Below are 57,671 nucleotides of genomic sequence, written 5' to 3'. Positions count from 1 at the left end.
ATCTTAATTTGTCTAACCGCATCATCCAACAGGATTTTTTAAAGTACGACCTCAATTTGGTTTTTAATGGAGAGCCGTTCGCTATTATTGGAAACTTTCCGTATAATATTTCCTCACAGATTTTGTTCAAGACCTTGGAGATGAGAGCTCAAATCCCGGAGTTTTCGGGCATGTTCCAAAAAGAAGTAGCCTTGCGCATTTGTTCTTCGGAAGGCAGTAAGGTCTATGGCATCCTATCGGTATTGACCCAAGCGTTTTATGATGCCGAGTACCTGTTTACTGTGCCACCTCATGTTTTCAATCCGCCACCAAAAGTAGATTCTGGTGTATTGCTATTAAAACGGAAGGCGAATTTTGAGTTGCCTTGTGATGAGGCACTTTTTTTCAGGGTGGTAAAAACCGCATTTCAACAGCGCCGAAAAACCTTACGAAACAGTTTAAAAACCTTCAATCTTTCAGATAATTTGAAAGCAAACACTATCTTTGACAAGCGCCCAGAGCAACTTAGTGTCCCATTGTTTCTGGAACTCACATCGCTTATCCAAGAAGACAGCAACCTTTAATAAAACGCCTCACTTTGATCGAAGAGAAAGAAAACATACAGTTTGAATTGACCGATGAGCTTGTCGCACAGGTGGAGCATTTGGTTGAAACAAGAAATGACGAGGAGCTAAAAAGCTTGCTGGAAGATTTCCACCATGCCGATATCGCAGAGATCTTGGATGAGCTCGATTTGGATGATTCGGTCTATGTCATCAAACTGTTGGATTCTGAGACCACTGCCGATATTCTCATTGAGATGGATGAGGACAACCGGGAAAAAGTACTTCGGAATCTTTCTGCCAAGGAAATCGCAGAGGAAATTGAAGAGCTCGATACCGATGATGCGGCCGATATCATTGCAGAACTCCCTGAAGAACGCCAGGCAGAAGTCATCTCAAACATCGAAGATAAAGAGCACCGGAAGGAAATCACAGAACTCTTGGCCTACGATGAGGATACCGCAGGTGGTCTCATGGCAAAAGAGCTGGTAAAGGTTTACGAAACCTGGACCGTTGCGGGCTGTTTAAGACGTATTCGTGTTCAGGCCAAAGACGTTACCAGAGTGCATTCCATTTATGTGGTCGATAAAAAGAATAAACTCATAGGTCGCCTGTCCCTAAAGGATTTGATCGTGGCCAAGGCAGAGCATAAGATTGCCGATATCTACATCAAAACCGTAGATTATGTGCATGTGGATGATGATGCAGAAGACGTAGCGCGTATCATGCAAAAGTATGATCTTGAGGCCATCCCTGTGGTGGATAGTAATCAAAAACTACTGGGCCGCATCACCATTGATGATATTGTGGATGTGATAAGGGAAGAAGCAGATAGGGATTACCAAATGGCTGCCGGTATTTCACAAGGTGTTGAGGCCGATGATAGTATTTTGAAATTGACCCGAGCGCGCCTGCCATGGTTATTGATTGGTATGTTTGGTGGTTTAGGAGCTGCCAGCATTATTGAGTATTTCAATGGTGAAATGGGTGATTTTATAGTGCTGCTCAGTTTCGTGCCGCTCATCCAAGCAACTGCTGGTAACGTTGGCGTACAGTCGTCTGCAATTATTGTGCAAGGGTTGGCAAATGATAGCTTGGATGGTAAAATCTTTAAGCGTCTTTTAAAGGAAGCATTGTTGGGCTTGGTCAACGGCTTGGCAATTGCCTGTATTGCCTTGGTTATTACCCATTTTCTCTTTGGCACACCTTACATCGTTTCAATTACCGTTGGCATTGCTTTAATATCTGTAATCGTAATGGCAGCAATGATTGGCACATTTATTCCAATATTCTTGGATAAAAGGGGCATAGATCCTGCAGTGGCCACGGGGCCATTTATCACCACAAGTAATGATGTTTTTGGCATTTTAATCTACTTTGTGATTGCCAAATTGATCCTTCAGTTTTAGAATCCTTCAGAAGTGAAAACAAAGCAATTGGCAGATGGTTGGGTAGATCTAGCGAACTGCTTTTATAACTCCACAAGTTTTTATACCACTCAAATTAGGAAGTAACTTTATAAAGGTTCTAAGTCTTAAGACTTAACCTTCTGCTCTATTTTTTTGGAAACGCTAAGGATTTGAAGCAGTAAAATTGCACAAAGTGAGGCTGTGATGCAAATCAATGCCGTTAGACTATCTCCTGCAAATAAATTGTTGAAATCTAATTTGGTTACGTTGAAAACCACAATTGCAATCGCAAGAACGCTAAGAATGATGCTAAGAATTTTCATTTTCATTTATTTTATACCAGTTCAAAGAGCGCCTTGATATTGTAGGCAAATAGTTTTACCGCAATAGCCAATAAGATCACACCAAATACTTTTCTTATGATATTGATCCCATTTTGACCGATCATACGCTCAATTCTGGATGAGGTTTTTAATACCACAAAGATAATGATAACATTCAGTACCACCGCAACAATAATATTTTCTATACGGTATTCTGCCCTAAGTGACAGTAGCGTGGTTAAACTTCCAGGGCCAGCAATTAACGGGAAGGCCAATGGAAACACCGATGCAGTCATCGCCGCATTTTCATCTTCCTTGTATAAGGTTATGCCTAAAATCATTTCAAGTGCAATAAAAAACAGAATGAAAGATCCAGCAACCGCGAAGGAGTTGACGCCTAAGCCAATCAATGATAAAATGGTCTGTCCCAGAAACAGAAAAATCACCATGATCACACCAGCGATTATGGATGCTTTTCCGCTCTCGATATGACCCGCTTTTTTACGAAGATCGATTACAATGGGAATATTACCAACGATATCAATAACCGCGAATAAAATCATGAACGCGGTAAATATTTCCTTTATGTTGAGCTGAAGGTCCATATTAAAAAAATTTTTGGCAAAAGTACTGCTTAGCTTATGATTTATAACGTTAAATAATCGTAAAGTTTGCCTACTTTTGCAACCTAATATTTTACTAAAATTCAGCGATGTTTCAACTCGGTAAGGCCATAGTTTCAGAAGATATTATAGAGAAGGATTTTGTGTGCAATCTTAGCGCATGCAAAGGAGCTTGCTGCATTAATGGCGATGCTGGAGCGCCGCTGGAACTTGAAGAAACGCAGATCCTTAAAGATATCTATCCTAAAGTAAAACCTTTTCTTAGGAAGCAAGGCATTGAAGCCATAGAGAAACAGGGCACACACATTACCACAGAATTTGGCGAGCATGAAACACCATTGATAGACGGTGCCGATTGCGCATACGTGATTTTTGGCAAAAACAAAACTGCGCTCTGCGGTATTGAAGAAGCCTATAACCAAGGCGAAATCTCATGGAAAAAACCAGTGTCGTGCCATCTATATCCAGTAAGGATTAAGGACTATTCTGAATTTTCAGCAGTAAATTATGACCGTTGGGAAATTTGCGATGATGCTTGCACACTTGGTAAAGAATTGCAGGTGCCCATTTATAAATTTGTAAAAGAGGGGCTGATTAGAAAATTTGGAGAAGATTGGTATGCCGAGTTGGAAAAGGTGGCGAATAAGCTTTAAGACTGGCAAAACTTGGGTTTGATAGTGACCCTATTCAATTGAATCACCCCCTTAGACCTTAAGCGGTTCTCATAGCCGTTGTACGCGTTGGTATTCTCACCAAAATGCGCGTGCCAATGGCTTTGTTTCCAGAGTTGTCATACAAATCCTCAATATTAATTTGATAGTCTTCGGTATAACTTTTAGAGAAATTGGCTAATCGGGCTTTAGTAATGGCGATGCCCATGGATTTGCGTTTTAGGTACTTGCCGCTCTTGATTTTAGCAGCTTCTTTTCTGCCGATGCCATTATCGGTTATAGCGATATCCACCATATCTTCTGATGTGCGATACACATGCAGTTTTATTTTTTTATCATCGGCTTTGGAAGATAAGCCGTGCCAAAGGGCATTTTCCAAAAATGGTTGCAAAATTAGCGATGGTATTTTAATGCTCGCTGTATTAATGGTGTCCTCAACTTTGATATTAAATAGTATTTGGTCATCAAATCGTATGTTCTCAATAGTCATATAGAGTTGCATGGTATCCAACTCGTCTGCCAAAGTGGTTTCCTTTTCTGTGGAGGCCACCAATATTTTACGTATTAATTTTGAAAATTTATTGAGATAATACACCGCATTTTCTTTCTCATTATTAATGATGTAGAGTTTAATGGAATTGAGCGAGTTGAAGATAAAATGTGGATTCATTTGATTTCTCAACATGTCTTGTTCTAGCGTTAGAATTTGTTTTTCTTGTTGCAATTGGCGGTTGCGGTAAACGGCAATCAAGGAAGCTGCGATGATGGCAAGACCTAAGATCGAGTACCAAAAAATGGTTTTGTTGCGCTCAAGTTTGAATTTTACAAGTTCGTTCTCATTGGCAAGTGCTTTGATTTCCCTGTTCTTGACTTCATTTTCGTATTGGATAATCACATCGTTTACGTAGCGTAAATTGCGATCGTTATTGATGTTTTTTTCAATGGTTATGGCCTCCGTGAAATGTTGCAGTGCGAGCTCGTAGTTCCCTTTTTTTGCATAAAGATCTGATAAATGTTTGCCAGCCTCAACAATATAGAAGTTTAGATTATGCGCTTTGGCAATATTCAAACCCTTATTTAGGTTGCGCTCTGAAGCTTCTAATTGGCCCATTTCCTCTTGCACCCAACCTAAATTAATGTAAGATTCGGCGACGTAAAACTGGTCGCCAATTATAAGCACTTTTTCTAACGCTTTTTCAATGATCATTTTGGCATCAATGTACTTTTTTTGCTTGATGTAAACTGCGCCTATGCTGTTATAGCAAATTACGCGACCCAAATTGGAATTGATCTGGTTGTTGAAATCGAGAGACAACTTGTAATTTCTAAGTGCATTTTCAAGATCTCCTTTTTGCTCGTAGGCATAGCCAATATTTTGGTAATTGATTGCCAAGCCCAATTGATTACCTTCTTTTTTCTCAATGATCAAGGATTTTTGAAATTGTTTCATTGCCAAATCATACTGCTCAAGCACAAGATAAATATTGCCAATACTGTTGTGGGAAACGGCAATATTGTGTTGGATCTCCTGCGATGGGTTTTTTAGAGCGCTAGATATATCAAGTGCCTTAGTGTGAAAGTCCAACGCCGGTTTTACAAGGTTCATGCGCCTGTAGGCAACACCAACATTGTTGAGGCTTATAACCCTTAATTCTACATTATCTGCAACTTGTGCCAATTCCCTTGCTTTTTTATGCAGTTTTATGGAACGCTCATATTGTGAAATATTTCGATACAAAACACCTAAAACATTGAGTGCATAAGATTCGCCTTCTAAGTAGTTCTCGTTTTTTGCTTTTGATATGAACTGTTTGAGTTTGATGCTGTCACCCCTATAGGGATACAAAACATCATTTATGGAGGTATAGTCTCTTGGAGTATTGGCTAACAATTGATCAACAGCAGTTTTAAACACTGTGTTCTGATCCTTATCATCCTGTGCACCGCTTCCTAAAGGGCACATTAAGCCACACAAAAGCATCAAAACATACAAGTGTGGTATCTGGATGCGCTTATGGGTTTTGCAAAGTTTCAAGTCAAAGTTTTTCTAAAAATTCAGATTTCCTTTGGCGGGCCACAGGAATCTTATGATTGGAGGTCATGACCACATAACCGTGATTTTTCACGAATTCTTTAATTTTAGTCAAGTTCACGATAAAGGAGTTATGGATTCTAAAGAAAAAATGATCTGGCAATAAGGCGTCCACTTCTTTGAGTTTTTTTGTAATCACTATTTTTTTGTTATCCATTGTATAGATTATGGAATAGTTGCCGTCAGATTCCACGAAAATAATATCCTCAATGTCTAAAAATAACAATCTGCCATCGGTATTGATGGTAATTTTTTTGTTATCAAAACGTTCGGTAAGACTTTCCAATACCTCCTCAATTTTGGAGGTGTTCGAACTGGATCGCAATTTGAATTTGGTTATTTTCTCAATGGTTTGCTCAAGATCGTCAGAGTCAATAGGTTTTAATAGGTAATCTATAGCCTCGTGCTTTAAGGCTTTTATGGCAAACTCATCATAAGCCGTGGTAATTACTACAGCCATTTCCTTATTAGATAGGCGCTCTAAAAATTGAAAGCCATCCATAGTGGGCATTTGAATGTCCAGAAACAGACAGTCTAAGGTGTTTTTGTTGATATAAACTATGGCTTCTTCTGGGCTGGTAAACGTATTGATGATTTGCACATTTTTGCTAAAATGGGATAGCTCCCAAGATAAACTTTGGATGGCTTTAGGTTCATCATCTACTATAACTGCCTTGATCATAATATCAAATATAGAATTATTTGCTGTAATTAAGAGCTTAAATGTATGGTTAGTCCAATTTTGCGTATAATGAGAATTTTTGTAACACCCCTTGTAATTCTGGACTACGAATTTTTACCAGTTATACAGCTTTTTTAACCAAAGATACATTTGGTGCTTGGCATTTCCCTTATATTTTTAATATTTGAACTGAAAGTAATTTGACAAGCTATTATTAGTTCTATTTACTTTATGAATGTGGGGATTTATTGAGTTTTTAGTTACTATTAATATTTAAAAGTCAGGTCTCGGCCTGACTTTTTTGTCAATTTCTCATTGAACAGAAGAGAAGTTATTTTCATCACTTATTTGAGTTAGTTTAGTTAATATTTAAGGGGGGAAGAGCGTTTTTAACGCTCTTTTTTTTATGTGTCTTTTAGTCTTCCTAAGCTAGGTAACATCACTGTCGAAGGGTGTTTTAACAGTAATTTGCTTACTTTATGAAAGTCTTACTTTCTCGAATAACTATCTGGTCTTTAATGTTTTATTCTAAAATATAAACAGCTGCTGGATTTTTGGATAAAAATCGTATTGTTAAAAACTTGTTGAAAAGCTTTGTTCGAAATGCCGAAAATATTCACTGCGTTTTCCAATCTTTGTTAGTCCCAAGTCGAAACAATGTTTCAATCCAAATAATCCAAAAAAAACTAAGGCATGTCTCAAATCACAGAACCAATTTTACAGGAAAATAAAGATAGATTCGTCATCTTTCCAATCAAACATCATGATATTTGGGAATGGTATAAAAAATCTGAAGCTAGTTTTTGGACTGCAGAAGAAATTGATCTGCATCAGGATTTGAGCGATTGGAAAAACAAGCTTAACGACGATGAGCGTTATTTCATCAAACATATTTTGGCCTTTTTCGCTGCCAGTGACGGTATTGTCAATGAAAACCTAGCGGAAAACTTCGTTAATGAGGTGCAGTATAGTGAGGCGAAATTCTTCTATGGTTTCCAAATCATGATGGAAAACATTCATAGTGAAACCTATTCGCTCTTGATTGATACTTACGTCAAGGATGAAGAAGAAAAAGATTTGCTTTTCAACGCTATTGAAAATTTTCCTGCGATCAAGAAAAAAGCAGACTGGGCCTTGAAATGGATCGATTCGCCAAGCTTTGCAGAGCGTTTGATCGCTTTTGCTGCTGTGGAGGGGATTTTCTTCTCTGGAGCGTTTTGTTCTATTTTCTGGTTGAAGAAAAGAGGCTTAATGCCTGGATTGACCTTTTCAAACGAACTGATTTCAAGGGATGAAGGCGTACACGCCGATTTTGCAGTGCATTTGCATAACAAGCATCTCATTAATAAAGTCCCTAAGGCGCGTATTAGAGAGATTCTAGTGGATGCCTTAACTATTGAGCGTGAATTTATTACAGAGTCACTACCAGCGAGTTTAATTGGGATGAACGCCAAGCTAATGTCCCAATACCTCGAGTTTGTAACCGACCGTCTTTTGGTGGAGCTGGAATGTGAGAAAGAATACAACACGGCCAATCCTTTCGATTTTATGGATATGATCTCACTGCAAGGAAAAACCAATTTCTTTGAAAAACGTGTTGCAGAGTATCAAAAGGCAGGTGTAATGAGCAAAGAGGATGAGAAGGATAAGTTCAGTTTTGACGCTGACTTTTAAAGATATTGGTAAGGCCTTCCGTTGAAATTTTATATCAACTTAAAAGGCGACACCTCAAAATACTATAGATTTAAAGTCGAGTTTGTTGGAATTCCTGAGTAGGGAAGCGGATCTCTTATCTCAAAATCAAAGCATAAATTTAGGATTTTAGTTCAAAATTCATTCATCAATTAACAAATTCTGAAATCCTGTATTTCAGAAGAAAAAACGGGAAAGTATGGTTGTAATAAAAAGAGACGGAAGAAAAGAACCAATGATGTTCGACAAAATTACCGCCAGAGTGCGCAAACTCTGCTATGGCCTTAATGAAATTGTAGATCCTGTTAAAGTGGCGATGCGAGTAATTGAAGGTTTGTATGATGGCGTGACCACTAGTGCCTTGGATAATTTGGCTGCAGAAGTTGCTGCCACCCTAACCACTTCACATCCCGATTATGCGAAATTGGCAGCGCGAATTTCTGTGTCTAACTTACACAAAAACACCAAAAAAACCTTTAGCGAGGTCATGCACGATCTGTACGTTTATGTGAACCCGAGAACGGGCAAGAAAGCGCCGCTTCTCTCTGATGAGGTGTATAAAGTCATTATGGATAATAAGGATCAATTGGATTCGACCATTATCTACAACCGCGATTTCAACTACGATTATTTCGGCTTTAAAACCTTGGAGCGTTCTTACCTTCTAAAATTGAATGGTGAGATTGCCGAACGTCCACAGCACATGCTTATGAGGGTTTCCATCGGGATTCATTTGAATGACTTGGAATCGGCACTTGAGACCTATGAACTCATGTCTAAAAAATACTTTACACACGCTACACCAACACTTTTTAACTCGGGCACACCTAAACCGCAAATGTCTTCCTGTTTTCTCTTGACGATGAAGGATGACAGCATCGACGGCATTTATGACACGTTAAAACAGACCGCTAAGATTTCTCAATCTGCCGGCGGAATTGGTCTGGCCATACACAATGTTCGCGCTACCGGAAGTTACATCTCTGGTACCAACGGAACTTCTAATGGCATTGTGCCCATGCTGAAGGTGTTCAACGATACCGCTCGCTACGTAGATCAAGGTGGTGGCAAGCGCAAAGGAAGCTTTGCCATTTACATCGAAACTTGGCATGCCGATATCTTCGATTTTCTGGACCTTAAAAAGAACCACGGAAAAGAGGAAATGCGCGCCAGGGATTTGTTCTATGCCATGTGGATTTCAGATTTGTTCATGAAACGCGTTGAGGAAAATGGAAAATGGACCTTAATGTGCCCGAATGAATGTCCGGGATTACCAGAAACCCATAGCGAAGAGTTTGAAGCACTGTATCTCAAATATGAAGCTGAAGGCAAAGGACGCAAAACCATCAGGGCTCGGGAGCTTTGGGAGAAAATCTTGGAATCACAGATTGAAACGGGCACACCGTACATGTTGTACAAAGATGCAGCCAACCGCAAATCCAATCAGAAAAATTTAGGGACTATTCGTTCCTCGAATTTATGTACAGAGATCATGGAGTACACTGCTCCAGACGAGGTTGCGGTGTGTAATTTGGCATCGATTGCCTTGCCAATGTTCATCAAGAACGGCGAGTTTGATCACAAGGAATTGTTTAAGATTACCAAACGCGTGACCAAAAACCTAAACCGTGTGATTGATCGCAATTACTATCCGGTAAAAGAGGCAGAGAATTCCAATTTCCGTCACAGACCTGTTGGACTTGGCGTGCAAGGCTTGGCAGATGCGTTTATCACATTGAGATTGCCTTTTACCAGTGACGAGGCCAAACAGTTGAACAAGGATATTTTTGAAACCTTATATTTTGCGGCATTAACCGCAAGTATGGAAGAAGCAAAAGCCGATGGGCCTTATCAGTCTTATGAAGGGTCTCCTATAAGCCAAGGCGAATTTCAGCACAACCTTTGGGGTGTTAAAGACGAAGATCTTAGCGGCAGATGGGATTGGGCAAAACTTCGAAAAAGCATCATGAAGCACGGGGTGCGTAACTCCTTATTGGTGGCGCCTATGCCAACCGCATCTACTTCACAGATTTTAGGTAACAATGAGTGTTTTGAACCTTATACTTCAAACATCTATACACGTCGTGTGCTGTCTGGCGAATTTATCGTAGTGAACAAGCATTTGCTGGAGGATCTAGTGGAATTGGGTCTTTGGAACGAAACCCTGAAACAGGATATCATGCGTGCCAACGGCTCTGTTCAAGATATTGAAGGCATTCCGCAGGACCTCAAAGAACTATACAAAACGGTATGGGAGCTCAGTATGAAAGACATTATCGATATGTCACGCCAAAGAGGTTATTTCATTGACCAATCCCAATCGCTCAATTTGTTCATGGAAGGCGCAAACATGGCCAAGTTAACCTCCATGCATTTTTATGCTTGGAAGAGCGGACTCAAAACAGGCATGTATTACCTGAGAACAAAGAGCGCTGTTGATGCCATCAAATTTACTTTGAACAAGAAAAAGTTGGAGCAGCCAATCCAGGAAGAAGTGGAGGGTGACAATGTTGAGCAAACCAAAGTCTTGGCAAAACAAAAAGAGACTGCCGCAAAAACGGCCGAGAAATTTGCAAATAAATCAACTCCGGAACCTGAGGAAGTAGCGCCAATGAGTGCTGAGGAAATGAAAGCCTTGATTGTGCAAGCCAAAGAAGCAGAAGGCGATGATTGTTTGATGTGCGGCAGTTAAAGTACGTAAGTAAATTGAGCCGATAAAATTAGGTATTGGCAACAAAAACAGCATTTGGATGTTTCCATGATGCTGTTTTTTTTTGCCGATGGTCGAAAGGATAGTGGAGTTTTGATTTTTACTTTTATATTTGAGAGCTAAACCCCCAAATTAAACGCTTATGAATTCCCGGTCCATTACCATCACAACAGATCTTTTGGCCAGTAAGGGCAAACGTTTCGGAAACTTTATTGTTGATTATATCATACAAATGATCATTGGTGCAGGCATTGGTGTTGTGATCGCTTTGATGGCCGAACTAACGGGTGATTACGCCCTCTATGATATTGTGGTGGAGTCGGAAAGTCGATTAATGGACTATGTCTTCGGTTTTGGAATTCTGTTTGTGTACTACGTCATCATTGAAAGCTTGACTTCAAAATCCATTGGTAAATACATAACCCAAACCAAAGTGGTGCTCGAAGATGGCTCTAAACCTGGTTTTTCCGATATTTTACTGCGCACGCTTTGTCGTTTGATCCCGTTTGAGCAGTTTTCCTTTTTAGGGACCGATGGCAAAGGCTGGCATGATTCCCTATCCAAAACCTACGTGGTGGATGAAAAGAAATATGAAGCTAAAAAAGATACCGTTATTGGTTTAGAGGAAATTGGCAGAGCAGTTGAAGTCTAAAAACACCACGGAAGGCATCTCGTGCTTACCCTGTTTTGATTATGCCTTATGGCTAAAGCTTTTGGCAATAGACCTACTTCAAGGGATCCTATTTTCAGTAACACCAATACCAAGCAACTCCCTTTGCGTATCTCAGTGAAACTCCACACATCTCTGTGAAACAGCTATTACGCAGAGATTCGCAGAGCAAAGTGAGATCTGGCGTTTAAACCAGCAAATGAATTTTTTTATGGCTAAAGCTTTTGGAGTGAAACTTCTTTTTGGAGTCATATTTCATCAAAGAGCAAAGCCATGCATTTCTTTGTGTATCTCAGTGAAACTCCGCGCATCTCTGTGAAATAACCATCAAGCAGAGATTCACAAAGCAAAGTGAGATCTGGCGTTTAAACCAGCAAATGAAATTTTTTATGGCTAAAGCTTTTGGAGTCAAATTCCTTTTTGGAGTCATATTTCATCAAAGAGCAAAGCCATGCATTTCTTTGTGTACCTCCGTGAAACTCGGCGCATCTCTGTGAAATAACCATCACGCAGAGATTCGCAAAGCAAAGTGAGATCTGGCGTTAAAAACCAGCAAATGAATTTTTTTAAGGCTGAAACTTTTGGAGTCAAATTCCTTTTTGGAGACATATTTCATCAAAGAGCAAACCCAAGCACTTCTTTGTGTATCTCAGTGAAACTCCGCGCATCTCTGTGAAATAAGCATCAATCAGAGATTCGCAAAGCAAAGTGAGATCTGGCGTTTAAACCAGCAAATGAATTTTTTTATGGCTGAAGCTTTTGGAGTGAAACTCCTTTCTGGAGACATATCTCATATAGGGCAAAGCCATGCACTTCTTTGTGTGTCTCAGTGAAACTCCGCGCATCTCTGTGAAATAACCATCAATCAGAGATTCACAAAGCAAAGTGAGATCTGGCGTTTAAACCAGCAAATGAATTTTTTTATGGCTGAAGCTATTGGAGTGAAACTCCTTTCTGGAGACATATCTCATATAGGGGCAAAGCCATGCACTTCTTTGTGTGTCTCAGTGAAACTCCGCGCATCTCTGTGAAATAACCACCACGAAGAGATTCGCAAAGCAACATGTAACAAAATTGAATGTATGCCCGTGGTATTCGGCAAAGCACCTTCCCTTTTTTTAAAACGAATTTAGAGTAATGCTATTGATTTCAAATGCACAAAGCCAATTTGCTTAAGATCCAGATGGTGTGCTGTCTTCATTGGTGTCTGGCAATCTTGCCGGTTCTACCTTGCTGTCGTGTGCCGTGTAATACTCTTCCAAAAGGTTCATGGTAGCATTTAGTAGGTCTTTGGTTTCTAACAGCAAACTAAAGTAAAGCGTCGTGTTTTTAGGACTCGATTCTTCGGTTCTGGTGCGTTCTACCTGTTTGGTGATCTTTTGGTTGACCATGTTCAATACCTTCTGTTTTTCAGTAAGTACTATGCCAATTTCCTCGAAAGATTCTGCATCAAACGCATTTTTTGTATTGGCGAACAAGGTTTCCATAACCTCATCAATTTCCTTGAGCTCCTTGATTTGACTGAATTTGAGTTTCTTATGGTTATTGTTCACATGTTTATAGCTCATCTTGGAAATGAACTCCAAAGACTGTGATATATCCTGCAAATACCCTAGTATATTGATGTAGAAATTACTGGCCGACATGCTTGGCTCTTCCAGGTTTTTGATAAAATAAAAGATGTTGTCCCTTAGATCGTCAATCTCATTGGAGAGTTTGGCAACTTGTTTTTTGTTCTTTTTGAGCGTCTTATGGTTTTGTGTGGCCAAACCATTGATCGCGCCGGTATATATCTTGTTGCCACGTTTTACGACGTTTGCGATGTTTTTAGCGCTTTCTATGATTACGCCTTGGGTAGAGCTGCTTTCGGCACGCTCAAGGCTGTCTACTTCTTTTTGCTCTTTGGTTTCCTTGCGGTGGCCAATGTAATTTTTAACTAATAGTAAGATGGCCAAAACTAAAAGTCCTGTGAGCGCGTACGCCCTTCCGTAGTAGAGAATAACCGCCATAATCGCAGCGGCAAGAAAGGCGCTAAAGGCCGTGAAAAACCATCCGCCAATAACATTGAGCACACCAGCGACGCGATATACAGCGCTTTCGCTCCCCCATGCTCTATCGGCCAAAGAGGTTCCCATGGCAACCATGAAAGTCACATAAGTGGTTGATAAAGGCAACTTCATGGAAGTTGCTACAGAAATCAATACGCTGGCCACCATGAGGTTGACCGCAGCACGCACCAAATCAAAGGCGGGCTGGTCTTCGGTTTTGGATGCTATGACCTGTGTTGGTTTCTCAAATTGTTTATCTATGTAAGTCTTTCCAGTTTTTGAGAACAACTTATTGAAGCCTTCAGAAGCAGCAATACTTCCTCTTACAATGGTTCGGGACAAGAAGTTTGGCTCAAAACGCTCCTTCACATTGTCCTGTCTGGATAGATCAACCGATGTTTTCACAACGGCCCTAGCCTTTGTGGAGAACCACAAGGTCAACACCATGATAAGACCCGCGATGAGCAATAAAATGGGTTTTGTGCCCACGGGTTGATTCAAGGCATCCATAGCATATTCTGATGGTAAACTACCACTCACAGACCATGCTTCATAAGAATTGAAGGCTGCAATGGGCACCCCAATGAAATTAACCAAATCATTACCTGCAAAAGCTACCGCTAATGCGAACGTGCCGATAATGATAATAACGACGTAAATACTCTTTTTGGTAAAACTTATAAAAAGATAAGATAGGATGGTAAGCACTAAAAAGCTTAGGCCAATCAATTGCAATGGGTGGTCTCCAATAAAATCTTGAACCGTATCGTTCATAAACGATGCGTTCTTGATGCCTTTGATTAAAATGAAGTATAAAATTGATGTCGTTGCCAATCCGCTAAAAATAGCACCATAATAATCTGGTTTACTTTCAAATTTGAAACTCAATAATAATCTAGAAAGAAACTGAATGATTGCACCTATGGTAAAAGCAATGACCACAGATAATAGGATGCCCACAATGATTTCTATAGCCTTTTCATTGTTGATGTAATTGCCAAGATCCAAAAAGGTCTCAGAATCACTTGCCGAAATTTTCAAAAGTGCCACACAAACAGAAGCGCCCAGAAGCTCAAATACAATGGAAACGGTTGTGGAGGTTGGCATGCCCAAGGTGTTGAAAAAATCCAGAAGCAAGATATCGGTAATCATGACCGCGGTAAAAATGATCATGATCTCATCAAACATAAACTCGCCAGGATTGAAAATGCCTTTTCTAGCAACTTCCATCATCCCACTCGAAGACATGGCGCCTAGCGCAACGCCCAAACTGGCTACAATGATAATGGTTCTAAACGATACGGCCTTAGAGCCTATGGCAGAATTCAAGAAATTTACCGCATCGTTGCTAACTCCAACTACAAGATCTGCAACGGCCAAAAAGGCCAGAGCGATGAGCATGTAGATATAAACGTTTTCCATAAAATCGTTCTAAATTAAATGTGTGCAAATTTCACATATTATATTGTACCTTATGTTACCTAAACGTTATGTTCTATTTAAAATGAGAGCAACAATTTTGTGGCAAAATAATCTTTAGCTGAGAGTTTAGCTAAAAAGAGATTATAATAATTATTCAGGTTTTAATTATACAACTGATAAACAAGTGTTTCTGTATTCAATGTTAATTTAATGTTACGTAAACGTTAGCTAAATGTTTTGTTTTCCTGAAATTTATCGTATCTTTATTATCAAATCATTAAATAATTCTAAACTAAAGACGATGAAAAAGATACTAGCCCTTATATTGACCTTAAGCATGAGCTTTGCATTTGCCCAAAAAGATGGCAAAAAAGTGGAAATCACTAAAAATGGCGACCTTACCTCTGCAACTTATTTTTATGCAGATGGCTCAGTAGAACAACAAGGGACTTTCAATAAAGAAGGTCAACTGCACGGCGTATGGATCAGTTATGACAGAGTAGGCAACAAAACTGCAATTGCTAATTATGCCAATAACAAGAAAGTTGGTAAATGGTTGTTTTGGACTAACAACAAATTGCGGGAGGTTGAATATGTGGACTCTCGAATTGCGAGTGTTAACGAGTGGGAGAATAAGACTGAAATGGCATTTAGCAATTAGTAAATAATTTTGAGAATAAAAATAAAAAAAGGCTGTCTAAATAAATAGACAGCCTTTTGAAATAAATATTATTTACTGAAATTAGTTATTAATCCAAGCAAAATCAGCTTCAACAGAAGTTGAAGTGGCAAACGTTCCTTCTTCTGCAGCGTTAACACCGTCAATTGGTAAATTCGAAGATGGAGCTCCATCTCTGAAATCAAATTGAGTGTCAAAACCAGTTAAAGTTAAACCGTTGATTATCGCACCAGAATTGTTTTTAATTTGGATGCCTGTTCCACCCGTTGTAGAAACTGCTGTAAAATTAACTAGTGTTGGTTCAGCGTTAACACCATCAGCTTCAATAGCTGTTGAGAATCCTGAAATAGTTAATTTCACGAATGTATTGGTCAAAGTGCCATTCCAGCCTTCTGTCCAGTCTACGGAGTCATCTTCTAAGTTCTCGGCATAAAAATTAGTCATACTTACGGTTCCTCCAAAAAATTCAACACCATCATCAGCACCACCAATTACAGCCACATTTTGAATACTTGTTTCAGAACCTACAGCATACAAGGTCAAGCCGTTGAACTGAGAATCAGCATTGATCTGAGCTCCAGTATTTCTTAAGATCAAATAATTGATAGCTCCAGAATCGTCGGCGTCGTTGGTTCCACCATAAATCAAACCACCAACTTCTGCTATGGCATTTACACCTTCGGTTGTACTTGCGTTACCACACAGTAATAGTCCACCCCATGCATTACCATCACCTGACCGCATTTCAACTGGGTTAGCAGCGGTACCTTGAATATCTAATTTGCCTCCTTTGAGTACAGCGATATAATTTGCTGTACCAGATTGAGATACAATTTGTGTCCCCGCAGGAATCGTAAGTGTAGCGCCACTATTAACTAATACGGGACCAGCTACAGTGTATTCTACTGAAGCATCTAAAGTTACACTTGCAGTTATATTACTTGGCAGTTGGTTACCTGAAGATGCACTTGCGTTAGTAACCCAAGCGAACAAACTTGCATTTGTTGAAGAAGAAGCAAATACAGCGTCATCAGCAGTATCAGCATCCGCATCATCCACTTGTAAGTTAGATGCAGGAGCGTCATCTCTAAAATCAAATGAGGTATCAAAACCCGTAATTGTCAAACCATTTATCGTTGCGCCTGAATTGTTTTTAATTTGAACAGCAACACCACCTGTTGCAGAAATGGCTGTAAAGTTAATTAATGTTGGGTTATTGTTAACCCCATCTGCTTCAATAGCAGTAGAAAAGCTAGCGGTTGAGTTGAAAACGTAGGTGTTGGTTAGCGTACCACTCCAGCCTTCTGTCCAATCTACAGCGTCGTCCTCTAAGTTTTCTGCGTAAAAGTTGTTCACGTTCACAGTGCCTCCAAAAAACTCAACACCATCGTCCGTCCCATTAATAACGGCTACGTTATCGATTGTTGTTCCAGATCCAACAGCATATAGAGTCAAACCGTTAAACTGTGAGTTCGCATTGATCTGAGCGCCAGAATCTCTGATGATCAAGTAATCAATGTTACCTGATGAATCGCCAGCGTTGTTACCGCCGTAGATTAATCCTGCCACCTCTGCAGATGCGTTAGCACCTTCGGTAGTTGTAGAATTGCCACATAGTAAAAGGCCTCCCCAAGAGCCTGATGCTCCGTTAGACTTCATAACTACTGGGCTAGTAGCCGTACCTTGAACGTCAATTTCCCCACCCTGTAAAACTGCCAAATAATTTTCTACACCAACTTCAGAAACGATAACTGTGCCAGCTGGTATGGTCAATTTTACTTCGCTTGCCACAGAAACTGGACCACTAATGGTATATTGCTTCGTTGGGTCTAGAATTCTATCAGCTGTAATAACCCCGGTAAGAGTCGTTTCAGGACCTGTTGGGGTAATTGGTTCATTATCATCATCATTACTACATGAAGTGATTAAAAGAGCGGCCATAATGGAAAGACCTAGTAATTTGCTTAACGATTTCATAATTTTCATAATTTCTAATTTTTAATTATTAAAGTTTATCTTCTGCTTAAAGTTAAATAGTTGTAATCTGATTCTTGTTTTTAAAATTTATAGCTAATGCTTACAGCAGCGTTAACTCCTGTACTGTAAGATAGTACGGTTTCTTCTGACCTTATGCCATCTACGGCGGATTCAATTAATTGCACCCGCTTGATGGTGGGGTTTAAAAGGTTTTTTGCGGTAGCACCAATCGTCCAGCGCTCATCAATGTCTTTACTGAAAATAAAATCTAAGACCACAACACCTTGTTCGGTAATTTCGCCATTGTAAAATACTTCGGGTTGGTTCTGGTTTCTAGGCGCTCCCAAAGAGAAAATCCTATCAGAGGCATAGTTTCCCGCTAACGTAAATTCATAAGGATATTTGCTACCAGTATTAAGGGTCAATGCCAAGTTGGTAATCCAATCTGAGGCACCTTCTAATCCAATTTCATCTTTACCGCCATATTTAAAGGTTCTCAATAGGTTGCCATCTCCATCTCTTATTTCTTTGAGATCTTGCTTGTGGTCTATATAAGAAATGTTGCCAGATAATTTTAGATTTGGCAGGGAATCTTGTTTTTTAACCACATAAATTCGGCCTTCGAGTTCAACTCCAATAACTGTAGCTTTATTTCCAGAATTAAAATATGAAAAAATGTTTTCTCCGCCGCGTTGTAACGTTCTGTTTATTGGGTCTTTTATTTGCTTATAAAAAGCGGTAAGTGAGAGCAACTCTTCATTGGTTGGGAATAACTCAAATTTCAAATCGACATTAAGATCACGCGAAGCTTCAACATCAGGATTTCCTTGTGTTACTTGATTTTCTGGGGAGACATACTGAAACGGTGCAATCTCCTTAAACTCTGGCAAAGTTTGGCTTAAACTACCTGCTAGACGCACAGCAAACTTATCAGTAAAGTTGTATTTTAAATTAACAGCAGGATAAAACCTTTCATAGCTTTGATTTGATGTGCCTATTCTTGATATGCCAGTTGCAGGATCTACATAATTACCAACATCAAATCCCACATCAATTGCATCACTTTGATAACGAAGGCCAACTTCAGCTGTGAATTTATTGAACACCCCTATAAAATCGGCGTATCCAGCATATGAAACGAGTTCGCCTTCATAAGTATCTGGCTGGAGCGTATTAAGTTGTAGAATACCATTGTCAAAATTACTTTGTGTAAAGATTTCTGAAATGGCATCAATAGAAGATGGATTGGCCGCATCTGTAAACGCTTCTTCGGCACCGATAAACTGAGACTGAAAATCTCTTTTCTTATTTCTGTAATTTCCACCAAATGATACTTTATAAATAGCATCGTCGTTTTCATTTTTTTTAAGGATGATCTCATCTTGAAGCCTTGCATTATACTCTTTGTCAGTAATGTCCTGTGCAGATTTGCGCTGTTGAAATCCCCCTGTGAAGCCGAGCTGAATTCTGTCGTCCTCATTAAGAATATTTACCTCATTTCTAATACGGTTAGGCTCGTTGGCGATAACATAGTTGTATCCAGCAGCCCACTCTAACTTATTATCGTCTGAAAAATTATGCTCGCCAATTAGTTGAGTAATTGAAATGATTGTGTTTTTAAGGTTTTGATCTCTAACAAACTGAAAACCTTCTTGAGGGCCATCAAGTTCTTCAAAAATAACCGCACCACCTGATCTCCCCGCCTCGTAGGTCTCTTCAAAAACTTTATTAATTATAAATGAATTCAGGCTTACCTTATTATTGTCATTAAATTTAAATTGCCCATGAAACATCCCGGTAGTGTTTACCTCACGTCTCCATCTAATATTGTCACCATCAGGTACAGAGTCCCTTAAATTTCCTTGATCATACTCTCTGAAAATACCTTCGCGATATTCATTTTCTATAGATTGACCCGCGCTGATAAACAAGCGCAATTTTCTTGCCTCTCCAATTATCCCGCCAGCGTTAAAACCATATGAATAGTTAACAGGAGCCGAAATTTGTTGAGGAGTCCAACTTTGCCCAGTGATAGCATTGGAAAGCTCGTCAAATTCATAAGCTCGAGAATACAGGCCAAAATTGACATCACTGTTATTGGCGGTTACCTTGAAATTGTCGAACACATTTGCTATGTTACTATTAACCCCTCCGTTAGCGCTCAAACCAAAGGTGCGCCTTTTGGTTACTTCCTTGGAGACTATATCTATATTTCCAGAAGCTTGGTCTGAAGAATTCTTTGGTGAAAAAGTTTTGCTGACGGCCACATTTTGAATGAATCGCGCAGGAAAAAGACCTAAATCAATATTTTTCTTATCAATATTGTCAGAGGGCACTGGCAGCCCGTTTAATGTTGTGGTCAAATAGCGATCACCAAGTCCCCTTACATAAACTTGACCTGTGCCCTCTGATTTTGATACTCCAGAAATCTTGGCTGTAGCTCCTGAGGCATCAGAGACTCCTAATTGTGTCAATTGCTCTGCCCCTATACTTTCCTTTATTTCGACGGCTTTCTTTTGATCTAATAGCAACGCAACCTCACTATCCTTTCTAGCCGTAGTTGTAATTACAATTTCATCTAAAGCCCCAGGATTAGCTCCCATAGGCACATTTATAGTGGTTACTTTACCGGCGACAACTTCAACTACTAGTTCTTGGGTTTCATAGCCCACAAAACTAAAAACTAAAGTATACGGCCCAGGATCTAGATTTTCTAGACTGTAAATCCCATCAAAATCAGAAGTAGTTCCTGTTGTAGTCCCTTTAATCAGCACATTTGCAAAAGCCAAAGGCTCGTTATTATATTCCTTATCTGTAAGCATTCCTACAATAGAGCCCGTGTTTTGGGCCATAATAAAGGAGGTAGTAAAAAGCGTAAAAAGTATTATCAATTTTTTCATTAAATGCTAGTAATATTATTTTCCGCAAAGGAACTCATAGTTTGTGTATTTGAGGTTAAATTGAGATTAAACCTACTTAATCAAAAAGTTACGTAAAGGTTAAGCCAGTATGAATAAATATTTGAAAAGGGAAACAATTTGATAACATTGAAAATAACTACCTTGCCGGCAAACTATATGGTACTATGAACTGGGAACAATTACTCTCCTTAAAGCGTTTTGGAGATAAAAATAAGCGCTTGCGTAAGGAACAGGATGAAACACGATTGGGTTTTGAAGTGGATTATGACCGGATTATTTTTTCTTCGGAATTTAGGGGACTTCAAGATAAAACCCAGGTGGTGCCCTTATCAAAAACCGATTTCGTTCACACCCGGTTGACCCACAGTTTGGAAGTGAGCGTTGTGGGCCGCTCATTAGGACGCAAAGTTGGGCAGCGTCTTTTGGAGAAACACCCGCACTTACGGGATGCTCATGGCTATCAAATAAATGATTTTGGAGCCATTGTTGCCGCTGCCGCCTTAGCGCATGATATTGGGAATCCACCCTTTGGGCATTCTGGAGAAAAAGCCATTGGGCAGTTTTTTAAATCTGGCGATGGGCGCTATTTTGAAGACCAGCTTAGTGAAAAAGAATATCAAGACCTTTGTGATTTTGAAGGCAACGCCAACGGATTCAAGATGTTGTGTGAATCTAGGGCAGGGCGTCCCGGCGGATTGCGTCTTAGCTACGCGGTACTTGGTGCGTTTACAAAATATCCTAAGGAATCCCTTCCGAAGAAACCCACTAATCACGTTGCCGATAAGAAGTACGGGTTTTTCCAAAGTGAAAAAGCGGAGTTTCAGGATTTGGCGGAAGAGTTGGGACTTCTTAAAAGAGGGCATCAAGACGATATTAGTTATGCACGCCATCCCTTGGCGTATTTGGTGGAGGCTGCAGATGATATTTGTTACACCATCATTGATTTTGAAGATGGCATTAACCTCGGTTTGATCCAGGAGGAATTCGCTTTGGAATACTTGCTCAATCTGGTGCGCCACACCATACAAACCAGTACTTACAACCAACTTCAAAGTACTCAGGATAGGCTTACCTATTTAAGGGCTTTGGCCATCAATACGCTCATCAACGAGGCGGTAGAACTTTTCATGGAACATGAGGAGGCCATCTTAAACGGTGAGTTTCCTAAAAGTTTGATGGATTGTAGCCAATACGAGGCGCAAATCAAAGACATCATCAAGGTGAGTATTGAGAATATTTACCAATCCCGCGAAGTGGTGAACAAAGAACTGGTGGGCTATAAAATCATCAACGAGTTATTGAAAGTCTTTACAGAGGCTGTGATCAACGATCACAAAAATCAAAGTTCGCATTTTGACCGTTTGGTTTTAAAGGTTTTGGAGAAACAAATCAATTTGAATCAAGAAACCACCTATGAGCTGTTGTTGGCGGTGTGCTTCTGCATTTCAAAAATGTCGGATAGTAATGCTATCTTGACCTTTAAGAAGCTCAATGCTGCGGAAATTTAAGTGGTGCTCAATCATGCTTTTAGTTGAGAAGGACTCTTTTTTAAAGCTGTTTGCGGTAGTTTTCTTTTATGAGCGCGTTTGCATTGGGGCTAGGATTTAGACCCGTTATCCTTTCATGACCATAGAAAAATCACAATGCTAAACCGAATAGTACATGAACAGCTTAATTTAAAACATGCGTTTCATCGAATAAATTTGTGTTTTATCGTGAATTGGTTATATTTATAGTCCCAAATCTTTAAAACCTACTACGATGAAAGATTCTATTTTTCGCGGCATTATTTTCTTAGGTGTCATTTCTGCCTTATTGGTAGTCATTAACGATATTCGTAAAGACCCAATGGTTTCCAGTCAAAATCAAAAAGCAAATTATGGGAAGGCGTCACAACCAGAATTGGTAATCACTGAGTCTGATTTTGATTGAGATTAAGTAGCAGTGCATGCAATGTATTTGCGATGGACTCCACATCCAATCCCACAGCTTGGTGTAGTTCTTCAACGCTGCCATGTTCAATAAACACGTCGGGAATGCCTAAACATGTGATCGGTAAATGATACTCATTTTTCGAGGCAAATTCTAAAATTGCGCTCCCAAATCCGCCAGCAATCACGCCATCTTCAACGCTAATGATCGCTTCATAGGATTTGAAGATCTCATGCAATAAAGTTTCATCCAAGGGCTTAACAAAACGCATGTCATAATGGGAAACCGCGGCATCGCTGCATTTCAAGACCGCTTTTGAGCTTGGAAAGGCCATGGTGCCAATAGACAGCAGCGCGATTTTTTTATCAGATGCTTCGTGAAGTGGTCGTGCCTTTCCTATTTCAATCTTAGAAAAAGGAACTTGCCAGTCCATCAATTGTCCACGACCCCTGGGATAACGAATCGCAATGGGAGATTCTAGGCCCAACTGAGCTGTAAACATGATGTTTCGCAATTCGATTTCGTCGCTAGGTGCAAAAATAATAAGATTGGGAATGCATCTCAAATAGGCCATATCGAATATACCATGATGTGTTGCGCCGTCTTCCCCCACAAAACCTGCGCGATCCAAACAGAAAATCACTGCTAGGTTTTGCAAAGCCACATCGTGGATCACTTGATCATAAGCCCGCTGCAAAAAGGTGGAATAGATATTGCAAAAAGGCATGAGACCTTGGGTTGCCATTCCTGCAGCAAAAGTCACTGCATGTTGCTCGGCAATGCCTACGTCAAAGGCGCGATTGGGCATTTCCTGCATCATGTATTTTAGAGAGCTTCCGGTAGGCATGGCAGGCGTGATGCCCACGATTTTTTCATTCAATCTTGCCAATTCAACGAGGGTATGTCCAAAAACATCCTGAAATTTAGAAGGCTGTTTTAGGCCGCTCTTTGGAAGTAAATCTCCAGTGAGTGCATCAAATTTACCTGGTGCATGGTATTTTACCTGGTCTTCTTCCGCTTGTTTCAAGCCTTTGCCTTTTGTGGTAATGACATGAAGAAATTTAGGTCCTTTTACAGTTTTAAGATGTTTTAAAGCTGAAATCAATTCAGTTAAATCGTGCCCATCAATAGGCCCAGAGTAATTGAAGTTCAAGGCCTCAAAAATATTGTCTTGTTTGGCCTTGCCTTTTTTAACATTGGTAAGGTACTGTTTGAGCGCACCAACACTGGGGTCAATACCAATGGCATTGTCGTTGAGGATTACCAAAAGATTGGCATCGGTAGCACCAGCATGGTTGAGGCCTTCAAAAGCCATCCCACTTGCTATGGAAGCATCACCAATAACGGCGATGTGGCACAAATCCTTCCCTTGTAATTGGGAGGCCATCGCCATCCCCAATGCGGCAGAGATGGATGTAGAGGAGTGCCCCACGCCAAAAGCATCATAGGCACTTTCGGTAATTTTAGGAAAACCGCTGATCCCGCCTTTTTGTCGGTTGGTTTCAAATACCGTTTTTCGGCCCGTTAGAATTTTGTGAACATAAGCTTGGTGCCCAACATCCCAGATGAGTAAGTCTTCAGGCGTATTAAAAACATAATGTAAGGCAATGGTTAATTCTACCACGCCTAGACTAGCGCCCAAATGGCCTTCTTTGGTAGAGACAATATCGATGATGAATTGTCGCAATTCTGCAGCAAGTTCAGGCAGCTGTTCAAAAGGAAGCGTCCTTAAATCTTCAGGAGCGTCAATATACTTTAAATAGGGTTTTTCCACATCCCAAAAATACGAGAATTAATTAGACCTCAATCCTATTTTGACAGGTGAAAATTGAAATGGCTAGGCTGTCTTTAGAAAAAAATAGGTATAAGATCCATGAAAATTTCGAGATCCATGGCTATTATCAACTAAATGTTATATTTGTTAAAAAATTAGAAATCTATGAAGAATGTTTACTTTAAAATTTTAACGACTTTAACCCTGCTTTTAAGTGTTGCTTTCGGTTTCTCCCAATCCCAGCTCTCCAAATCAAGTTATGAGGCGTTAGTTTCAGACCATTTAAAGAGTGTTGCCAAAGACTATGGCTTTACGGCGAATGATGTCAAAGACCTTTACATCAACAGCGAAGTGTTTTCAAAAGACTCACAAACAACAAGTCTTTATATCAATCAGCAATTTCAAGGCATTAAAATCCATAACGCGGTTTCAACCGTGGTTATTTAAAACGACGAGGTATTTTATCTTGCCAATAATTTTTTAGGTCAAATCGATGCTAAAATCAATACCACGACTCCTAATATCGATGCAAAGCAAGCCATTTTAAAGGCCTTGAATCATTTTGATATTTCAGGTTCAACAAATTTAAGGATGCTTTCTTCTGAAGGTAATTCCTACGTGTTTTCGAACGGTAACGTTTCGAAAATCGATATTCCTGTAACACTTAATCTTACACCATTGGAGGACGGAAACATTCGTTTGACTTGGGATTTGAGCATTCAAAAACTGGACAATTTACATTGGTGGAGTGTTAGGGTAGACGCGGTGTCAGGGGAAATTATTAATGTTGCAGATTGGATCCGTACTTGTGATTTTGGCGAATTGGATATGAAGGCTGCCAACAACCACAATAACAAGACTCAGGAAGGCTTTTCTATGTTCAAGCCAAGTGCCACATTTATGGATGGTTCGCAGTACAGCGTATTTGCATTGCCAATACAAAGCCCAAATCACGGTGATAGATCTTTATTGGTAGAACCTGCCAATGCAACCGCTTCGCCCTTTGGATGGCATGATACCAATGCCCTTCCTGGTGCAGAGCATACCATAACTAGAGGGAACAATGTTTTTGCCAGTGAAAATAGAGACATTACCACGGCAACAGGTCATTCTCCAGATGGCGGTGCAAATCTCAACTTCAATTTTGAACTCGACCTCGATGAAGCACCTGCTGTTTATGAAGACGCTTCTTTGACCAATTTATTTTACATGAACAATGCCATGCATGATATCTGGTATCAATATGGTTTTGATGAAGCCAGTGGTAATTTTCAACAAAATAATTATGGTAAAGGGGGCTCTGGCAATGATCCCGTGTTCGCATCTGGACAAGATGGGCAGGGTCTCAACAACGCCTCATTTGGCACACCGCCAGATGGCAATGTTCCAGGCATGACGATGTACTTGTGGGGTGAATCACGATTTAAAGAATTGGTTACTGTTAATAATGGGCCGTTGGCTGGGCAATACATTTCATTAAATCCTTCAACAGCAATAGGCAACAATATAACTGGTGCTTTCCTGCTTCCGGTCACTGGCGATCTCATTGTTGTTGACGATGGCACTGCAGCACCTACTGAGGGCTGTAATGCGTTGGTTAATGCTGCCTCGGTTGCAGGCAAGATTGCACTCATAAAAAGAGGCTCTTGTAGCTTTGTGGCAAAAATTCAGCAGGCTCAAAATGCGGGCGCTATTGGTGTTATTGTGATGAATCATAATAATCCAGACAACGATCCCAATTATGCACCTTACGTAACTATGGGAGGTGCTTCTACTCCTGCATTTACGATTCCTTCTGTTTTTGTGAATTATCAAGATGGTCTTGCAATGGCAACTGCTTTGAACAATGGTCAAACAGTGAATGTAACGCTTAAGGATTACAATGTATACCAACTTGACGGGAGTCTTGATAATAGCATCGTGGCCCATGAATATGGCCATGGCATCTCCAATAGACTTGCTGGTGGTCGCTTTAGTGCCAATTGTTTAACAAACCCTGAACAAATGGGTGAAGGCTGGTCTGATTGGTTTGCCTTGATGATTACCATGAACGCTGGAGACACTCCAGAAAATCCTAGAGGGATTGCGACGTATTCCTCAGGACAGACTAATGACGGCGTTGGTATTAGAGAGGCTCATTATTCCACAGATTTCAACATCAACAATTTTACCTATGCTGCCACAAACGATGATACCGTACTTGGCACAAATTCTCAAGGCCAAACCGTTTCATGGAACGAAATACCACACAACATTGGGGCTGTTTGGGCAACTATGTTATGGGATTTAAACTGGGCCTATATTGAGAAGTATGGTTTTGATGCAGACCTTTATAATGGCACTAGTGGCAACAATAAAGTGATGCAGCTCGTTATTGAGGTCTTAAATTTCAAACCTGTAACCCTGGATTTGTAGATGGGAGAGATGCACTTTTAATGGCAGATCAAATGTTAACTGGAGGAGAAGACCAATGTATGATTTGGGAAGTGTTTGCCAACAGAGGCCTTGGTTTTAATGCCTCACAGGGACTTGATGGCAATATGGAGGATCAAGTGGAAGACTTTAGTTTGCCACCAAGTGGTGATACCTCATTGGCAAATTGTACGAGCTTGAGTGTGCAAGCATCCAAGATGGATACCTACAAGATTTACCCTAATCCTGCAACCAACGAAATCAATATTCGTGTGACACAAAATTACGGCAGAGCACAGGTGTCTTTAGTGGATATCAATGGGCGCTCTGTTTACAAACAACAGATGGATTTAAACGGAACTGTAACCGTTAATTTCGGACAACTTCAAGCAGGAATCTACATCTTGAACGTAAATAACAACACCATCAACATCAATGAAAAAATCATCATTAAATAAATAGGGTATCACAACTCGTATTTAAAAGGACAACTTTCGGGTTGTCCTTTTTTTTGTTTATTGCTCTAGTTTAATCTAGCGTTGCTATTATTAATAAAATTGAAATTATAGATCTTATAAGTTGGCTCAAACCCATAAAACCTGATTATTCACTTTAGGGTCAGGTAAAACTAATTGGATTTTCGGCATTTTGTTCTTGCCCCTTCCGATAGATATCGGGACTAAAGGGAGCCATAACACCGAAAATCGGATATTTCAACCATAATAGCCATTTTAAACTACAGCCTTGTTTATCAAAATCAGGACTATTGATTTATTCCTAGGCCTGACGATACACCGGTTGAGACTTAAATGAATGGCTTAATTATAGTATCAACGACTTCAAGGGTTTGAAGCTGATGGGGAAGGCTTGCTATACTTTTGCGTTTTCGGAATGCTTCTGGTGCGGAATGAATTTTTGTAGAAGGATCTTAACGGTTTCCTTTCGATACTATATAAAATTAAGGGAAGGCTTATGAGATGATCATGGAATAGCGTGCTGTGATGTTGGAAGGTTTCAATTTTTAGCGTCAAATTTCACGCCGATGTTGAGAAGCAGCATATAGTATTGTATTTTTACAACTATGGAAAACCCTTTTGACGATACCTATTTTATGAAAAAAGCGCTGCAGGAAGCAGAATTGGCTTATGAGAAAGGCGAGATCCCCGTGGGCGCTGTGATTGTGATCCAAGACCGAATCATTGCAAGAGGTCACAACCTTACCGAATTGTTAAATGACGTTACTGCGCACGCCGAAATGCAGGCCATTACCGCTGCTTCCAATTTTTTAGGCGGAAAGTTTCTCCATAATTGCACCCTGTATGTTACCTTAGAGCCTTGCCAGATGTGCGCAGGCGCTTTATATTGGAGTCAAATACCAAAAATTATCTACGCTGCAAGAGATGAGCAACGTGGCTGTATCGTGATGGACACAACATTGCATCCCAAAACCACAATGACCGGCGGCTTGCTTGCCGAAGAAGCTTCCGCTTTATTGAAGCGTTTCTTTATTGAGAAGCGCAATTTGAATTGAATATATGATGAATCAGTATTGTCCGGTTAAACACCACATGATGTCCGCCGCGGCGAACAATATGCCGTTAGGCATTTAATATGGGTAACTAAATAGAACCCCTGCAAAGGCTAGTCCCGTAGGGACTGAATATAGAATGGGGTTTCCCAGAATCATGTATTACTTTTATCGGATAACAATAATTATGAATACTAAATGTGCTCTTTGCATTCTAATAATGAGTTTTTTTTAGGATGTAAAGACTCCAAACCTCAAGAAATCATGACCAAAACATATCCTTATGATATTACTTTTAAAGTACAGATGACCGATAAAAAAGGTTCAGAAATTATAGATAATGGGATCATTCCTTGGATTTCCATAGACGACCCAAAACTGGAAATAGTCAATTTGCATGACAGGGATGAGATTGTCATTAGTGAAAATAAAGTAGTCTTTGTGATTGAATACCCGTTAACTAAGCCTGCTGAAATTAATATCGATGCTAAAACAAATCTTGGCTTTACGCGGGCAGAATTAGTGAGTGCCGTTAGTGCAGCTTACCATAGAATTTATAAAGAGGAACTGGAAACATCAATTATAAAAACGATTCCTGTTGAAGAACGAGAAGGAACGGTAAACAGAAATGAAACAAACGGCAGCTACGGTATTTGGGGACATGATATCGGTGATCTGGTATTGGTTGCTGTTGAGGCTAGAAAAACGGAATCAGGAGAGCTCAAATTGGAACTAATCGTGGCATCATAATCCATAAAAAAACGCCCAACCATTGGTTGAGCGCTGAAACTGCAATAAAGTATGTCTTCTTATAGTACTTGTACGTTTCCTGCTACAAGTCCTTTTCTGCCGTCTTCTTCTGTGTACTCTACTTGATCACCTTCACGCAACTCTACGCCATTGAGGTTGGATACGTGTACGAAAATGTCTTTTCCGGTTTCTTCGTTGGTAATGAATCCAAATCCTTTAGAATCATTAAAAAATTTAACTGTTCCAGTCATGATAAAAGATATATTAATTAAGACACAAAGCTATAATTTTATATTTTTTTGAAAGTTAAATAATTGTAATGTTTTTGATATTCTAAAATTAGAGGTTATGGATGTCTCTGTTTTAAAGGGTTCTAAGTCGAAAAAGTCAACACTGTCTTTTAATAAAGCAAGGAAAATAGTTAAAAACTCACTATGCACGGATTGAGACTTACCATCTGAAGCAACATTTTTAGTTGGAACATGGCAGCTGTAACCTATGGCTTTTATAGGTATTCAAAAAAAACCGATTTTGAAAGTGCTTCTGTTTAATATTTACTTTCCTTTTGACTGTCCCGCATCTTGTCCAAGTTTTCTTTATTCAGCATATAATCCTTAAGACTTCTATCCTTCCAACGGTAATAGGCAAACAAGGGAAATGTGATTATAAAAAGTCCGACAGTTCCAAAACCGACGAGTTTTTCAGCAAAAGAAACCTCTAAGGCCAAGCCACAAATAATACTGGTGGCTGAAGCGATAAAACAAAAGAGAATGAGATATTTCATAATATTGGGGTTTAATGGGTTAAGGCAATTAGTTTTCTGCGGTAGGCGGTCAATAATTTGGATTTGGAAATAAAGCCAATATAAACACCGTCCCTAACAACCGGCAGGTTCCAAGCATTGCTATCTTGAAACTTCTTCATGATGACCGTCATCTTGTCCTTTTCTATATCGATAATGTCTGGTGGGTTGTGCATCACATCACTTGCTTTGACTTCGTCATAAAGCGTTTGGTCAAACATGATGGATCGTATATCATCCAAAAGGATAATGCCTTCCAACCTTTTGGTCTTTTCTGAAATCACCGGAAATATATTCCTGTTGGACTTGGTAACAGCTTCGCGCACAATTTCGCCCAAGTTCATTTTCGAACTTATCGCCTGGAAATTGGTCTCAATAACCGAATCAATATCCATAAAGGTCAAGACTGCATGGTCCTTATTGTGCGTGATGAGGTCGCCTTTTCTGCCCAATTCCATGGTATAAACGGAATGTGGCACAAAATATTTGGTCACGCTAAACGCGATTGCTGCGGTTATCATCAAGGGAATAAATAAATCGTAACCCCCCGTAAGTTCTGCAATGAGAAAAATGGCAGTGAGTGGTGCTTGTAGCACACCAGCCAACAAGCCTGCCATGCCAACCAAGGTAAAGTTGCTTTCTGAAACAGGTGTGCTTACCCATCCGCTATGGTTGATGATTTTTGCAATGCAATTGCCCATGATACTGCCCATAAACAGTGTTGGCGCAAATATGCCACCAACGCCACCTGCGCCAAAGGTAAGTGCACTTGCGATGATCTTAAAGAATACTAAACCTACCAGCAAGGCGATAACCACCCAAAAACTAGACAGGTCCAAATTCAAAAAATTATTTTGCAAGGCTTTTTCTGGGTTTCCAGCAACCAAATTGTTGATCACTTCAAAACCCTCACCATATAAAGGCGGAATCAAATACACCAGGATACCAATGCAGATGCCACCAAAGGCCACCCGTTTAAAGGGCGAACCAATTTTATCAAAGAAGCGCTGTATTCGATCATAGACTTCAGTAAAATAAATGGAGACTGCAGCAGCCACAAGCCCCAATAGGGCGTAGAAAGGGGCGTCTGAAGCATTGAACTCATCCACCAATTTGAACGGCAAAAGCACGTCGTCGCCAAAAAAGAAGAACGAGGTCAAAATCGCCGAAAGCGACGCCAATAACAAGGGAAGCATCGACGCAATGGTCAAATCGAGACTAAACACTTCAATGGCAAAAATAATGGCGGCAATTGGAGCCTTAAAAATAGACGACATAGCCCCCGCAGCAGCACAGCTCACCAACAGGTTTCGCGTGCTTTGGTTCATATGGAACAAGCGCGAGATATTGGACCCCAAGGCTGCACCTGTAGCCACCGTTGGGCCTTCAAGACCTACTGAACCACCAAAACCAACCGTAATGGGTGCGGTTAAAATGGAGCCGAACATTTGATAGCGCTTCATGAGCCCTTTGCGTTTGGCAATCGCAAAAAGGGTAGAAGGGATGCCATGACTAACCTTTTGCCTAATCACGTATTTCATGATCAAGTAAACCAAAGTGAAGCCTATGATGGGAAAAACGAAGTAAAAGGCAGTATGGTAATATTGCACAAGCTTATTTTCCAACAGGTGTTGGATAAAGTGAGTTGCATTTTTTAAAACCACAGCGCCTACTCCAGATGTAAAACCAACCACAATACTCAACAAATACACAAATTGCTTCTGGGAGATGTGTTTGGCCCTCCAAATTAAAAAGCGCTTGAATAGTGGGTTTTTAGGCATTTAATTAAATACTAATTAAATATTAAAATGAATTCTTATGCTTTTAGGTCGAGTTTTAAACTCAATTCCTTCAACTGCGCTTCATCAATTTTTGCAGGCGCATCAATCATCACATCGCGACCATTATTGTTTTTTGGAAAGGCGATAAAATCACGAATCGTTTCTTGTCCGCCAAGAATGGCCACCAATCGGTCTAAGCCAAAGGCAAGTCCGCCATGTGGAGGTGCACCATATTGAAAGGCATCCATCAAGAAGCCGAATTGTGCTTTGGCTTCAGCTTCTGTAAAGCCCAAATACTCAAACATCAGGGCTTGGGTTTCCTTATCGTGAATACGAATGGAGCCACCACCAATCTCGTTGCCGTTGAGCACCAAATCGTAGGCATTCGCTTTGACCTCTCCAGGATTGGTTTTCAACAAGTCCAACTGTCCTGGTTTTGGTGAGGTAAACGGGTGGTGCATCGCGTGGTAACGCTTTGTGTCTTCATCCCATTCCAATAAAGGGAAATCCATGACCCACAGTGGCGCGAATTCTTTGGGGTTTCTCAGTCCCAAACGTTCTGCCAATTCCATGCGCAGTGCGCTCAATTGGGCGCGCACTTTATGTTTGTCTCCTGAAAGTACACAAATCAAGTCGCCAGGTTGAGCTCCGGTTGCTTCGGCCCATTTGGCCAAATCCTCTTGGTCGTAAAATTTATCTACGGAAGATTTATAGCTTCCATCGTCATTATATCTGCAATAGACCATACCCAAAGCGCCAACTTGCGGACGCCTGACCCATTCAATCAATTTATCGATTTCCTTTCTGGTGTAAGTGTTTCCGCCCGGCACTGCGATGCCTACTACCAATTCTGCAGCATTGAACACATTGAAGTCTTTATGTTGGGCAACAGCATTGAGCTCCCCGAATTTCATTCCGAAGCGAATATCTGGCTTATCATTTCCGTAGAGACGCATCGCATCATCGTAAAGCAGTCGTGGAAATTTCTCGACTTCAACACCATTGATTTCCTTTAATAAAAAACGGGTCAAGCCTTCAAAGGCATTCAAGATGTCTTCTTGGTCAATAAAAGCCATTTCGCAATCAATCTGCGTGAATTCTGGCTGTCTATCGGCCCGAAGATCTTCATCACGAAAGCATTTCACAATCTGAAAATACTTATCCATACCGCCCACCATAAGCAACTGCTTAAAGGTTTGTGGCGATTGTGGAAGTGCATAAAACTGACCTTCATTCATTCTGGAAGGCACTACGAAATCCCGGGCGCCTTCTGGCGTGGATTTTATTAAATACGGGGTTTCCACTTCAATAAAGCCTTCGGTTGAAAGATAGTTTCTCACAGCCTGTGTGACTTTATGTCTAAAGATCAAATTGTTCTTTACCGGATTGCGACGAATGTCCAAATAACGGTATTTCATGCGCAATTCCTCGCCACCGTCGGTGTTGTCCTCAATGGTAAAAGGCGGCAATTTCGATTCGTTGAGAATGGTCAGTTCAGACACCAAGATTTCAATGTCACCAGTGGCCATGTTGGGGTTTTTGGAGGCACGTTCTATGACTTTGCCTTTCACTTGGATCACAAACTCACGTCCCAATTCTTCGGCACGTGCCATCATTTCTTTTGGGGTACGATCCTCGTCAAAAACGAGCTGCGTGATCCCGTAGCGATCGCGAAGATCGACCCAAACGATGAATCCTTTGTTTCTGGATTTTTGCACCCAACCTGCAAGCGTAACTTCTGTATCTATATGTGATGCTGATAATTCACCACAATTATGACTTCTATACATTGTGTAGTTTTAAATTTTTCTTCGGAATGATTTCGATGTTAAAGGATGCAAATTTAAGTAAGTTTAAGTCGTCTTGATAATTAAAAGCCAATTTTGATTGGAATAGCCGAATGTATCCCTTAAAATTCTGAAAAAAAGCACATTAAAGCTGAAAAAATAGAACTTGCGAAGCTGTTGTTAGCTATTGAAGGTTTCAACTTGAGCGCTGAAGATCATTAACTTCTAAGTATTTAGGAAGCTGATTGTAATTGTTGAATAGAGCGATGCCAAGAGCGGCCTGCTTTAATGCTAGAGTAGGGAAGAAGTTGAAGGTGGAATACGGCCAGTTTGCTGAATCGTAAATGCTGATTTATTATTTGTACATATTCACGAAGAAATTTTTCAAGAATTAACCGACCTGCAAGGTTTCAAAAACCTTGTAGGTCTTTCCTTGATCCCGTTATTGTTTGGTTTTTTTATCAAATATCCCATTCGCTGGTGTTCGAAGTGTAAAAGCATATCCAAATTAGATTCACTAGGATTGATCAAAACGGATCTTATCAAACAAAAGCTGTTGGTGGAAATTACCAACATCGGCATTTCAACTTAAGTAAGTTTCACTAGTCAGAATAATTAACAGGCAACTTTGATTGGAATAGCCGAATGTGTCCCTTAAAATTCTGAAAAAAGCACATTAAAGCTGAAAAAATAGAACTTGCGAAGCTGTTGTTAGCTATTGAAAATTTTATTTGGACTACTGAATATCATTTAACTATAAGTATTTAGGAAGCTGATTGAAATTGTTGAATAGAGCGATGCCAAGAGCGGCCTTCTTTAATGCTAGAGTAGGTAGGAAGTTGAAGCTGAAATACGGCTAGTTTTCTGAATCGTAAATACTGATTAATTATTTGTACATATTCACGAAGAAATTTTTCAAGAATTAACCGACCTGCAAGGTTTCAAAAACCTTGTAGGTCTTTTCTTGATCCCGTTATTGTTTGGTTTTTTTATCAAATATCCCATTCGCTTGTGTTCGAAGAGGAAAAGCATATCCAAATTAGATTCACTAGGATTGATCAAAACGGATCTTATCAAACAAAAGCTGTTGGTGGAAATTACCAACATCGGCATTTCAACTTAAGTAAGTTTCACTAGTCAGAATAATTAACAGGCAACTTTGATTGGAATAGCCGAATGTGTCCCTTAAAATTCTGAAAAAAGCACATTAAAGCTGAAAAAATAGAACTTGCGAAGCTGTTGTTAGCTATTGAAAATTTTATTTGGACTACTGAATATCATTTAACTATAAGTATTTAGGAAGCTGATTGAAATTGTTGAGTAGAGCGATGCCAAGAGCGACCTTCTTTAATGCTAGAGTAGGGAGGAAGTTGAAGGTGGAATACGGCCAGTTTGCTGAATCGTAAATACTGATTAATTATTTGTACATATTCACGAAGAAATTTTTCAAGAATTAACCGACCTGCAAGGTTTCAAAAACCTTGTAGGTCTTTCCTTGATCCCGTTATTGTTTGGTTTTTGTATCAAATATCCCCTTCGCTTGTGTTCGAAGTGTAAAAGCATATCCAAATTAGGTTCACTAGGATTGATCAAAACGGATCTTATCAAACAAAAGCTGTTGGTGGAAATTACCAACATCGGCAGTTCAACTTAAGTAAGTTTCACTAGTCAGAATAATCAACAGGCAATTTTGATTATATTAGAGGATTGAATAACCTAAAACTTGCACGAATGGACATAAAAGCTGAAAAAATAGAACTCATGAAGTTGTTGTTAGATGTTGAAAATGAAGGTTCATTGGCAGAGCTTAGGGCTGTTCTAATTGCAGATAACGAAGCTCATAAGCTTTCAAGCGCACAGGAGACAGAATTAGACTACCGATTGAAACGTTATGAAAGCGGCGAAACAAAATTTTATAGTTGGGAGGAAGTTGAGGAAAAATTGAAAGCGGTTTTGTAAATGTATGAGCTATACATTTCTGATGAAACAGTCTTGGATATTGCAGAAGCTATATTTTTCTTTAACAATATTCAAGAAGGAGTAGGATATAGATTTAAGGAAGACCTTAAAAAAGAAATTGCGTTCCTTAGAAAGCATCCTGAAATAATTCAAAAACGACATCATGACCTAAGGATTTCCTTCTTAAAAAAATTTCCATTTGGCATACATTTTTTATTGGATGAAAATGCAGTTCGAGTGATTGCAATTTTTCATACAAGTCGAGACCCGAAACGCTGGAAAATAGAATAAAAAAAAATCTGAAGCCCTAAGACTTCAGATTTTTTTCTCAAACCAATATACTAGAAAAGTTATTTGTCTAACGCTACTTGTCTTGCCCCAATCTCATCAATCTCGCTCTCTTCAGAATGTCTCAATGGGGTTGAGGTGAATTTCAAACGTCCCCACATTTTAAGTTTCACACTTAAAAAGAACAAAATAGGTACAACGATCAAGGTAAGGAAGGTGGCCACCAAGAGTCCGTAGATGACCGTCCAGGCCAATGGTCCCCAAAACACAACATTGTCGCCACCCATGTAAATGTTAGGATCAAAATCGGCGAACAAGGTAAAGAAGTTGATGTTTAAACCAATTGCCAAGGGAATCAAACCTAGAATGGTGGTAATGGCTGTTAACAGCACGGGTCTCAAACGCGCTTTTCCTGCTTTGACGATACTTTCAAAAAGGTCTTCGGTTTCCAAAAATTCTTCCTCCTCCATATTGAGCTCGTTCTTTCTTCGGTCTATCAATAATTGGGCATAATCTAAAAGCACCACCCCATTGTTAACCACAATCCCTGCGAGCGAAATGATACCCACCATGGTCATCATGATCACAAATGCAGAACCAGAAATCACAATGCCACCAAAGACGCCAATAAAACTCAAAAAGATAGCGATCATAATGATGGCTGGTTTTGAAATGGAATTGAACTGGAAAATCAAAATAAAGAAAATCAAACCCAGACCAATAAAAAACGCGCCCATCAAGAAGGTCATTTGCTTGTTTTGCTCCTCAATTTGTCCAGTATAATCAATATGGATTTCTTCCGACAAGCCTTTAAAGCTTTTCATCTCATTTTGAATCTGCGTTACAATCGCGCCAGCATCCGTAAATCCAGGTGCCAATGCGGAATAAACAGTAACCACACGTTTCGTGGCTTTGTGCTTGATGGCGCTAAAACCTGAATTGTTTTTTTGCTTGGCAACTGCAGATAATGGGACTTCTTTAATGACTCCTGTATTGTCCCTAAACGTGATGTTTTGGTTAAACAAGGCGCTGGTATTGTATCTATTGGCCTCGTTAAAACGTACATAAATGTCATAATCATCACCGGCTTCCTTATAAATCCCTGCTTTCGCACCAAATATGGAATTACGTAATTGTTGCCCAACTTGAGAGGCGCTAATGCCCAACTCCCCGGCCTTTTCACGATCCACTTCCACTTGCATGGTAGGTTTGTCTTTATTGACATCAATTTTCAATTCGTCTATTCCTGCAATATTTCTGGAGTTGATGAACTCTCGCATTTGCTCTGCAGTGGCAATGAGGTCATTGTAGTTATTGCCATCCAATTCAATGTTGATGGGCGAACCTGCAGGAGGGCCATTGGCATCTTTTTCAACCGAGATCAACACCCCTGGATAAATGCCTGCCAGAGCTTGTTGTACTTTTTGTCTCAAAAGCTCGCTGTCCTCGCCACGACGGTACTTGTATTCCCGCATGGACGCTGTGATTTTTGCCTTGTGTGGCATTTCGGCGGCAGATCCGGCATCGTTGCGTGGGTTACCTGCGCCTTCCCCAACTTGGGAAACTGCACTTTCTACCATGAAATTGCGATCCCCATCCATGTATTGATCCTGGTTGATCACATCGTACACGCGACTTTCTATTTGCTTGGTTATGGCGTTGGTTTTATTGATATCGGTGCCTTGAGGGTATTCGATATAAACAATGATTTGATTGGGCTTGTTGTCTGGGAAAAACTCCACTTTTGTGCGTTGTGCGTTCAATGAAATCCCAAAGGCCACGAAGGCTGCAATCAACAGTAAAAATGTGCCAATACTTAATATGTAGGGACGCTTTTTAGACAGCGCATTTCTCAATCGCACTTCGTACCAATTCTCCAATTTGACCAAAGATTTATTTTGAAAGTTATTGGCCCAGTTTCGAATGAAAAAACGATAAGCCCATAACATGATCGCTGTAAAGATCATGATGGTTCCCAAACCGCGATAGGCGCCTCCAAAAAGGAGAATGAGTAGTCCAATAACTGCCACAATACTTGTGATCTTTATGATTTGTGATAATGGCATGTCTTTATCTTCAATGGTCATGTAGCGCGACACCAGCACCGAATTGAAGAATATAGCCACAAACAGTGAGGAGCCTAAAACAATGGATAGCGTGATGGGTAAAATCTTCATGAACTCTCCCATGATCCCAGGCCAAAGACCTAACGGAATAAACGCAGCAACCGTAGTCGCTGTGGAAATGATGATGGGAAAAGCGATCTCTCCAATCCCTTTTTTGGCAGCTTCAATCCTGCTCATGCCTTCGTCTTCCATGAGACGATACACGTTTTCAACCACAACAATCCCGTTATCCACCAGCATACCTAGCCCCATAATAAGTCCAAATAGCACCATGGTGTTCAAGCTATAGCCAATGAGATTCAAAACCATAAGCGACATAAACATAGACATTGGGATGGCGAAACCCACAAAAAGGGCGTTTTTAAAGCCTAAAAAGAACATTAAAACCGTAACCACAAGAATAACCCCAAAAATGATGTTATTGACCAAGTCGTCTACTTGACCAATGGTAACAGAGGATTTGTCATTGGTTATGGAAACTTCCAGGTCTGGCGGAAACTCGTTGGCCACAGCATCGCTTACAATATCCTGTATTTGTTCGGCCGCAGCGACCATATTTTTGCCAGCACGTTTTTTGACATCCAACATGACCACTGGTTTGCCAGATTTTCGTGCAAAAGTGGTTTTGTCTTCCTCTTGAAACGACACAGAGGCCACATCTTTTAGGTAAATGGGGTTTGCGTTTTCAGCTTTGACGACAAAATTTTCCAGTTCTGAAGGTGAATCGATCTCTCCCAAAATTCTAATGGTACGTCGCTGGCCACTGGCCACTAGATTTCCTGCAGACATGGTCACATTACCATTATTTATGGCGCTAATGATATCATTGAACGTCACTTTGGCTGCCATCATTTTAAAGATGTCTACAGCAATTTCGACCTCTTTTTCTTGGGCGCCACGAATATCTGCCTTTTTTATTTCTTGCAAATCTTCAATTTCATCTTGTAGATATTCGGCGTAGTCCTTCAGTTTTTCAACCGTGTAATCGCCAGAAATATTGATGTTTAAAATGGGCATCTCTTCAGATAGGCTCAACTCAAACACATCGGGCTCCACTTTTGCATCGTTAAAGGTTGGCCAATCTTCGCCGGAAGTTTCAGAGTCTATTTCGTCCTTGACTTTTTGTTTGGCTTGCTCTACACTAACGTGCTCGTCAAATTCAACAACCAACATAGAGAAATCTTCTTGGGATGTTGAGGTGATTTCAACCACATTGCTCACCGTTTTGAGTTTATCCTCTAAGGGATCGGTAATTAATTTTTCAATGTCTTCCGCCGTGTTTCCAGGATAAATGGAGCTCACATAGATCTTGGTCTCATTAACCTCAGGAAAGTTCTCTCTTGGCATGCTGAAGAAAGCCGTTATACCCAAATAAAAAAACATGGCGATAAGCACATACATCGTGGTTTTATTATTGATGGCCCACGATGCCCAAGCAAATTCCTTTTCGGTATTTTTTTTCTTCTTAATTTTCATCCTGTTGGTTTTTAAAGTTGATTACCTCTACCAATTGGCCTGCTCTAACGCTTCTTGCGCCTTCCTTGATGATTTCTGCGCCTGCATCAAGTCCTTTTAGGATCTCGATCACATCGCCTTGTACTTTTCCTGTTTCAACAATCATACGTTTTACGGTTCCAATGCCTTCAGAATTCTTGCCAGTCACAATATAGACGTATTGCTCGCCGTCAGCATTTTCAGAAATCACACTTTGCGGAATCAATAAAGCCGCCTCATTGGTGTAATCGTTGATTTTGAGTCGTGCAGTCAAATTGGGTTTTATGCTTTGGTCTTTATTTGGCACAGCAACTTCTACTTTGAAAGTTCTATTGGCCGGATTGATAAAACTCGATGCTTGACGCACTTTAGTCTCTAGTGTTTTGCCCAATACTGGGAGATCTACGGTGACGTCCTTGCCTTCAACCACATTACCGACATAGCGTTCTGGCACTTCGGTCTCAATATACATGTCATCAAGGTTTACAATACGCATCAACGGGGTTTGCCCTGCAGCAACCACACTTCCTTGCTCAGTGATCACATCGTCTATGGTGCCGTTGAAGGGTGCTTTTACAGTGGTTTTTGAAATTTGTTGATTGAGTTGGTTCACTGCTTCCTGCTGGGACTCGTAAGTGGATTTAGCTTGTAAAAACTGAATCTCACTACCAATATTCTGATCCCAAAGTCGTTTTTGGCGTTGGTAGGTGGTTTTTGCCAACTCAGACTGTATTTTTAACTGAGCCAATTGTTGGCTCAACCCGCCGTCGTCTATTTTCCCAAGAATTTGTCCCTTACTTACTTTTTGGCCTTCCTTGACGTACACATTGGTTAGAATACCGTTGTACTCGGGTGTGATGGTCAAAAGAGCCTTAGTGGTCACGTTGCCTTGAAGTTCTACCACATGGTTAAAAACCTCAGGAGTGGCAGTGAAAGTAGTGATCAATGGGATGTGTTTTACGGTATCCAGGGTGGCAATGCGCTCATCCAATAGTAGGATTTTGTCGTTTATGGCCTGTTGTTGATTTACAAGCTCGGCTCTCTTTTCTCTAACGGTCTCAATATTGCCGTTCTCCATGACATTTTCTACAGAATTTTTACCGCCTCCCGAACAAGAGACCAAGATAAACGCAAGAATAAAAAGTTGATATATATGTTTCATTATAAGTTGGTTTTGTAAGTTGATTAATTTAGAATCACTGAATTTAAGGCAGTTTCTAAGGCTGTTTTAGAATTGATTACATCTAACATGGCTTGCAATAATTCTTGCTGTGCGCCATACAATTGGGTTTGCGCTTGTCTCAATTCAAAGCTGGAACCAATGCCCTCAAAAAATTTGGTTTGGTTCTTTTCTTCGATGCGCTGGGCTAGGGCAAGGTTTTCCTTTTTATTTTCATAGTCTTCCAAAGCAAATTGATAATCACTTTTGGCAGAAGCGATTTGCAGCTTTATACGTTGTTCGGTTTCTTCCAAATCGGTCTTGGCTTTTTCGAGATTGATTTGAGCGCGTTGGGTTGCCGAATTTCGCATCCCTGAACTAAAAAGGGGAACGCTGAGGTTTAGTCCAAATAAGGAGGATCCAAACCATTGCTGCTCTTTGTTGAAGAAATTGAAATCGTTATTAAAACCGGTATAACCACCGTTGATAAACACATCTAGCGAAGGCAAAGCCTTACTTTTTTCAAGTTTCAACATGAGCGCCTTGGCTTCGGTGTCATTTTCGGCAATTAGGTAATCGACGGTATTCTCTGGATTTTCATCGGTTTCTAAAAGTGAAAGCGATCGATTCTGTTCTGTAAGCAGTTCTAAGGTGTCGGTTAGCAGCAAGGGGTTATAAACATCTAGGCCTAAATTGATGTTGAGCATTTGATAGGCGATTTTTTTCAAACGTTCGGTGTTGTTCAAACTGCTCTCAACGCCAGAAAGTGTGATTTTCAACTGTTCTACGCTTTCCTCTTCTTCCAATCCGTTTTCAAAAATCTTGTTGGTCTCATAGAGGTTTTTCTCCAAGACTGTGATGTTTCGGTTTAAAATGGCGATGCTTTCTTCAGCAAGCAACACATTTCCATAGGCATCAATAACCGATTGGCGCACCTGTAAATCGGTCTTGGTCTTAGCATTTTTGGAGATTTGCAAAAACACCTTGGCCGATTGTAATGCAACAATGTAAGAGCCATCAAAGATCTTTTGGTTTAGGGTCGCAAAGGCAGAGGCACTTTGTTTGGTGCCAAAGATCACTTCGGCAAACTCACCAGGCGCACCACCAAAAAACTCGGCAGGAATCACTTGTACTTGCTGTTTTAAAAAGTTTTGATAATCTGCTGTAGCGCTAATTTGTGGGAGACCGCTTGCAGTGGTTTCCCACTTTTGGGCTTTGGCTGCATCAATATCACGTGCGGCGTTGACAACGGTACGATTATTTTCCAGCGCAAAATCAATAGCCTCTTGCAAAGACAGGCGAGTTGGTGCTTCTTGGGCATGGCTGTATTGGCAAGCGATGCATATCGCGAGGAGGATCACTTTTTTTATCATAAAGGGGTATTGTTGGTTGGTTGTGATGTGTTTGTATTGAGTAATTCAAGACCTTTGATGGTGCATATGCCCCGCAAATGGTAATCTAGGTAATTGTCCATAAGGCTGCTCATTGAAAAATCCTTTAAGGGAAATAGTTCTTGGTCTTTTAAGGCGATCATGCAATTGAAATAAATCCTGGAAATAAACTGAATATTGATATGCTCTCTATATAATCCAAGGGCAACACCGCGATGCAAATTATGGGTCACGCAGTCTTGCATGATTTCAAACTGTTTCAGCTTCAGGCTTGAGAAAATTTTCGGATAGTATTTTTGCAATTGGTATTGAGGTGAGGATTTTTCATTCTTTAAATGTTCCATCACAAACTGCTTGATTTCGTAGATTTCAGCAATCGGGTTTTTATCGAGTTCCCTAATCTCGTCGATGCCGCAAGAAATGGTATCGAACATGAAATTGGTTGTAGCCTCGATTAACTTGGTCTTGTTGGCAAAATGCTGGTAAATCGTCTTCTTTGAAATGCCTAGCTGGTTCGCAATATCGTCCATGGTGACGCTCTTGAAGCCGAAGTTTATAAACAATTCTGCACTCTTATGAATAATGGTGTCTCGCATTTTTGAAAGGCCTTCAAACTTATATAGCTTCTTGAGCGCGCAAAAGTACAACAGGAAACTTTAAAAACAATAAAAGTTTCCTAAGTTTTATGATTTTTTTGATGCTGTGAAAGGGGAACGGCGGTGCTGCTGTTTAAAACTTGAAATCGCTTTCATTAAATGATGTAACAATTCAAAACAATCTGTTATTTTTGCAGCATGCAAACAATAGAATCCTACCACGATGCCTTCGTGACTTACCTCAGTGATTTTGTGGAGCCCAAGGAGCCCAAAGCGCTGTATGAGCCCATTCAATACATCCTGCAATTGGGCGGAAAGCGGCTCAGACCCATTTTAACACTCATGACCACCGAGATTCTTGGTGGTGATTATAAAAAAGCCATGGATGCAGCCTTGAGTGTGGAGGTCTTTCACAATTTCTCGTTGGTGCATGATGATATCATGGACGCTGCGCCACTGCGAAGAGGCCAAGAAACGGTACATACAAAATGGGACGTCAATACCGCGATTTTGTCTGGTGATGCCATGCTTATCATGGCCTACCAATTGTTTGAGAATTACGAGCCAAAAACGTTTAGGGATTTGGCGAAACTTTTTAGCAAAACAGCTTTAGAAGTCTGTGAAGGCCAACAATACGATGTGGATTTTGAAACCCGCGACGATGTGACCATTGCAGAATATCTCAAAATGATTGAGTACAAAACTGCAGTCTTGGTTGGTGCAGCCATGCAAATGGGTGCCATTGTGGCTAATGCTTCGGAAGCATGCCAAAAAGCGATTTACGATTTCGGAAAAAACTTGGGCATCGCGTTTCAGCTTCAAGATGATTATCTCGATGCTTTTGGCGACCCAGAAACTTTTGGCAAGCAGGTTGGTGGAGATATCATTGAAAATAAAAAAACCATTTTATACTTGAAGGCGCTGGAGTTCTCGAATGTTTCAGATAGGCGGCAATTGGAGCATCTTTATGGGATCAACCCATCAGACCCTTCAGATAAAATAGAAGCCGTAAAGCAGTTATTTGTCTCAAGTGCGGCTGCGGAAGCTACAAGTCAAGAGATTTCACGTTATACCGAAAAAGCCTTTGCGGTGTTGGAGGGTATCGAAATTTCTGAGCAAGGGAAGGCGGCTTTGAAGACCTTTGGCAAGGGTTTGATGAAAAGGGACGTGTAATGATGGTACCAGCGCATTTTAACGAGCTTATTGAACAGGCGGAAGAATTAGCACTCTACCACAAACTCATTGTCCAAATCAACAAGGATTTTTTATTGGCGAATATCGATCTCGATTTTGAGCTGGACATCCTTCCGTCGAGTTTAAAATTCATGCTTCACGAAACCGTATATAAATTGATTGCCTCTAAATTTGCCGATTATCTCAACCTGCTTTACATCATAGATGTTTCCGAAGAAAAGATCAGAAGCTTGGATGGGAGTGATCCTGTGAAATTATCAGAACAAGTGAGTTTCTTGATTTTGCAGCGCGAATGGCAAAAAGTCTGGCTAAGGAATAAGCACTCGAGTTAAAGCCACGGCGCTTACTAATGATCACGAATAGATTTGCAAATACTTCTTTTCAATGCGCAGTGATTGGTGTCTTAAAAAAAGAAGCGCATAAATGGCGCCCAGGCGTTTGCATATATACTTTTGTTATCGTCATAAAGCAAATCGTAACGCACACCTATGGTCACGTTTCTTGAACGATAGCCAACGCCCATAAATAAGGCTGGATACCAATAATTGTCATCTCTAAAAACGGGGTCGTCAAAATTCTGGCTCACGTTGAGTTGTTCAAATTCTGCAGAAACCTGGATTTCATCAATGGGGTTGAACAGGCCAATCAAGCTTCCGCCCAAAACGGTGGCGTTGAATACGTTTTTTTGGCTGCTGTAAGTCGCGTTGAGTCCTATGCCCATTGAAAATTGCCTGTTATAATCATAAATGGCACTTGGTGCCAAAGTGCCACTAAAAAACCCGTCGCCAAAATTAAGCCCAACGCCTCCACCAAATCGCACATGACTCCAAAAATCAGTGTTTTGACGCAAGTCTTGGGCGCCAATGAAATGGGATAAGAGCAGAAAGACAGAGACGGTACTTAATTTCAATATGGCAGGCAGTCTTAAAAATTCCATAATTCAAAATTTGAGTTAAAAAGGTCTATAAATATACCAAAACTGCCTCTAATATAGGTAAAAGTTGTATTTTTGGTTAAATTTTGTTGAAGCCAAATGACTTACACCCTATAATGGATAAATACTCTTTTTTAAACGCAGCACATACAGCATATTTCGCCGAATTATACGATCAATATTTAAAAAACCCAGACTCTGTTGAGCCAAGTTGGAGGGCTTTTTTCCAAGGTTTCGACTTTGGTAGCGAAAGTGGCTCTGAGATGGTTGAAGACATACCTACAGAAGCTTTTTCCTGTGACGATGTTTCAGAAGGCATTACCAAGGAATTTCAGGTGCTTAAATTGATCAATGGCTACAGAAATAGAGGGCACCTTTTTACCAGAACCAATCCGGTAAGGGAGCGGCGCCAATATTCGCCAACCTTGGATATTCAAAATTTTGGTTTGTCAGAATCTGATTTGGAAACAGAGTTTAGTGCTGGCGATATTTTGGGCATTGGGAAACAAAGTTTAAAAGAAATCATCAGGCACCTCAAAAGCATCTATTGCGATGCGATTGGCGTTGAGTACATGTACATTCGAAACCCTGATGAGATTGAGTGGATTCAGAAAAAACTCAACGTTAATGATTTTCAGCCCGATTTTTCTTCCGACGAAAAAAAACACATTCTAAAAAAATTAAATGAAGCCGTCGCTTTTGAAAGCTTCTTACATACCAAATACGTAGGTCAAAAACGTTTTTCATTGGAAGGTAATGAAACCTTGATCCCAGCATTGGACTCGCTTATTGAAAACGCTGCCAATCATGGAGTCAAAGAATTTGTGATGGGCATGGCGCATCGTGGGCGCTTGAGCACGCTTACCAATATCTTCGGTAAATCGGCCAAGGATATTTTCAGTGAATTTGACGGAAAAGACTACGAACAGAAAATTTTTGATGGCGACGTCAAATACCACTTGGGTTGGACCAGTAACCGTAAAACGCAAGCTGGCCATGAAATCAACCTTAATATCGCTCCCAATCCATCGCATTTAGAAGCTGTTGGCGCTGTGGTTGAAGGTATTACAAGAGCCAAACAGGATGATAAATATGCCGATGATCCTTCAAAAGTCTTGCCAATCATTGTTCATGGTGATGCAGCCATAGCGGGTCAAGGCATTGTATATGAGATCATTCAAATGTCTAATCTGGAGGGCTATAAAACCAACGGCACCATACATATTGTGGTCAATAACCAAATTGGGTTTACCACAAATTACCTAGATGGAAGATCAAGTACCTATTGTACCGATGTGGCTAAAGTGACCTTATCGCCGGTATTGCACGTTAATGCAGACGACGCAGAAGCTGTGGTACATGCTATGCTGTTTGCGCTTCATTTTAGAATGAAATTTAAACGTGACGTGTTTATTGATTTATTGGGCTATAGAAAATATGGTCATAATGAAGGGGATGAACCACGCTTTACCCAACCAAAGTTGTATAGGGCTATTTCAAATCACAAAAACCCAAGAGATATCTATGCAGAACAGCTCATTTCTGAAAAGGTTATTGATGAGGATCATGTTGATAAATTAGAAAAGGAATATAAAGACAAACTCGAGGAAAATCTTGAGGATTCCAGAAAAATAGATAAGACGGTCATTACCCCGTTCATGCAAGGTGAGTGGGAGAACTATAACAATGTTACAGAAGACCAAATGATTACGAAAATCGACACCACCTACTCCAAGGAAGGTCTCGAAAAGATTGCCAAAGTGATAAGCAATTTGCCTGAAGACAAGAAATTTATCAAAAAAATAGAACGTTTGGTACAATCCAGACAAACCATGTTTGATGAAGATAAACTGGATTGGTCTATGGCCGAGCATTTGGCTTATGGGACGCTCTTGGAAGAAGGATACGATGTGAGAATGTCTGGTCAAGATATAGAGCGTGGTACTTTTTCTCACCGTCACGCAGTCATAAAAGTGGAAGATAGTGAGGAGGAGATTGTGCTATTGAATGAGATTAGTGATAAGCAAGGACGCTTCTTCATTTACAACTCGTTGTTATCAGAATACGGAGTGGTTGGTTTTGATTATGGTTATGCCATGGCAAGTCCGAAAACCTTGACCATTTGGGAAGCCCAGTTTGGCGATTTCAGCAATGGTGCACAAATTATGATGGACCAATATATTTCTGCAGCTGAAGATAAGTGGAAACTGCAAAACGGTCTGGTCATGTTGTTGCCTCACGGTTATGAGGGTCAAGGTGCAGAGCACTCCTCGGCGCGTATGGAGCGTTATTTGCAAATGTGTGCGAAGGATAATATGTTTGTAATGGATTGTACCACGCCAGCAAACATGTACCACTTATTGCGTAAACAGATGAAAGGCAATTTTAGAAAACCATTGATTGTTTTTACGCCGAAGAGTTTGTTGCGTCATTCAATGGTAGTATCCACAGTAGATGAATTTGCCAACGGCAGTTTTCAAATGGTCATTGATGATGCGAATGTGAAAGTTAAGGAAGTCAAGTCTTTGATATTCGTGACTGGGAAATTCTATTATGATTTATATGAAGCAAGAGAAGAGTTGAAGCGTAAGGATGTGGCTTTGGTAAGAGTAGAACAGTTGTTCCCATTACCAGAGAAGCAGATTAAGGAGATGATCAAGAAATACAATAAAGCGGAAGAAGTGGTTTGGGCGCAGGAAGAGCCAAGAAATATGGGGGCTTACAGTTATTTACTGATGCATTTGGACGAAGCGAAAACCTTTAGGGTAGCATCCAGACGTCCTTATGGAGCGCCAGCAGCGGGAAGTTCAGTCCGTTCTAAAAAACGCCATCAACAAGTGATTGATTTTGTGTTTGATAAGGAGAAGGATAATCAGAGAATTTAAGCCAATTGCTGAAGGATTCTCTATGGTCACAAATTGAAACAAGAGTCTTAAAGCAGGCCGTAAGACGGAACAGCGATCGCTTTCCAAAAGACTTTATGATTGAACTTACGAATGATGAGTGCAGTTCTTTAAGATCATAAATTGTGACCTTAAAGAATCTGGGAAGAGGAGAACACAGTAAGTAGAAGCCTTTCGCTTTTACCGAGCAAGGTGTTCTAACGCTCTCAATGATGTTGCTGAAGCCCTCAATTTTTTAGTGCAAAAAGATAAAGTAGAAACAGAACAAAAACAACGCAAGCCAATTGGTTATAAAAACAATTAAGTAGCCATAACTTGTGAGAAATTATAGAACAAAATAAAAAGAGTCCTGCGTTCGCAGGGATAAGTAAGACATAAAACAATAAGACCCATGATTTTAGAAATGAAAGTTCCTTCGCCAGGAGAATCCATCACAGAAGTAGAGATAGCAGATTGGTTAGTCTCAGATGGCGATTATGTTGAAAAAGACCAAGCGGTTGCTGAGGTTGATAGTGATAAGGCTACTTTAGAGTTGCCGGCCGAAGCCAGCGGAATCATTACGCTTAAAGCGGAAGTTGGTGATGCTGTTGAGGTTGGGGCAGTGGTATGCCTTATTGATACAGAAGGTAAAAAACCGGGCGGAAGTTCTGATAAGAAGGCTTCCGATAAATCGGAAGAAGAGGCTTCCAAAAAAGAGGAGAAAAGCAGCGATGCTTCCGCAGAAAAAAAGGAAAGCTCATCTGATAAACCTAAAAAAGAAGATTCAGAAAAAAAGGAAGCTTCTTCAGATAGTCAAAAAAGTGCTGGCGTGGCAAGTCCGGCGGCCAAGAAAATTTTGGCTGAGAAAGACATGCAGGCGACTTCCGTAAAGGGAACTGGAAAAGATGGTCGTGTTACTAAGGATGATGCCGTAAATGCTAAGCATTCCATGGGAACACCAACCGGTGGCAAACGTGGCGAATCACGCAGTAAAATGTCAATGTTACGTCGTAAAGTGGCAGAACGATTGGTGGAAGCTAAAAACACCACCGCAATGTTGACCACTTTCAATGAGGTGGATATGAAACCTATCTTCGAGTTGCGTAAACAATATAAAGAGGATTTCAAATCCAAACATGGCGTTAGTCTTGGCTTTATGAGTTTCTTTACTTTAGCAGTTGTTCGCGCACTGGAAATGTATCCTACAGTGAACTCCATGATTGATGGTAAAGAAATGATTAGCTATGACTTTTGTGATATAAGTATCGCGGTTTCTGGGCCAAAAGGCTTGATGGTACCTGTGATGCGCAATGCAGAAAATTTGGGCTTTAGAGGTGTAGAGGAAGAAGTGAAGCGCTTGGCAATTAGAGCACGTGACGGTAAGATCACTGTTGATGAAATGACTGGCGGTACCTTTACCATCTCCAATGGTGGCGTGTTTGGCAGTATGCTTTCCACCCCAATCATCAACCCACCACAAAGTGCCATTTTAGGAATGCACAATATTGTGGAACGTCCTGTTGCCATTGATGGCCATGTGGAAATTAGACCAATCATGTTTGTGGCCTTATCTTATGATCACAGGATTATTGACGGTAAAGAAAGTGTAGGCTTCTTAGTTGCCATTAAGGAAGCACTTGAGAGCCCAGAAGCCTTGTTGATGGATGGTGACGTTAAACGTGCCTTAGAAATGTAGCAGCATTGTTTATCTGAATAAAGAGAAGCGCAATCCAAATTGATTTGGATTGCGCTTTTTTAATTATAGTACCTATCTTTTTTTTGAAGAATCGACAGTTGTTTTTTAAGAAGAACTAAGTTCGTCAATAGTTTACTGTAAACTATCAATTAGAATGTTTTTTTCTTGTCACTCGGGGTGTCAAGATTTTTTTATACACGACAACTTATGTTTGATGCTGCAGTGTTCATGTAAAAGTTGTTTGAGCTAAGCACCAATTATATAATTGGAAAAGGCACAATCCCAAATTGAAGTTTGTGCCTTTTACGGTGCAAATAAATAACTAAAACTAACTAGATGATATATTTATGTCTTAAAAAAAATTGACAATGACATTAACGGTTATGATTAAAACGGCGCTCAAGATTAAGCCCACAATAAATATTTTATTTGTGAAGCTTTGTTTGTCTTTCATGGTTTCCATATTTATAGGTGTTAAATGAGTGAGTGATTTTGTTTTTAACAAAATCCTGGAAGTGAGTTAGGCAACCTCCAGGATTTGTATTCCCCAAATTAATAGAACATAAGCGGTAAAAATTACAGGTTTAGTTCCACTGTAAAATTCGCAAAAATAAGGAGGTGAAACAATACGTAGAACTACGTAGATTTTGATGGATTAGCGCTTTTATAGCACTAAAAAAGCTCTGGTTTAAAAAACACAGAGCCTATTTTTGATCCTTTATAAAAAAGGCAATTGATTAATAGCATTACAAAGATGGGTAATAATAGGAGCTCAAACAATACGTAGAACTACGTATATTCGCAGCTAGGCATAAAAAAAACCTGAATCAATGACAATTCAGGTTTTAGATAAATTTAATTCTCCCTAAAGAATTAATAGTAATATAAAGATGCACTATTATGCCGTGGGAACCAATACGTAGTTCTACGTATATTCTGCTAAAAATGATTCATGTTCTTTTGCAAATATGGCTATGCTTTGGGCATTGGAGGACAGTTTCAGTTTTTCCCTAATGTTGCTTTTGTGTTTTTCGACAGTTCTGTCTGAAATAAAAAGGTTTAGCCCAATCTCTTTTGCAGTATTGTTTTTTGCAACCAAATGCAAGACCTTCAATTCGGTAACGGTTAGTGTCTTAAGTATATTTGGGGTTTCTTTGATTTCGAGGTGTTTTAGCAATTCAGGGCTAAAATAAGAGCGCTCTTCCATCACGTCGGAGATGCAATGTTCAAGTTCCTCAATGGCAAATTCCTTCAGGATGTAACCGTAAATGCCTAAAGATTTGGCTTGGTCATACACGTCCTTGCTTTTTTCAAAAGTGATGATGATGATTCGAGTTTCAATGCCATCTTCCTTGCATTTTTTTGCCACCTGCAAGCCAGTTAAAAAAGGCATTTGAATGTCTAGGATGGCAATTTCTGGAGTATGCGCCTTTATGAGCGTGTAGGCTTCCCGTCCGTTTTTGGCACTCGCGAGCACGTTGTATTTTTTTTCAAGAAGAAAATCAGATAAGCCCTTAAGGATAAGCGGGTGATCATCGGCAATGATAATAGAATCTGGCATATTTCTATTAAATTATGAGGGATTATAAGGGATTATGTCTATAAAGATACGCAGTTTCCAATTGGTTACTGCGATAAAATTTATAATTTGAGGTAGAGCTGTTTTTTATCGTAATCTATAATGGCCTTTGATTTTTTGAGAATGTCTGCGCCAATGATCCCATCTACTGGTTGGGCGTCGTGGTTGATCAAGGCCTCATTGACGTGGCTAAGATTGAACAGCACCAAGGCTACCTTTTTGTTTTTCCATTTGCCAATCTTGATCTCATTCTTGTTAGACATCTGGGTCAACATATCACTCGCGCCAGCTCCGGCAGCCTTGATTTCAGAATCCTCTGCAACGAGCTTAAAGGTTTTTATCGCCTCAAAACCAACGCATGAATTTGAAGCACCAGTGTCTAAAATGAACAAGCCCTTAACCCCATTGATGATGGCCTTGACTTCAAAATGGTTGGTTTTTGTGAGTTGCAATTTTACCTTGGTGTACCCTTTATCAAGCAGGAAATTTTTCAAAGTTGTGTCCATTAGCCTTAAATTTGTGCAAATATACTGTTCTAATTCCATTAAGTTTGTAGCATGACAATTACAGATACGCATACCCATCTTTACAGTGAGGCTTTTGATGAAGACAGGGCTGAAATGATTGCCCGCGCCCAGGCACAAAATGTCAAGCGCTTTTTTATTCCTGCAATCGATTCTTCCTACACTCCAGCAATGTTACAATTGCAATTGGACCACCCAGATCAAGTTTTTTTGATGGCAGGGCTGCATCCTACGCATGTGAAGGAGAATTATGAAGCCGAATTGCAGCATGTAGAGGAGCAATTGGCGAATCATCAGTATTATGCCATTGGCGAAATAGGCATTGATTTGTATTGGGATAAAACCACATTGGCGATGCAGCAGAAGGCCTTCAGGCGTCAAATTCAATTGGCAAAGCAGCATGGCTTGCCCATTGTGATTCATTGCAGGGAAGCCTTCGACGAAATTTTCGAGATTTTGGCAGATGAAAAGGATGAAAAGCTCTTCGGAATTTTTCATTGCTTCACAGGCACTTTAGAACAGGCGCGGCAAGCGATTTCTTATAATATGACATTGGGGATTGGGGGTGTGGCCACTTTTAAAAACGGAAAGATCGATCAATTTCTAAACCAGATTGATCTCAAACACATTGTTTTGGAAACCGATTCACCGTATTTGGCACCAAAACCCTTCCGCGGAAAACGAAACGAAAGTGCGTATATCGTTAAGGTTTTGGAGAAATTAGCTGAAATCTATTCAGTTTCAGAAGAAAAAATAGCAGAAATCACGACCGAAAATTCCAAGGCGATATTCAAGATTTGACATGGCAGTAAGACAACCCAATATTTTATTGATTTATACAGGAGGCACCATCGGGATGATCAAAGATTCCAAGACCGCTGCGCTCAAGAGTTTTGACTTTAAGAATTTGTTGAAACGCATTCCCGAGTTGCGACTTTTGGCTTGCGAGATTGAGACCGTTTCTTTTGAACAGCCTATCGACTCCAGTAACATGAGGCCCGAATATTGGGTCATGATTGCAGAGCTCATTGAAAGCAATTATGATGATTTTGATGGGTTTGTGGTGTTGCATGGTAGTGATACCATGAGTTATTCGGCATCTGCCTTAAGCTTTATGTTCGAGAATTTGACCAAGCCCATCATTTTTACAGGCTCGCAATTGCCCATAGGGGATTTGAGAACCGATGCCAAGGAGAATTTGATCACCTCCATACAAATGGCCAGCTTACAAACTTACGGGCGACCGGTAATTCGTGAAGTGGGACTGTATTTTGAATACAAATTGTTTAGAGGCAATAGAACCACCAAGATCAATGCCGAGCATTTTGAGGCTTTTGAGTCGTTGAATTACACCCATTTGGCAGAATCAGGAGTGCATCTCAAAGTCAACAATGACGCGCTTTTTGTGCCGAATACAAGAAAAAAAATGGTCGTGCATAAAAAATTTGAGACTTCCATTTTATTGGTCAAGATGTTTCCGGGTATTTCTGAAAACATTCTCAAGGGCATGTTTGCTTGCGAAGCCATTAAAGGCATTGTCTTGGAGACCTATGGTGCGGGAAATACCACTACGGAAGATTGGTTTATTGATTTATTGAAAGCCACCATTAAAAAAGGCATACCCATAATCAATGTGACCCAATGTTCTGGTGGAAGCGTCGCCATGGGCCAGTATGAGACCAGTACACAATTAAGGGCCATTGGGCTCACATCGGGAAAAGACATTACTACAGAAGCTGCTTTGACCAAATTGATGTTCATGCTTGGCGAGGAAGTCTCGATGAACTCATTCAAGACCATTTTTGAGACCTCCTTGCGTGGTGAAATGAGCTGATATTTAGGATATAAAGCGACTAAATGCTTGGTTTACGTGGATCTTTAGTTATTTGCGCTTATATCATTTAACGATAAAGAAGCAAGAAATAAGAATCAAGAACCAAAACAGAGTGTACTAATCAAGAAGTATTTTAAAGAAGCTTAAACCTTGGAAGGCTTTTAGTGTGAGCACAGATCAAGCACTTTAGCTAACACTATTAGTTTATTTGAGAGTACATCGTAAAAAAGCAGCCTTAAAATTTTTTAAGTCTGTTGGTAATTGTACTTTTGCCAACTCAAAATAGAGAGGTGGCCGAGCGGTCGAAGGCGCACGCCTGGAAAGCGTGTAAACGGCAACGTTTCGAGGGTTCGAATCCCTTCCTCTCTGCGAAAGGGCATCCCGCAACTTGAAAAGTTGCGGGATTTTTGTTTTGAAAAAACTCCCAAACCAAAGGTTTGAAGGTGTTTTTTCAAAAAAAGAATCCAACACGACCCTTCGTCGTGTTTCGGGATGTCTATGCTTGCTCAAGATTCCCACATGGGAACAGCGGAGCTAATCCCTTCCTCACTGCATTCAACCCACTAACCACATGATGGTTGATGGGTTATTTTTTTGGTTGACAATTTGGTTGACAAAAAGCACCGTTTATTCTTTCTCCCATTCCGTTTATATTTACCTCTTAAAATTAATACATGCCTTTTATCTCGAATAAAATGCAGTATATGATGGTTCAGGTGTTTTATAATACTAGTCAAACATTGGTTTATCCCGTGAAATTTACAATTAAACACATATATTTGTTGACATATAACCAGTTAGCACACAGTTGTCTGCTCCAGAAAACACAGATAAACAACAAAATCTTCTGATTTTTAAGAGCTGAAACTGAAAAACCACACCGAAATTGAAATAGATACGGAAAAAAAAACAAAACAGCGGAATTATCACTCGTGTGAACAATTTTATTTCATGGCCTTCCAATAATAAGTCGCATAACTTGATAAACCTGTGCTTGACCAAAGTTTGGGCAAAATTTTATTTTAAATATACTCGGAAATCAAATCTAACGGCAAAAAACTGCGAAAAGGAACCGAATTTTTTTTTTGGTTTTTTAAGTGCGAAACCGAAACTTTGCCCTTCCCTACAATCTGAAAAAATTATTTTAAAACTCATTGCGAATAATGGCAACGGAATTTAAAAGGAAATAATTAATCTGGATTTTTAAACAAAATTATGTCGGACTTTATTCTGTCGTGAAAAAAATAATAGCGAAGGAAAGAATAAACCGTGTGCTAACACCGTGTATAGACCATTGCTGGGTCTGTGCTTTTTTTGGAATATTATGGGAATGCCCAAAAGTTTGTCTATATTTGGATTGGTTCGTGTGTGAGACACGCAACGGTCCATACACATCAACGTTAGCACACAGTTGTCTGCTCCAGAAAACACAGATAAACAACAAAATCTTCTGATTTTTAAGAGCAGAAACTGAAAAACCACACCGAAATTGAAATAGATACGGAAAAACCAAAACAGCGGAATTATCACTCGTGTGAACAATTTTATTTCTTGGCCTTCCAATAATAAGTCGCATCACTTGAAAAACCTGTGCTTGACCAAAGTTTGGGCAAAATTTTATTTTAGATATACGCGGAAATCAAATCTAACGGAAAAAACCGCGAAAAGAAACCGAATTTTTTTTGGTTTTTTAAGTGCGAAACCGAAACTTTGCCCTTCCCTACCAAATCTGAAAAAAGTTTATTTTAAAACTCATTGCGAAAAATAACAGCGGAATTTAAGAGGAAATTTTTAACCTGGATTTCTAAATAAAATTATGTAGGACTTTATTCTGTAGTTAAAAAATAATAGCGAAGGAAAGAATAAACCGTGTGCTAACACCGTGTATAGACCATTGCTGGGTCTGTGCTTTTTTTGGAATATTATGGGAATGCGCAAAAGTTTGTCTATATTTGGATTGGTTCGTGTGTGAGACACGCAACGGTCCATACACATAACCGTTGGCATTCATTAAAGATGAACCGAGAAACAATCGAAATACTAACTAAATTAAAGGAAAAACCGTCTTCTGAAAAAGTTGACCATATTTTTCTTTTACAAAAGATATACTCTGAATACTCAAACGGAATTACTCAACTAAAACCGATTGCTCTTTTCTACTTGAATGGTTTTGACGGTTTGCCTGCTTTGAAAGAGAAGCATCTATGGGATGAATTAAAATTTAACGGAATTAGAAAAGACTTTGTTGATGCACATAATGAACTTGTTGAATTAATTGATGAAACGCTAAACGGAATTAAAGACAACGAATCTGACTCATTCGATTATCAATTATCAAAAACGGAATTTTTACAACAAATACAATCTGGAAAAGTAGTATTCGAAGAAATTGACTTGGAAAATATGGATTTGAGAAATCAGAAACTATCAGGAATAACCTTTAAAAACTGTTTTATTTCAGCGGATTTCAGAAATTCAGATTTGACGAATACAAAGTTTATAAAAAGTAATATCAAAACTTCTGACTTTCGGAATGCTAATCTGACTAATGCACTTATGCAAAATGTATCCTTTGAAGCAACGAGATTTAAAGGTGCAAAAACGAATGGATTTATCTTTATTGATAATTATAATCATTCCGCAAAAGGAATTGGACAAACTGAATTTAATGATTGGATAATAGAAACTGAATAATAAAAACGAAATGCCAACACCGTATATAAGCTATGGCTTGGTCTGTGTTCATTTGGAAAATTTATGGATTTCTCAAAGATAGTTTATATTTGGAGAGGTTCGTGCTAAAAAACGCCACAGCTCATATACATCAACGTTGTAAAATATAGCAGAATTTACTCAGATCCGAAAATCCAGACTCTGAAAACTGTCTGATCTGAACTATTCCAGAAAACCAACTGTTGCGGAAATTTGAGCAAGTTTGCGGAATTTAAAATCGGATGTTATTTCAAAAACAGTCTATTAACGAGGGATTTTCTAAAACAAGTTTGCGGAATAAATAACGGATCCTATAAAGTTTGCGGAATTTCTCAAGATGCGGAATTTAGCCAGATGCAGAATTATGCACAATGCGGAACTTAAGCAGTTCGCAGATTTGCTTACTCGAGCGCACAACTCAAATGAGTATTTTATCTAAAGTCTGAAATTCACGAAACTACATTTTACAACATCGCGTATAATTAATTGCTTGGCCTGTTTTTTTTCCGAAAACCCTCGCGGATTCTCTAGTTCGTTTTTATTTGCTAAATTTACTGCTTGAGACACGCAACTAATCATACTCAAGAGCGTTACCATACATTTAAGAACGAAATGCAAACATTCATAATTAAAGGAAAAAGATTAAAAAATTGGAAGACATTTCACGCTGAATTTAAAAAAGAAATGCACTTTCCAGATTATTATGGAGAAAATATGGATGCTTGGATTGACTGCATTGATGAACTATCTGATGAACCGACCATTTTACAAATTGAAAACGGAAAATACTTAAAAGAAAATGTTCCTGAATTGTTTAATGCAATCTTGGAATGTGGAGCTTTTGTAAACTACAGAAAAATAGAAGTTGGAGAAAAACCAAATCTTATAATTGCAACAGATTATTAAATGAACGAATCAAGACAAACTTTACAAATAAAAACTGAACCGAATATTGGAAATCGATTTGTTGCTGGATTAGTAGATTATATAATAATTTACGGAGTAACTTTCTTTTTAATTTTCACATTTGGAGAACCGAATGATGAAGGTGGATATTCTTTAAATGGTTTGCCTGGATTAATACCAATTATTTTTTGGCTGATTATGACTGTTGGACTTGAAATTGGTTTCGGAGCAACAATCGGAAATTCATTAGTCGGACTAAAAGCGATTCCGAAAAACGGAACAAACCGAAAACTGACTTTTGGAGAATCTTTTAAAAGACATTTACTTGACCCAATCGATATGTTCTTTTTTGGACTAATCGGAATTATAACAATAAAAAATACAGATAAAAATCAACGATTAGGAGATATTTGGGGAAATACAATTGTTGTGAAAACATCTGAATTAAATAAAACGGAATAAAAAAACGTATGGTAACACCGTATATAATTTATTGCTAATTCTAGCTTACTTACGAAAGTCCTCGCGGACTTTCTTGGTTGGTAATTATTTACTAAATTAAGTGCTTAAAATACGCAACAAACCATATACAAAAACGTTGTAAAAAATGGCGGAATTCACTCATAAATAGACAATCGGAATTCAAAAAAGCATTCTTTTTTGCGGTCGCGGAATTTTATTCGATTTCTAAACCAGTATCATAAATGAAAAACGGAATTACAAAATCAGAAAAGTTGGCGGAATCTTGAATTGTTCAAATCCACTCTGAATAAAATCGTGTTGCGGAATTACTCACTCACACGGAATTTCCCACTCGAACGGAATCAAGTAGTTCGCGGATTTTGGGAACGGCGGAACTCACTCAATCCCACTATCTCAGGGAAAGCAACAACAAAACACAATAATTCCAGGCCACTTTTCACAACATCGCGTATAATTAATTGCTTGGCTTGTTCTTCTTCCGAAAATCCTCGTGGATTCGCTAGTTCGTTTTTATTTGCTAAATTTACTGCTTGAGACGCGCAACTAATCATACTCAAGAGCGTTGCAAGTAATACTCGGGCTTTCTAGAAAGCATCAAATTCAACCAATTAACCAACAATCTTTTAAAATCCGAAAATTGGACAATCCCGAAACGGAAGCCAAAAAGCAAGTTGCGGAATTACTCAC

44 protein-coding genes, 1 tRNA gene and 1 pseudogene (1 of these 46 running past the window's edge) are annotated in these 57,671 nt (G+C 39.7%); 27 read left to right on the top strand and 19 right to left on the bottom strand.

The window, feature by feature from the left end; genetic code table 11:
- Together rsmA and mgtE are read left to right on the top strand one after the other, a co-directional pair.
- Positions 1–563: the 3' portion of a 16S rRNA (adenine(1518)-N(6)/adenine(1519)-N(6))-dimethyltransferase RsmA gene (rsmA, locus tag ESY88_RS16335; RefSeq protein ID WP_147088198.1), read on the top strand. It extends 229 nt beyond the left edge of the window; 563 of the gene's 792 nt are visible here — the last part of the coding sequence; the start codon falls outside the window, past its left edge; its stop codon occupies positions 561–563.
- A gap of 14 nt (positions 564–577) precedes the next feature.
- A complete protein-coding gene (mgtE, locus tag ESY88_RS16330; protein ID WP_147088197.1) occupies positions 578–1,951 on the top strand; it encodes a magnesium transporter in 1,374 nt (457 codons plus the stop codon).
- A gap of 125 nt (positions 1,952–2,076) precedes the next feature.
- On the opposite strand, the gene ESY88_RS16325 is transcribed toward mgtE, so the two are convergent.
- Positions 2,077–2,274, bottom strand: coding sequence for a hypothetical protein (locus ESY88_RS16325; RefSeq protein ID WP_147088210.1), 198 nt, complete (start codon positions 2,272–2,274; stop codon positions 2,077–2,079).
- Between the two features lie 11 nt (positions 2,275–2,285).
- A complete protein-coding gene (locus tag ESY88_RS16320; protein ID WP_147088196.1) occupies positions 2,286–2,879 on the bottom strand; it encodes a MarC family protein in 594 nt (197 codons plus the stop codon).
- Between the two features lie 107 nt (positions 2,880–2,986).
- Between ESY88_RS16320 and ESY88_RS16315 the strand changes: the two genes are divergently transcribed.
- A complete protein-coding gene (locus tag ESY88_RS16315) occupies positions 2,987–3,550 on the top strand; it encodes a DUF3109 family protein (RefSeq protein ID WP_147088195.1) in 564 nt (187 codons plus the stop codon).
- Between the two features lie 58 nt (positions 3,551–3,608).
- Here ESY88_RS16315 and ESY88_RS16310 read toward each other — a convergent pair whose 3' ends face one another.
- Together ESY88_RS16310 and ESY88_RS16305 are read right to left on the bottom strand one after the other, a co-directional pair.
- Positions 3,609–5,603 (bottom strand): tetratricopeptide repeat-containing sensor histidine kinase, encoded by a 1,995-nt coding sequence (locus ESY88_RS16310; protein WP_223270864.1) that lies wholly within the window; start codon positions 5,601–5,603, stop codon positions 3,609–3,611.
- A gap of 1 nt (position 5,604) precedes the next feature.
- On the bottom strand, positions 5,605–6,342 hold the full coding sequence (locus tag ESY88_RS16305; protein WP_147088194.1) for a LytR/AlgR family response regulator transcription factor: 738 nt from the start codon (positions 6,340–6,342) through the stop codon (positions 5,605–5,607).
- Positions 6,343–7,035: 693 nt separating this feature from the next.
- Here ESY88_RS16305 and ESY88_RS16300 point away from each other — a divergent pair.
- The 3 genes from ESY88_RS16300 (at position 7,036) to ESY88_RS16290 (ending at position 11,396) form a co-directional block, all read left to right on the top strand.
- Entirely contained in the window at positions 7,036–8,016 is a 981-nt protein-coding gene (locus tag ESY88_RS16300) for a ribonucleotide-diphosphate reductase subunit beta (RefSeq protein ID WP_147088193.1), read from the top strand.
- Between the two features lie 217 nt (positions 8,017–8,233).
- Positions 8,234–10,726, top strand: coding sequence for a ribonucleoside-diphosphate reductase subunit alpha (locus ESY88_RS16295; RefSeq protein WP_147088192.1), 2,493 nt, complete (start codon positions 8,234–8,236; stop codon positions 10,724–10,726).
- Positions 10,727–10,886: 160 nt separating this feature from the next.
- Positions 10,887–11,396: an RDD family protein gene (locus ESY88_RS16290; protein WP_147088191.1), complete on the top strand. Its 510-nt coding sequence runs from the start codon at positions 10,887–10,889 to the stop codon at positions 11,394–11,396.
- A 1,190-nt stretch (positions 11,397–12,586) separates the two neighbouring features.
- Here ESY88_RS16290 and ESY88_RS16285 read toward each other — a convergent pair.
- Entirely contained in the window at positions 12,587–14,884 is a 2,298-nt protein-coding gene (locus ESY88_RS16285; protein ID WP_147088190.1) for an inorganic phosphate transporter, read from the bottom strand.
- Between the two features lie 301 nt (positions 14,885–15,185).
- Between ESY88_RS16285 and ESY88_RS16280 the strand changes: the two genes are divergently transcribed.
- Positions 15,186–15,545, top strand: a complete 360-nt coding sequence (locus tag ESY88_RS16280; RefSeq protein ID WP_223270863.1) for a toxin-antitoxin system YwqK family antitoxin — start codon at positions 15,186–15,188, stop codon at positions 15,543–15,545.
- Positions 15,546–15,626: 81 nt separating this feature from the next.
- Here ESY88_RS16280 and ESY88_RS16275 read toward each other — a convergent pair whose 3' ends face one another.
- Together ESY88_RS16275 and ESY88_RS16270 are read right to left on the bottom strand one after the other, a co-directional pair.
- Entirely contained in the window at positions 15,627–17,540 is a 1,914-nt protein-coding gene (locus tag ESY88_RS16275) for a beta strand repeat-containing protein (RefSeq protein WP_223270862.1), read from the bottom strand.
- A gap of 80 nt (positions 17,541–17,620) precedes the next feature.
- Positions 17,621–20,440 (bottom strand): TonB-dependent receptor, encoded by a 2,820-nt coding sequence (locus ESY88_RS16270; RefSeq protein WP_147088188.1) that lies wholly within the window; start codon positions 20,438–20,440, stop codon positions 17,621–17,623.
- A gap of 185 nt (positions 20,441–20,625) precedes the next feature.
- Here ESY88_RS16270 and ESY88_RS16265 point away from each other — a divergent pair, with 185 nt between their 5' ends.
- Positions 20,626–21,969 carry a deoxyguanosinetriphosphate triphosphohydrolase gene (locus tag ESY88_RS16265; protein ID WP_147088187.1) on the top strand — a complete coding sequence of 448 codons (1,344 nt, stop codon included), beginning with the start codon at positions 20,626–20,628 and terminating at the stop codon, positions 21,967–21,969.
- Positions 21,970–22,222: 253 nt separating this feature from the next.
- Complete coding sequence (locus tag ESY88_RS21140) at positions 22,223–22,393, top strand: hypothetical protein (RefSeq protein WP_189702629.1); 171 nt, start codon at positions 22,223–22,225, stop codon at positions 22,391–22,393.
- On the opposite strand, the gene dxs is transcribed toward ESY88_RS21140, so the two are convergent.
- Positions 22,371–24,167 carry a 1-deoxy-D-xylulose-5-phosphate synthase gene (gene dxs, locus ESY88_RS16260; RefSeq protein WP_147088186.1) on the bottom strand — a complete coding sequence of 599 codons (1,797 nt, stop codon included), beginning with the start codon at positions 24,165–24,167 and terminating at the stop codon, positions 22,371–22,373. The genes ESY88_RS21140 and dxs overlap by 23 nt on opposite strands.
- A 165-nt stretch (positions 24,168–24,332) precedes the next feature.
- Here dxs and ESY88_RS16255 point away from each other — a divergent pair, with 165 nt between their 5' ends.
- The 5 genes and pseudogenes from ESY88_RS16255 to ESY88_RS16235 all read left to right on the top strand — a co-directional run bounded on the left by ESY88_RS16255 (position 24,333) and on the right by ESY88_RS16235 (position 28,857).
- Positions 24,333–24,614 (top strand): hypothetical protein, encoded by a 282-nt coding sequence (locus ESY88_RS16255; protein WP_147088185.1) that lies wholly within the window; start codon positions 24,333–24,335, stop codon positions 24,612–24,614.
- Positions 24,615–24,758: 144 nt separating this feature from the next.
- A pseudogene (locus ESY88_RS16250) lies at positions 24,759–26,626 on the top strand (M36 family metallopeptidase); the annotation flags it as partial.
- The gene (locus tag ESY88_RS21745; RefSeq protein WP_147088183.1) at positions 26,603–27,037 is read left to right on the top strand and encodes a T9SS type A sorting domain-containing protein; all 435 of its coding nucleotides are present in this window, start codon (positions 26,603–26,605) and stop codon (positions 27,035–27,037) included. The pseudogene ESY88_RS16250 and the gene ESY88_RS21745, both read left to right, overlap by 24 nt.
- Before the next feature lie 623 nt (positions 27,038–27,660).
- Positions 27,661–28,110 (top strand): nucleoside deaminase, encoded by a 450-nt coding sequence (locus tag ESY88_RS16240; protein WP_147088182.1) that lies wholly within the window; start codon positions 27,661–27,663, stop codon positions 28,108–28,110.
- Between the two features lie 261 nt (positions 28,111–28,371).
- Positions 28,372–28,857 (top strand): hypothetical protein, encoded by a 486-nt coding sequence (locus ESY88_RS16235; RefSeq protein ID WP_147088181.1) that lies wholly within the window; start codon positions 28,372–28,374, stop codon positions 28,855–28,857.
- A 59-nt stretch (positions 28,858–28,916) separates the two neighbouring features.
- On the opposite strand, the gene ESY88_RS16230 is transcribed toward ESY88_RS16235, so the two are convergent.
- From ESY88_RS16230 to aspS, 4 genes are all read right to left on the bottom strand, one after another.
- A complete protein-coding gene (locus ESY88_RS16230) occupies positions 28,917–29,108 on the bottom strand; it encodes a cold-shock protein (RefSeq protein WP_147088180.1) in 192 nt (63 codons plus the stop codon).
- 296 nt (positions 29,109–29,404) lie between these two features.
- A complete protein-coding gene (locus tag ESY88_RS16225; protein ID WP_147088179.1) occupies positions 29,405–29,641 on the bottom strand; it encodes a hypothetical protein in 237 nt (78 codons plus the stop codon).
- A gap of 11 nt (positions 29,642–29,652) precedes the next feature.
- On the bottom strand, positions 29,653–31,440 hold the full coding sequence (locus tag ESY88_RS16220) for a chloride channel protein (protein ID WP_147088178.1): 1,788 nt from the start codon (positions 31,438–31,440) through the stop codon (positions 29,653–29,655).
- A gap of 35 nt (positions 31,441–31,475) precedes the next feature.
- A complete protein-coding gene (aspS, locus tag ESY88_RS16215; RefSeq protein WP_147088177.1) occupies positions 31,476–33,230 on the bottom strand; it encodes an aspartate--tRNA ligase in 1,755 nt (584 codons plus the stop codon).
- A 1,728-nt stretch (positions 33,231–34,958) separates the two neighbouring features.
- Between aspS and ESY88_RS16210 the strand changes: the two genes are divergently transcribed.
- Positions 34,959–35,186, top strand: coding sequence for an addiction module protein (locus ESY88_RS16210; RefSeq protein ID WP_147088337.1), 228 nt, complete (start codon positions 34,959–34,961; stop codon positions 35,184–35,186).
- Positions 35,187–35,477, top strand: coding sequence for a type II toxin-antitoxin system RelE/ParE family toxin (locus tag ESY88_RS16205; protein ID WP_147088338.1), 291 nt, complete (start codon positions 35,187–35,189; stop codon positions 35,475–35,477).
- A gap of 59 nt (positions 35,478–35,536) precedes the next feature.
- On the opposite strand, the gene ESY88_RS16200 is transcribed toward ESY88_RS16205, so the two are convergent.
- The 4 genes from ESY88_RS16200 to ESY88_RS16185 are packed head-to-tail and all read right to left on the bottom strand — an operon-like array spanning position 35,537 to position 42,240.
- Positions 35,537–39,076 (bottom strand): efflux RND transporter permease subunit, encoded by a 3,540-nt coding sequence (locus ESY88_RS16200; protein WP_189702628.1) that lies wholly within the window; start codon positions 39,074–39,076, stop codon positions 35,537–35,539.
- Positions 39,066–40,256 carry an efflux RND transporter periplasmic adaptor subunit gene (locus ESY88_RS16195; RefSeq protein ID WP_147088339.1) on the bottom strand — a complete coding sequence of 397 codons (1,191 nt, stop codon included), beginning with the start codon at positions 40,254–40,256 and terminating at the stop codon, positions 39,066–39,068. Before ESY88_RS16195 ends, ESY88_RS16200 begins: the two co-directional genes overlap by 11 nt.
- A 23-nt stretch (positions 40,257–40,279) precedes the next feature.
- Positions 40,280–41,626, bottom strand: coding sequence for a TolC family protein (locus tag ESY88_RS16190; RefSeq protein WP_147088340.1), 1,347 nt, complete (start codon positions 41,624–41,626; stop codon positions 40,280–40,282).
- Positions 41,623–42,240 carry a TetR/AcrR family transcriptional regulator gene (locus ESY88_RS16185; RefSeq protein ID WP_147088341.1) on the bottom strand — a complete coding sequence of 206 codons (618 nt, stop codon included), beginning with the start codon at positions 42,238–42,240 and terminating at the stop codon, positions 41,623–41,625. The genes ESY88_RS16190 and ESY88_RS16185 overlap by 4 nt, the downstream gene beginning before the upstream one ends.
- A 198-nt stretch (positions 42,241–42,438) precedes the next feature.
- Between ESY88_RS16185 and ESY88_RS16180 the strand changes: the two genes are divergently transcribed.
- Both ESY88_RS16180 and ESY88_RS16175 read left to right on the top strand, forming a co-directional pair.
- Positions 42,439–43,413, top strand: coding sequence for a polyprenyl synthetase family protein (locus ESY88_RS16180; RefSeq protein ID WP_147088342.1), 975 nt, complete (start codon positions 42,439–42,441; stop codon positions 43,411–43,413).
- On the top strand, positions 43,413–43,766 hold the full coding sequence (locus tag ESY88_RS16175) for a hypothetical protein (RefSeq protein WP_147088343.1): 354 nt from the start codon (positions 43,413–43,415) through the stop codon (positions 43,764–43,766). The genes ESY88_RS16180 and ESY88_RS16175 overlap by 1 nt, the downstream gene beginning before the upstream one ends.
- A 71-nt stretch (positions 43,767–43,837) precedes the next feature.
- Here ESY88_RS16175 and ESY88_RS16170 read toward each other — a convergent pair whose 3' ends face one another.
- Entirely contained in the window at positions 43,838–44,371 is a 534-nt protein-coding gene (locus ESY88_RS16170; protein ID WP_147088344.1) for an alpha-ketoglutarate decarboxylase, read from the bottom strand.
- A 113-nt stretch (positions 44,372–44,484) separates the two neighbouring features.
- Here ESY88_RS16170 and ESY88_RS16165 point away from each other — a divergent pair, with 113 nt between their 5' ends.
- The 3 genes from ESY88_RS16165 (at position 44,485) to odhB (ending at position 48,946) form a co-directional block, all read left to right on the top strand.
- Entirely contained in the window at positions 44,485–47,253 is a 2,769-nt protein-coding gene (locus ESY88_RS16165) for a 2-oxoglutarate dehydrogenase E1 component (protein ID WP_147088345.1), read from the top strand.
- Between the two features lie 5 nt (positions 47,254–47,258).
- A complete protein-coding gene (locus ESY88_RS16160; protein WP_223270861.1) occupies positions 47,259–47,393 on the top strand; it encodes an ORF6N domain-containing protein in 135 nt (44 codons plus the stop codon).
- A gap of 269 nt (positions 47,394–47,662) precedes the next feature.
- On the top strand, positions 47,663–48,946 hold the full coding sequence (gene odhB, locus ESY88_RS16155; protein WP_147088346.1) for a 2-oxoglutarate dehydrogenase complex dihydrolipoyllysine-residue succinyltransferase: 1,284 nt from the start codon (positions 47,663–47,665) through the stop codon (positions 48,944–48,946).
- Between the two features lie 925 nt (positions 48,947–49,871).
- On the opposite strand, the gene ESY88_RS16150 is transcribed toward odhB, so the two are convergent.
- Together ESY88_RS16150 and ESY88_RS16145 are read right to left on the bottom strand one after the other, a co-directional pair.
- Positions 49,872–50,507: a response regulator transcription factor gene (locus ESY88_RS16150; RefSeq protein WP_147088347.1), complete on the bottom strand. Its 636-nt coding sequence runs from the start codon at positions 50,505–50,507 to the stop codon at positions 49,872–49,874.
- 80 nt (positions 50,508–50,587) lie between these two features.
- Positions 50,588–51,031 carry a retropepsin-like aspartic protease gene (locus ESY88_RS16145; RefSeq protein ID WP_147088348.1) on the bottom strand — a complete coding sequence of 148 codons (444 nt, stop codon included), beginning with the start codon at positions 51,029–51,031 and terminating at the stop codon, positions 50,588–50,590.
- Positions 51,032–51,082: 51 nt separating this feature from the next.
- On the opposite strand from ESY88_RS16145, the gene ESY88_RS16140 reads away from it, so the two are divergent.
- The 6 genes from ESY88_RS16140 (at position 51,083) to ESY88_RS16115 (ending at position 56,963) form a co-directional block, all read left to right on the top strand.
- On the top strand, positions 51,083–51,850 hold the full coding sequence (locus ESY88_RS16140; RefSeq protein WP_147088349.1) for a TatD family hydrolase: 768 nt from the start codon (positions 51,083–51,085) through the stop codon (positions 51,848–51,850).
- A 1-nt stretch (position 51,851) separates the two neighbouring features.
- Positions 51,852–52,883, top strand: coding sequence for an asparaginase (locus tag ESY88_RS16135; RefSeq protein ID WP_147088350.1), 1,032 nt, complete (start codon positions 51,852–51,854; stop codon positions 52,881–52,883).
- Positions 52,884–53,167: 284 nt separating this feature from the next.
- A tRNA-Ser gene (locus ESY88_RS16130) sits at positions 53,168–53,252 on the top strand.
- Positions 53,253–54,899: 1,647 nt separating this feature from the next.
- Entirely contained in the window at positions 54,900–55,577 is a 678-nt protein-coding gene (locus ESY88_RS16125) for a pentapeptide repeat-containing protein (protein WP_147089875.1), read from the top strand.
- 576 nt (positions 55,578–56,153) lie between these two features.
- Positions 56,154–56,501 (top strand): barstar family protein, encoded by a 348-nt coding sequence (locus ESY88_RS16120; RefSeq protein ID WP_189702627.1) that lies wholly within the window; start codon positions 56,154–56,156, stop codon positions 56,499–56,501.
- On the top strand, positions 56,502–56,963 hold the full coding sequence (locus tag ESY88_RS16115) for an RDD family protein (RefSeq protein WP_147088352.1): 462 nt from the start codon (positions 56,502–56,504) through the stop codon (positions 56,961–56,963).
- Positions 56,964–57,671 lie beyond the last annotated feature (708 nt).

It is taken from the genome of Subsaximicrobium wynnwilliamsii (assembly GCF_007997225.1).
Classification (GTDB): Bacteria; Bacteroidota; Bacteroidia; order Flavobacteriales; family Flavobacteriaceae; genus Psychroserpens; species Psychroserpens wynnwilliamsii.
Note: the sequence above shows the minus strand (reverse complement) of the source record. Positions and strands in the feature narration are given on the sequence as shown.

Excerpts from the sequence above, each read along its gene's own strand:
- ESY88_RS16325 (WP_147088210.1), bottom strand. The coding sequence starts at position 2,274 with ATGAAAATTCTTAGCATCATTCTTAGCGTTCTTGCGATTGCAATTGTG.
- ESY88_RS16320 (WP_147088196.1), bottom strand. The coding sequence starts at position 2,879 with ATGGACCTTCAGCTCAACATAAAGGAAATATTTACCGCGTTCATGATT.
- ESY88_RS16315 (WP_147088195.1), top strand. The coding sequence starts at position 2,987 with ATGTTTCAACTCGGTAAGGCCATAGTTTCAGAAGATATTATAGAGAAG.
- ESY88_RS16305 (WP_147088194.1), bottom strand. The coding sequence starts at position 6,342 with ATGATCAAGGCAGTTATAGTAGATGATGAACCTAAAGCCATCCAAAGT.
- ESY88_RS16300 (WP_147088193.1), top strand. The coding sequence starts at position 7,036 with ATGTCTCAAATCACAGAACCAATTTTACAGGAAAATAAAGATAGATTC.
- ESY88_RS16295 (WP_147088192.1), top strand. The coding sequence starts at position 8,234 with ATGGTTGTAATAAAAAGAGACGGAAGAAAAGAACCAATGATGTTCGAC.
- ESY88_RS16290 (WP_147088191.1), top strand. The coding sequence starts at position 10,887 with ATGAATTCCCGGTCCATTACCATCACAACAGATCTTTTGGCCAGTAAG.
- ESY88_RS16285 (WP_147088190.1), bottom strand. The coding sequence starts at position 14,884 with ATGGAAAACGTTTATATCTACATGCTCATCGCTCTGGCCTTTTTGGCC.
- ESY88_RS16280 (WP_223270863.1), top strand. The coding sequence starts at position 15,186 with ATGAAAAAGATACTAGCCCTTATATTGACCTTAAGCATGAGCTTTGCA.
- ESY88_RS16275 (WP_223270862.1), bottom strand. The coding sequence starts at position 17,540 with ATGAAATCGTTAAGCAAATTACTAGGTCTTTCCATTATGGCCGCTCTT.
- ESY88_RS16270 (WP_147088188.1), bottom strand. The coding sequence starts at position 20,440 with ATGAAAAAATTGATAATACTTTTTACGCTTTTTACTACCTCCTTTATT.
- ESY88_RS16265 (WP_147088187.1), top strand. The coding sequence starts at position 20,626 with ATGAACTGGGAACAATTACTCTCCTTAAAGCGTTTTGGAGATAAAAAT.
- ESY88_RS21140 (WP_189702629.1), top strand. The coding sequence starts at position 22,223 with ATGAAAGATTCTATTTTTCGCGGCATTATTTTCTTAGGTGTCATTTCT.
- ESY88_RS16255 (WP_147088185.1), top strand. The coding sequence starts at position 24,333 with ATGAAGAATGTTTACTTTAAAATTTTAACGACTTTAACCCTGCTTTTA.
- ESY88_RS21745 (WP_147088183.1), top strand. The coding sequence starts at position 26,603 with ATGGCAGATCAAATGTTAACTGGAGGAGAAGACCAATGTATGATTTGG.
- ESY88_RS16240 (WP_147088182.1), top strand. The coding sequence starts at position 27,661 with ATGGAAAACCCTTTTGACGATACCTATTTTATGAAAAAAGCGCTGCAG.
- ESY88_RS16235 (WP_147088181.1), top strand. The coding sequence starts at position 28,372 with ATGACCAAAACATATCCTTATGATATTACTTTTAAAGTACAGATGACC.
- ESY88_RS16230 (WP_147088180.1), bottom strand. The coding sequence starts at position 29,108 with ATGACTGGAACAGTTAAATTTTTTAATGATTCTAAAGGATTTGGATTC.
- ESY88_RS16225 (WP_147088179.1), bottom strand. The coding sequence starts at position 29,641 with ATGAAATATCTCATTCTCTTTTGTTTTATCGCTTCAGCCACCAGTATT.
- ESY88_RS16220 (WP_147088178.1), bottom strand. The coding sequence starts at position 31,440 with ATGCCTAAAAACCCACTATTCAAGCGCTTTTTAATTTGGAGGGCCAAA.
- aspS (WP_147088177.1), bottom strand. The coding sequence starts at position 33,230 with ATGTATAGAAGTCATAATTGTGGTGAATTATCAGCATCACATATAGAT.
- ESY88_RS16210 (WP_147088337.1), top strand. The coding sequence starts at position 34,959 with ATGGACATAAAAGCTGAAAAAATAGAACTCATGAAGTTGTTGTTAGAT.
- ESY88_RS16205 (WP_147088338.1), top strand. The coding sequence starts at position 35,187 with ATGTATGAGCTATACATTTCTGATGAAACAGTCTTGGATATTGCAGAA.
- ESY88_RS16200 (WP_189702628.1), bottom strand. The coding sequence starts at position 39,076 with ATGAAAATTAAGAAGAAAAAAAATACCGAAAAGGAATTTGCTTGGGCA.
- ESY88_RS16195 (WP_147088339.1), bottom strand. The coding sequence starts at position 40,256 with ATGAAACATATATATCAACTTTTTATTCTTGCGTTTATCTTGGTCTCT.
- ESY88_RS16190 (WP_147088340.1), bottom strand. The coding sequence starts at position 41,626 with ATGATAAAAAAAGTGATCCTCCTCGCGATATGCATCGCTTGCCAATAC.
- ESY88_RS16185 (WP_147088341.1), bottom strand. The coding sequence starts at position 42,240 with ATGCGAGACACCATTATTCATAAGAGTGCAGAATTGTTTATAAACTTC.
- ESY88_RS16180 (WP_147088342.1), top strand. The coding sequence starts at position 42,439 with ATGCAAACAATAGAATCCTACCACGATGCCTTCGTGACTTACCTCAGT.
- ESY88_RS16175 (WP_147088343.1), top strand. The coding sequence starts at position 43,413 with ATGATGGTACCAGCGCATTTTAACGAGCTTATTGAACAGGCGGAAGAA.
- ESY88_RS16170 (WP_147088344.1), bottom strand. The coding sequence starts at position 44,371 with ATGGAATTTTTAAGACTGCCTGCCATATTGAAATTAAGTACCGTCTCT.
- ESY88_RS16165 (WP_147088345.1), top strand. The coding sequence starts at position 44,485 with ATGGATAAATACTCTTTTTTAAACGCAGCACATACAGCATATTTCGCC.
- odhB (WP_147088346.1), top strand. The coding sequence starts at position 47,663 with ATGATTTTAGAAATGAAAGTTCCTTCGCCAGGAGAATCCATCACAGAA.
- ESY88_RS16150 (WP_147088347.1), bottom strand. The coding sequence starts at position 50,507 with ATGCCAGATTCTATTATCATTGCCGATGATCACCCGCTTATCCTTAAG.
- ESY88_RS16145 (WP_147088348.1), bottom strand. The coding sequence starts at position 51,031 with ATGGACACAACTTTGAAAAATTTCCTGCTTGATAAAGGGTACACCAAG.
- ESY88_RS16140 (WP_147088349.1), top strand. The coding sequence starts at position 51,083 with ATGACAATTACAGATACGCATACCCATCTTTACAGTGAGGCTTTTGAT.
- ESY88_RS16135 (WP_147088350.1), top strand. The coding sequence starts at position 51,852 with ATGGCAGTAAGACAACCCAATATTTTATTGATTTATACAGGAGGCACC.
- ESY88_RS16125 (WP_147089875.1), top strand. The coding sequence starts at position 54,900 with ATGAACCGAGAAACAATCGAAATACTAACTAAATTAAAGGAAAAACCG.
- ESY88_RS16115 (WP_147088352.1), top strand. The coding sequence starts at position 56,502 with ATGAACGAATCAAGACAAACTTTACAAATAAAAACTGAACCGAATATT.